Here is a 55,898-nt window from a genome sequence, read left to right as displayed (position 1 = left end):
AAATGACTGATAATGTATACGCTTCAAGAAAAGCGGAATTGGAAGCATTGTTTAAAGATTGTAATATGCCTTTAAAACCTGATGAGAAGGATCCGAGGCTGATACAATTAATCCCTCCATACCGCAGCTTTAATGAACTTTGGGAAAAAATTGTCCTGCATGATGGAGAAGGAATCGTGGCAAAGCAACTGAAGAATAAATGGGAAGAAGGAAAGAGATCATCTTTATGGCTAAAATTCAAGAATTGGAAATACGTTTCCTGCTTTATCACTGCATATGAAAAATCAAATGGCTACTTTTATGCTGGTGTGTACCAGGGGGATGCTGTCATTGCAATCGGACAGTTTCTTTTTGGGTTGAAGCCCGATGAAAAACAAGCCTTGTTCCAAATAATCAAAGATAATAAAACAGATGAAAACAGCCAATTTATTTATGTAGAACCAGCCATATGTGTGGAAGTTAAGTATCTGGAGATTTATGAGGATCAAATGCGCGAACCGCACTTTCACCAGTTTCGCTTCGATTTGAAGCCTGATGCCTGCACTTATGATAAATTTATACAACAGCAGAAAAACCTGCCTCCCGAAATAGAAATCACCCATCCAGATAAGCCATTATGGGAAACACCAGCTATTCAAAAGGTTGATTATATTCACTTTTTAAGAGAGATTGCTCCATATATGCTGCCATTTTTAAAAAACAGGCTTTTAACTGTAATCCGCTATCCGCATGGGATCTTTGCTGAACCATTCTATCAGAAAAATTGTCCGGATTACGCACCGGATTTTGTGGAAACCGAAATGTCAGAAGGCATTAACTATATTGTCTGCAATAATCTTCAAACGCTGCTCTGGCTTGGCAACCAGCTTGCATTTGAATATCATATCCCATTTAAGACTATTTACAGCAAGGGACCAAGCGAAATAGTGTTTGATTTAGATCCTCCTTCGAGGGACGCTTTTCATCTTGCCATTAAAGCTGCTCTATTGATTAAAGAGGTGCTTGATCAGCTGAAGTTAATCAGCTTTGTTAAAACATCCGGCAATAAGGGTCTGCAAATCTATATCCCGCTGCAGGAAAATACGTATAGTTTTGATGATACCCGGCTGTTTACCGAATTTATTGCCCAGTATCTAATTTCCAAAGACCCCGATTCTTTTACAACAGAAAGATTAAAGAAAAATCGGGGAGGCAGGCTTTATGTGGATTATATCCAGCATGCAGAAGGCAAGACAATCATCGCTCCTTATTCAGCAAGAGGAAATAAGGCAGCGACTGTTGCTTCTCCTCTGTTTTGGGATGAAGTCAACGAGAAATTAACAATGGAGCGGTTTCAGATAATCAACCTTATAAAAAGGGTAAACAGCGATGGAGATCCATTCAGTTCTTATTTTCAGACAAAGGAAATTCAGCCCTTTTCTCCGGTGCTCGATTTTTTAAAACAGCAAAACAAAAAAGGATAAGGCCAGTGCCTTATCCTACATCCATTCTTTAAGTATTGCTTGGGCATATTCCTGAAGTTTGGCATACTGCTTAATTTCTTCAGTATATTCCTCTTTCTGGGACAGGGTGAACTCCGCTGGTTTTTCCAAATTGATTTCCGCTTCACAGCGGTAAACATAGCTGGCATTCCCAATTAAATCAATGGACTGTCTGCCATTCTTCTCATGAACTACACAGCGAACTTTTCCGCCATTATTGTATACCTCAACAGGCTCTTCGATATTATTAAGCCCATTCATGCAAGTGACAAGTGTTGAAGCGGACATGGCAGTACCGCAGGCATTGGTAAATCCTACTCCCCGCTCAAATGTCCTTACATAAATATGCCCTTTTTTTAGTGGCTTTACAAAGCTGACATTTACTCCATCAGGAAAGAAATCATTCGGCCCGTTCAAATATTCGCTGATCTTTTTTTGCAGGTCAGATGTAATATGCTCTTTCTCCACAATGGAAACAAAATGGGGATTAGGGACTGCTAAGGCCGTAAAAGCTAATTCCTCTGAAATCCCGCTGACTTTTTCATTAATTAAAGTTTCTTTATCGAGAACCAAAGGAAGATCCTTCAAATCGAATGAAACAGGTGATATTTCAACAAGATAAGTTGGAATATCCTCAAAGATGTCCTCTTGCTTTTTCACCTGCAAATCCGCTTTCATGGTTTCAATGATAGCTTCTTTTAGACCAAGAAGTTCACATACATAACGGGCAACGCATCTTAATCCATTTCCGCACATGGAGGCTTCTGATCCATCCGGATTAAAAACACGCATCCTGGCATCTGCTTTTTCGCTTTTTAACACGAAAAGAATTCCATCTGCTCCAAGTTCAGTGGTGCGGTCACATATTGCTTTGGCAAGCTCAGCACGATTCTCTTCTGTAAAATTATACGTATGGGAAATTTCGTCTATTATAAAGAAATCATTTCCTGATCCATGACATTTCAGCAGTTCAATGTTCATAGTAATACCTCCAAACCATTTGTAGCTCAACTTATAAATAAGAGTGCCATAAAAGTATGTATTATTCAATAATTGTTTTCTTTATTATATTATTAACTTATTAGAAAACTGATAAGTTCCGGCATTTAGGGAAGTGAACGATATTAATACTGATCTTTATACATTTAAATTTTTCATACAGCGGATCGAAGAGTTTGGAAGCGTTATTAATGAAAAAAACGCCTTTGTAGAAACAACGGCATTTTTTAATAAAACAATTGTATATGAAGGGATTATCCGGGTGCGTTTTAATGACTATGGAATTTACCCCTTCCCCGAGGACCTTTCCCAGGCAGACATTCCGTTGTCTGTTAAAAGGAAAATGGCCGCAGAATTGAAAAGATATATTAAGCCGCAGAAAAGATATCTGTAATAGCACCGAGGCTAATATATTAGATCGGCTGTTTGCTGGTATGTTTTTCAGGATTCATAAGCTGACTGGACCAGGCTAACGATTCTGAATAGATCTTAAAAATGGTTTTTTCATCAACATTCAGTTTCTCACACATTTCGCCGATCCTGCTCCATTGTGCTTTCTCTACCGCAAAAGCAAGATCGAGTATCTCTTTCAGCTTATTAGTTTTCCCTCGGAGTGCTTCACAAATATCATCCTGCAAAGGAAGTTCATCGAGAATTTGACTCATCGGGATATTCAGCAATGAATCCATTAATGAAAACATCCCTGTTATAAAATAACTGGCCGAAACACCTTTTCCGGTCCTGAGCCTCCCAATTTCCTCGCACATTTTGGCACGAGTCATTGACAATCTGATTGTCTCTTCAGCCAATTGGGAGTTTTGAATAATATTTTCCCTCACCGCCAATACATAGATCCACTTTTCAAGTTCTATCAATCCCAGCAGAACTATGGCCTGGCGGATTGAATTTATCTTTTGCTTTGGACGGTAAGCCGGGGAGTTTATTAGTTTCAGCAATTTATACGACAGTGATATGTCTCGTTCGATTAATTCAGTTATGCGGTCAAGACTTGGCTCCTCATTTGACAGGTTTTGAATCATCTCATAATATGATTGAAAATAGGACGGGACATCATGTGTAGACATAATGACAGGCTTCGCAAAAAAATAACCCTGAAAATAATCGTAACCCCTTCTTTTCGCTTCTTCGTAGCACTCTCTTGTCTCAACCTTTTCAGCAACTGTTTTAATTTTGAGCTGATTAACAAGCACTTCAATTCTTTCCCGCATATCTTTTGGTGTATTAAGAAAGTCCACCTTTATGATATCAGCGTATTTCAGCAATTGTCTTGCAAACGGATTGGTTTCATTGAATACATAATCATCAAGTGCTATCTGATAACCTAGTTCCTTCAAATCTTTGCAAATATTGACCAGTTCTGCACTAGGCTCAACAGTTTCAAGGATTTCGACAACGATTTCCCGAGGCCTAAAATATGCAGGGAGCTTGAGCTTCAGCAATTTTTCCGTAAAATTAATAAAACATGGCTTTCCTTCAGAAAGACGGTCAATCCCTATATTTAAAAAACTATTAATAATAACCTCAGCTGTGGCCTGATCTTCATCTATTTCTGGGAAGGCATTCACCTGATTATTCCTATACAGAAGCTCATAAGCAAACACTTCTTCTTTAGAATTGAAAATCGGCTGCCTTGCTACAAACACTTCCATTGACATACCTCCGAAAACGCCATATCACTATAGACCTATAGTAGCTCAATTCATTTATTGAGTATGTCGAAACTTGTTGAATAAATAGAAATTTTTATATTTTTATACAAAATTCCCCATTTTCCTTTGTTCAGTAAAAAAGAAAAAGGATGCCCCAATAGGCATCCTACTATCTATATTAACTAATGACATGAAAAACAAAGTTGAATAAAAATAAAGCAGCTATGACATACAATGCAAATGAAACTTCCCTTGCTTTGCCAATCGAGATCTTTAAGATTGGATAAAGAATAAATCCAATGGCAATGCCGTCCGCAATACTATACGTGAACGGGATCATCGCAATGATAAAGATAGCTGGAAAGCTTTCGCTCATATCCTTTAAGTCAAGGTTGCGGATGTTTTGAAGCATCAGTCCGCCAATAATGATAAGAATAGGTGCAATTGCACTGTTGGGAATCAATTTAATAACAGGAATAAAGAATGCTGATAGCATAAACAGCAATCCAGTTGTAACTGCTGTCAATCCTGTACGTCCGCCGGCAGCCATACTCGCTGCACTTTCAACCGTTGCTACAGTCGGGCTTGTCCCAAAAATACCTGACAATAATGCAGAAACTGAAGTTGCCTGAAAAGCACGCTTAAACTGTTCCGGCCTATTTATAAATCCAACATGACCGTGAACTAATCCGATATTTTCAAATACAAGAACCATTGTTAATGAAAAAATGGCAATCCAAAAAGTGATGGAAAGCAAGTTATCAAATGACATCGCTCCAAAAACTTCCATATAATCGGAAAGAGCGAACGGCTTTTCATCGGTATTTTGCACATTAATTGGACCAAAAGCCCATGCTATCAATGTTCCTGCTGCAACAGTAATCAAAAAGTTGCCAGGCACATTGCGCATGAATAAAATGATGGCAAGCAAGAACGTTAAGATGGTCGCAAGCACTTGCGGGTCTCCAAGTTCACCCATAGCAATAATGGAGTTTGTCCCTTTTTCAACGATTCCGCCTTTTTCAAGTCCGATCAGCATCAAGAAAAGTCCGAGCCCCACTGTTATTGCTTCTTTAAGTGAGTGTGGAATCGATTCGCTCAATGTCTTTGCGAATCGCGAAAAAGCCACGAATACAAAGATCAGACCAGATATAAAGACAACAGCTAATGCTTCCTGCCAGGATAAGCCCATGGATTGGACCATTGTATAGGAAAATAAAGCGTTAATTCCCATTCCAGGCACAAGGAGAATCGGTACATTTGCCCAAAACCCCATAATCAAACAGCCGGCAACCGATGTTATAATGGTTGCAAAAATGGCTGCTTCCAGCGGAATTCCTGCTTCAGAGAGAATTAGAGAGTTAACTGCGATAATATAAACAATCGTAAAAAAGCCGATTGCCCCAGCCATAACCTCCCTTTTTACAGTTGTTCCATTTGAATCAAGCTGAAAAAGCTGGTTAAACCACTTATTCATATATACTACCTATCTATTCAATTAGCCCTCTCCCTACCCGCTCTCCCCGTATATATCCCTCAGTTAAGAGTGATCAGTTAAAAGAACGGGTGAGCCACAAGCTGTATTTTATCAAAAAAAAACCTTTCTGCCAATAGAAAGGTCAGACGTCTGCTCATATTTTTCTAAAAAAAAAATCAGCGGATATTTCCCCGCTGATTTTTGATAGATATAGCAACAGGGCAAGACTGTTGCACTTGTAAGCATACACTTATTTTTTTCACGCTGTAAAAATGCGGAACCTTATTCACCGTCAGTTAATTGTCTATACAGATTGCCCATTTCAATAGCTCCAACAGCCGCTTCCCATCCTTTGTTTCCGGCTTTGGTGCCTGCACGCTCAATTGCCTGTTCAATCGTGTCAGTTGTAAGAACACCGAAGATTACAGGGACACCGCTCTGCAATGCAGTCGCTGAGACCCCTTTAGCCACTTCGCCGCTCACAAAATCAAAATGCGGTGTTGCTCCGCGGATCACTGTGCCAAGGGTGATGACTGCATCATATTTTCCGGATTGGGATAGCTTTTTAGCTGCCAGCGGGATTTCGAAAGCTCCAGGAACCCAAACAACAGTCACATCTTCTTCGCTTACTCCGTGGCGCTTAAGTGCATCTTCCGCTCCGCTTAAAAGCTTGCCTGTAATGAATTCATTAAAACGCGACACTACAATTGCCATTTTTAATCCTGTTCCTACTAAATGTCCTTCGATTACCTTTTTCATCTCTAATCGCTCCCTTAAAATTGTAATAAATGCCCAAGTTTTGTTTTCTTTGTTTTTAAGTAAATCTCATTTTCAGATTTGGCAGGCATTTGAAGAGGAACCCGTTCGGATACCTCCAGCCCATAGCCTCCCAGTCCAGCTATTTTGCGGGGATTATTGGTTAGCAGGCGCATTTTTTTTACCCCGAGATCTCTAAGGATTTGTGCACCTACCCCATAGTCGCGAAGATCGTCCTTAAATCCGAGCTTATGATTTGCTTCAACGGTATCGTAGCCCTCTTCCTGCAGCTTATAGGCTTTCAATTTATTGATCAGGCCGATGCCGCGCCCTTCCTGTCTCATATATAAAAGGATTCCCCGGCCTTCCTCTTCAATCTGCGATAATGCTGCTTCAAGCTGCGGCCCGCAGTCACAGCGGTTAGACCCGAATACATCCCCGGTCAAACACTCCGAATGAACACGAAGCAATACGGGTTCGTGTTCATCGATTTCTCCCTTTACAAGAGCAACATGGTCTTTTCCATCGATTGTGTTTGTATAACCTACCGCTCTAAAATCTCCAAATTCTGTTGGAAGCTGTATCTCCACTTCCCTTTTTACAATGGAGTCATGCTTCAATCGATACTCTATCAATTGCTGAATAGTAATCATTTTTAAGTTAAACTTTTCAGCCACTTTTTCCAGGTCATCCACTCGAGCCATGGTTCCATCATCTTTCATAATTTCACAGATAATCCCGGCTGGTGCTGCACCGGCAAGACGTGCCAGATCGACCGCAGCCTCTGTATGGCCTGCACGCCTTAGGACTCCTCCTTTTTTGGCCACCAGCGGAAAAACATGTCCCGGCCGGGAAAAGTCTGCAGGTTTAGCGTCTTCCTCAAGCATTTCTTTAATAGTGAATGCACGCTCAAATGCGCTGATCCCTGTAGTGGTTTTCACATGGTCAATACTGATTGTGAAAGCTGTTCCATGACTGTCAGTGTTTACTTCTGCCATTGGATTCAGTTCCAGCTTTTCAGCCAGCTCCTCAGTGATAGGTGTACAAATCAGACCTCTGCCTTCTTTAGCCATAAAGTTGATCGTATCGGGTTTCGCATATTCCGCAATTGCCAGAAAATCCCCTTCATTTTCCCTATCTTCATCATCACAGACAATGATGACTTTTCCTGCTTTTAAATCTTCTAATGCCTCATTTATTTCACTGAACATGGTTTATTGACCCTCCTTTTGCTAATTATAAGAAGCCGTTCTCCTTAAGGAATCGCTCTGAAATTGCTTCTTTAGGCGATGTGCTTTCCTGCTGCCTGTTCATGAAGGAATACAGATATTTGGCAAGCATGTCAAACTCAAGGTTAACGATGTCTCCCGCTGCTTTGAAGCCGAGTACCGTTTCACTTGCTGTGTGCGGAATGATCGAGACAGTAACGGTATTGTCTCCATTGCCGAAAACTGTCAGGGAAATCCCATCCACAGCGATTGATCCTTTCATGATAAGCAAATGGCTTAATGCACTCGGTACAGATATCTGTATATAAATGGCATTTTCACTCGCTGTTTTTTTTAAGATTTGACCTGTTCCATCAACATGCCCTGTCACAAAATGCCCGCCAAATCGGCCATTTGCCGACATCGCCCTCTCCAGATTGACTTTTGTTCGCTCTTTAATGGCAGAAAGCGAAGTGCTTTTAAATGTTTCAGGCATGACATCTGCTGAAAATTCATTTCTCGCATATTCTGTAACCGTAAGGCATACGCCATTTACAGAAATGCTGTCTCCCAGTTGAACATCTGATAAAACTTTGGAGGCCTGAATCGTCAGTTTCATGGCCTTGCCTTGCTGAACTACTTTTTTTACTGTTCCCAATTCCTCAATAATCCCAGTAAACATTATTCCTTGGCCTCCCTCAGCGGTTTTGCGGTAATTCTAAGGTCGCCGCCAATCCTTTCAATTTCTGTGAATTCCAGTACAGGGGCATCTTTTACATAGTCGGCACCGTCTCCGCCAATAAATGGAATCGCCTCGCTGCCTCCAATAATTTTAGGAGCCATATAAAGGATTATCTGCTGAAAGAAACCGCTTTTTATTAATGAAGCATGAACCTCTGATCCGCCTTCAACAAATAAAGTCATGATATTTCTTTCACCTAAATTTTTTAAAACTTCTTTAATCGGCACCTCATTAGCAGGAAAAGAAAAAATTTCAGCACCATACTTCTTTATCTCTTCTGCCTTTGACCGATCTATTTCTCTGCCGGTAAAGATTATGGTCTTTACAGACTGATCTCGAATGACTTTTGCGTCAGCCGGAATTCTGAGATTTGTATCTAATATAACTCGAATGGGATTTTTTCCGCCTTGGGGCAGCCTGGCGGTTAAAAGAGGATTATCGTGAATGATCGTATTTATACCTGTAAGTATCGCGTCATGTTCATGCCGTAGCCGATGTACATCCTGCCTGGATTCTGGAGAGGTAATCCATTTGCTGTCACCGGTTTTTGCAGCTGTTTTCCCATCAAACGATGAGGCTGCTTTAATGGTTACATATGGTGTCTTTGTTTTTATAAAATGAAAAAATGGTTCATTTAGGGCATCTGCTTCCTCCCTCAATATGCCGGTCACTACTTCAATCCCGGCATCCTGCATCCTTTCAATTCCTTTGCCGGAAACAAGAGGATTTGGATCCTCAGAAGCAATAAAAACCCTATTAATTCCTGAATTAATGATTAAGTCTGCGCATGGCGGAGTCCTTCCAAAATGGCTGCATGGCTCAAGAGTGACATAAATATCAGCGCCTTTAGCCTTATCGCCAGCTGCAGCAATCGCATGGACTTCAGCATGGGGAGTTCCTGCTTTCAGGTGAGCACCCATCCCCAGAATTTCACCATTTTTTACAACAACCGCACCCACCTGCGGGTTAGGGCTGGTTTGGCCTTTCGCGGCCGCTGCCAGACTGATGGCTAACTTCATATATTCCTGATGGTTCAAATTATCTGAATCCTCCTTCCCTTACTATTTCTCCAAATTAAGTATGAAACGGCAAAACCCCGTACACCAGCTAGGTGAAACGGGGCAAAATCACATGACGAAATAAGCGTTTAAAAAAAATTTTTTTGAACGCAGCACTATAATCATTCCTTCTCCCATCCAGACTTTCACTGTCGGCTTTGGAGTTTCACCAAATCCACCGTTTTCATAAGAAAAGCCGATGGCGCCTGGAGCTAGACACTTATCTAGCTTCAGAATTAATGCAAACTTATCTTTTTGAAAAGCGCATGCACCTTGCATCTCTACTTATAAAACCGGGTCACGGACTAAGAGGGCGTACCCTCATCACCGCCGGTTGGGAATTTCACCCTGCCCCGAAGGAAATCCTATTCTATTATAAGAATCTTACCATGAATAGTAGGAATATACAAAGAGAATTGTTTGTGAAAGAATTGAAACTTTTGCTTTAAACTGCCGTATAGTAATTATTGAAGAAGGAGAGGACTTTAAAATATGATTGAACCAAGAGAACATTTAATAAATGAATTAAGAAAATGTGAAGAATGGGAAAAAGACCAAGGTGATTTATGGTTTTGGGAGAAGCTGGGCAGACTCCCTTTTAAGCTTATTGATAGATTCACACCCGAGTTCATACAAAAAAAGGTTGGAGTGATTCTTGATGAGCTTGGCACATATATTCAATCAGGAGGAAGATATTTAAGCTCAGCTTCAGCGTTAAAGAATTATTATCCCGAACAAAATATTCATACACTGCAGGATGTAGTTGCCCTTCCCATATCAAAGATGGATGAAGCCGCCGAAAAGCTAAGCTCAAACCGAAAAAGAACCGCTGCATTGCAAGGTGCGAGTACTGGGGTCGGAGGGATTTTCACCCTGACCATTGATATCCCGCTTCTCCTTGGCATTCAACTAAAAACACTGCAGGATATCGCGATTTGCTATGGCTTTGATCCAGCTGATAAAAATGAAAGGATGTTCATCGTAAAAATTCTGCAATTTGTTTCCAGTGACATTGTAGGAAAAAAAGCCATTCTGCAGCAGCTATCCATGTTTGGATCTATAGAAGAAGGACCAAAAAGGGAAGTCGTTTCCGAGCTTCAGGGATGGAGAGAAGTTGTGTTTTCTTACAGGGACCAAATTGGCTGGAAAAAACTTTTCCAAATGATCCCGATAGCCGGACTGCTGTTTGGAGCTTTCATTAATCGCTCAGCCGTAAATGATATTGCAGAAGCAGGCATTATGCTATATCGAAAAAGAGTAATCGTTAATCGGCTGCACCAGAATATGATTAAAGAAATAAAACCGGAGAGCTAACAATGGCTCTCCGGTTTTATTTATGGAAGCTTTTTGATCTCCTTCTCCATATACTCTTCATTTAAAGCTCCCAAAACTTTTTCTCTAATAACACCATCTGAATCAATAAAATAGCTTGTAGGATAGGCCATTATATTATAGTCAGAACCTGCCTCGCCTTTTACATCCATAGGAATTGTAAAGGTCAGCCCCAGCTCTTTTACGAATTTATCTGCATCACCGCTATTCTTTTCTGTGTTTGTGAGATTGACAGCAAGAATAGTGAAATTTTCATCTTTATACTTGTTATACAGCTTCTCCATATGCGGCATTTCCGCACGGCAAGGAGGACACCAGCTTGCCCAGAAATTTAAAAGCACTGCTTTGCCCCTATAGTCGGAGAGTTTTACTGGGTTTCCTTCCATATCTGTCAGTTCAAATTCAGGAGCAAGATTTCCTTTCTCCAGACCAACAGGCAATTCTTCAGGATCTTCCATTTTATCGTATTTCTGCATTTGTCCGGCTTGCTCTACTACCCCTTTGTCCTTGAGAATGGTTTTGTCGACAATAAACAGCAAAAGGACAATAACTGCGGCTGCGAGTAGAAACTTTTTCATTCCAACACCTCTAAACTGATATCCCAATACTTTAACTGAACTTATCATACTATATGGGGAATATAGAATCTATAAATGTGCATACGGTTTTAGTGATTGCGGTAAAGAAAAAGCGTCGCAAAAATGGCATAAATTCTAAGCTTTTCTTTTGCTGTCAGACCCTCTTCAAAAGAAAGTACAGGTGTATTGGGGTCCCTAAACTGCTCCCCCCACTCAAGCAGCATCCATCCTTTGCGAAGGCGTGCAATTCTTTTTGATGTCTCATCAAGAATTTGAAAATCCGTATGGAAAAAGGTTTTAGCAATGGAATATCGGTCACAGCCATTCTTATATACCAGTTTGAATCCATCTTTTTTATTAATGATTGTTTCTTTGCAGGAATCTTTCGCAAACGAAATATCTATGCCTTTTCTATCAATTAAGATTGATGCCTCCAGATTTGCGCTATGATCATAGATTCCCAGCCTTCTTGGAAAAAGCCGATCCAAAAAATAAGGCAAGAACCATCGAAACTTCCACATTTTCATATCCCTGATTTCACCAACCTGCCTTCCTTCCGGGTCAAAAAGCACCATTCTAAGGGAAGGTGCCGGCATAAAAACGATCATCAAATTTGACTGGCTTAACAATGAGAGACGGGCTTGTCTGCTTTTCTTGAACTTTCTCTCCACTATCTCGGCCGCCCTTTGCTTATTCAGCAAGTGAATTTGATAGCACAAAAAACTATATAAGATGAAAGGGATTAGAAAAAGGATTAAATAAGTCCTTGGAAATTTTTCTATAAAAACCAATAGAATGAAAAATGGAGGTACAAGTGCGGCAAGGCTTGCATTTATTGAGATGTCAGCTGTTTTCAGGTAATATTGCTGGATATTCATCAGTATGTCTCCCCCGCTATATTTATTTCTCTATAGTCTATTAATTACTTTCTATAAAAATGAATTTTGGCAGGATTTTATGAAGTTTACATAACGATGCATCTGCAGATAGTCTGTTTGAGTTTTTCCTTAACATCTTTATTCACTGATTATCCTTCAAATAAAAAAGCTGACGGACACTTTCCGCCAGCTTTTTTGATGGAATTACTTTAAAGCATTAACTGCATTAATTAGCCCATGGCCAGATTGTTCGTCGTATCCAGGCTTGAAGATATCCTCTGATGAAGATTGAATGATCTGCTTTACTTGTGCAGGAGAGATTTGGTCTTTCCCATGTTTTGCAATGATAACACCAGCCAGTGCAGCAACTTTCGGAGCGGCCATAGAAGTCCCGCCTTTATACCCATACCCGCCGCCAGGGATTGTTGCTAATGCCAAATAAGTATTGTCTCTGCCAGCTCCAGTATTTGGATCATAGTTTGGTCCCAAGTCTCCGCCAGGTGCCATAACATCAATTTTGCCGACACCGTAATTGGAATAGAAAGCAAGATTCTTTAAAGCTCCTCCCGCAGATACACGAATCATCAATTGACTGCTGGGGCTTCTGTGAGTTGCACCGTTATCAGAACCTGACAGCTGTCCCGGACTCTTTAAATCAACAGCGTTATTTCCTGCAGAACCAACTACAGTAACACCTTTTTGAATCGCATATTTAATGGCTCTGTTAAACATCTGCACGTCCGCTACAGTTTCCTTGGTTGTATACTCGGGATTCTGGAACCAGTCATAGCCGCCAAGAGACATGTTGACAACATCCACATTGTCATCCGCAGCTGTTATTAAAGCTTCTGCGATATGGGAAGTCGCTGCACCGCCTTCCGGGCCGAATACACGGTATGCTGCTACCTTTAAATCAGGTCCTACACCCATTGTTCTTCCTTTCGCTGCAATTGATCCTGCAACGTGGGTTCCATGGCTGTTTTCATCCATTGGATCTGGGTGACCAGGAACAAAGGATTTACCATATGCGTAATTTTCTTTTAAATCTGGATGATTATAGTCAATACCTGTGTCGATTACACCAACAACGATATCTTTACCGTCAGCTGTCTTTCCAGTTCCTCCAGGAAGATTCCATGACGAACCATTATTTGTTACTTGTTTGATATCCCATTGAAGACTGTGATATAGATCAGCATTATCTAATGGAAGATCTGCATTTACTGCAGGAGCTTCGGGATAAATTACATTTTCAGCGCCAGCAGACAATACCAAGGAAGACTTCCGAATTTCATTAAGAAAATTAGGATTTGCTGATGAAACCTCAACAGCTCCTAATTTATCAAGCTTATTCTCTACTTGTCCTCCAGATTTTCTCACTAATTCTGTATAGCCTGCAGGAAGCTTTGCTTCATCTTTGAAAACAACTAAATAACTCTTTTCAGCCGTTTGGGCTTGTCCAATGCTGACAGAACCCGCAAAAACAGCTGAGGCACATAATGCCAAACTTAATGTACCCGTTACGATGCCCTTCTTGATATTCATTTTTTATTGAGACCCCCTTATATTTTCTAATTTTCATTATATTCTAAATAAAAGTCTCGACAATCTTTGTATTCCGACATACTTCTTCGTCACTTTTCAGGAAACAATACTTAGAACCCATTTGTCTTTTTACATTTTAAGTCTGCCTGGGTCTATTTACTTGATTCCCAATCAAAAACTTTGTTTGTTCATCTTCAGCCCTGTCGAAAAGACAAGACTATTTCCTTAAGAAAAAACCGCATCTTATTAGATGCGGCTTGGCTAAAATTGATTGATTCTATCAAAGGATGTTCTTGCATCCTCATATCCTTGCAGATATAACTTTTCCAGTTTTTGAGGATTCCGCTCCATCCGTCCCACTGTTAATGGCTCCTGCGGCTGGATGACAAGAACTGTCCCATTCTTCTCTTCCTGTTCAACATAGCGGAGGGTATCGTTATAGGTCCGGCAGCGTTCCGCCAGTGCTTTCTGCAGCCCGGTATAATGCGGATATTTCCTTTTGACCATAAAAGTAAATTTAGATGGCTTTTTGGAATATCCCCTGTTTCTTGTTAAAATCACTATATTTTTTTTGAATCCATCTTCCTGGGCTTTCTTGATTGGTATAGGGTCGCTGATTCCGCCATCAAGGAGGACCCGGCTATTAAAATCCACCTCCGGGGCAATAAAAGGCAAGGAACTTGAGGCTTTTAAAACCTTAAGCATATCTTTGCCATAATCTTTTTTACTGAAATACACCGGTTTGCCGGTATGGCAATCTGTTGTTCCAATGACAAATTCAGACTCATTTTTATAAAACTCATCATAGTGATATGGGACAAGTTTATTAGGTATTTCATCAAAAATAAAATCCATCCCGAATAATTGACGGGATTTAAAGTAATTCCGCCATGAGATATATCGGGGATCTGTGACATAATCCACATTCACAATTCTGTTCCTGCCCTTTTGCTTGGACAAGTAAGAAGCTGCATTGCAAGCCCCTGCAGAAACTCCAATTACATAAGGAAAGCAGAGGTCCTGTTCAAGAAAATACTCGAGAACTCCCGCTGTGTATACTCCCCGCATTCCTCCGCCTTCAAGCACCAGACCCGCTTCACTGATCACCGTTCATCTTCCTTTCACTCTTTTAAAGCTATACTACCAAAATATCAACCTTCCATATACAAATCTGCCCAAAAGGGAAGAACATGCCATGAAGTCAGGCAAGTTCCCTTCTTTTAAAGATAGCAATTGATGCCAGCATGGAAATAACAATAGTTATAACAGAAACAATAATACTCGGCAATAATTCATCCGGGAAATTACGGCCCAAAATGAAAGCATTCGTATAAGCAGATAGAAGGGCCGGACTCCACTCCAGCAGATGAGGAAGCGAACTGCTCAAGAGGCTTAATATGACTATGACGCCAATACTGATAAATCCAATAGTACCAGGCGATTTAATAAACGTATTGAACAGTATGACTATAGTTATAATAAGTGTAAGCCAGATACCATAAACAAAGAAGGATTGGAGAAAATCCGAAAAAGGAATAAATTCAAACAATACGCCTACATAGTACCAGGAGAGGAAGTAACCTAATAAATAAGAGAACCATATGAGAATCATAGAACCAGCCCACTTTGAAGTTACAAACCGAGCGTATGAAACAGGCTTCACCAGTATAATCCCCGCCACACCGCTTTTCCTTTCCCCAGCAATAGTCCCCATTGTAATTAATACAATAATAAGCACACCAAACGTATTGAACTGGCTAAGACTTGCAGCGAGTGCTTCACCTGCAGATGGAACTGGAAGCTCGATGACTGCTCCTTCCGGCAGCCCGCCAAGAGAATCAATAATCTGAGGCATATAATATAATGTCAGCGGCTCCTTTACAGCTATCATAATAAAAGTAAGCGGAACCCATATCCATTTGAAATTTCTGGACATTTCAAGCATTTCTTTTTTAAATAAACTCATCCATTGATTCATTTTTGCACCACTTTCATGAATAAATCCTCCAGCCTCGTTCTGCTGATTTCAAACTTAACCAGCGGCAAGTTCCGTTTCATAATCTCAGTTAAAAATAGTTTTCTGGCATATTCTATATCCTCTACCAAAAAGCTCGCATACTCTCCATCCAATTTCATTGAAGAAACAGGCTGAAGCAGAGCTAATTCTTCTGCATATTGCACTGTATTTTCTTTAAAAGCCAAGTCAATCTTTGCCTGCTGATGTTTAGTTCGCAGGCCTGCCAACGTCCCTGATTCAACTAGTTCACCATTATGGAGAAATAATATTTCATCACAAATCTCTTCTGCATCATTTAGTATATGAGTTGAAAATAGGATAGCTGATTCTTTTTTCAGCTTATCCATCAGCTCCAGCACTTCTCTGCGTCCAAATGGGTCGAGAGCAGAAACCGGTTCATCAAGCATGACGAGCTTCGGACGATGGATTACAGCCTGTGCAATACCAAGCCGCTGCTTCATGCCTCCTGAATATTTTCCAATCCGCCGATTCTTAGCTTCAGCTATACCGGTAAGTTCAAGAAGCTCTTTTGCTCTGTCTTTGGCTTCTGATTTAGGAAGACCGGCAAGCTGGCCGGCATATTCGAGAAACTCGATGCCTGTCATCCATTCATAAAAAACGGGAAATTGAGGAAGATAGCCTATTAATCTTCGGAAATCCGCTTTTTCTGCCCCTTCAAACACGATCGAACCGGAATCCGGCTTCACCAGCCCGGCAAGCATTTTTAATGTAGTTGTTTTTCCTGCCCCGTTTGCTCCCAGAAGGGCAATACATTTTCTTTCAGATAATTGGAAGTCCAGACCTTTTATTACTTCCTGGTCCTGGAATTTCTTTTTTAGGTTTATTATGCTTACAACTGGCATTATCAGGCTCTCCTTCCGAAAATAAAGTAAATAATTGGCCCCATCAGGTTTATAAATAAAATGATGAGAGCCCATACCCATTTTGGCCCATTTGCTTTTTCTATTTTTACCAGATCAATAATGGCAACGGCCATTAATATAAGCTGAATGATAACTATAGGTGCAAGAATTGCCCAATTAATACTTTCTAAAAACTCCATTATGCTGTCCTCCCTTATTTGTTATGTCATTCATATGACGTGCAAGTTCCTAAAACGTTCACTGGGAATTCAATAGTTTTTAAACAAAAAACACCCCAATAATGGAGTGCATCAGAGTTTAATAGAATAAAGAAGGGGTTAATCTTTTTCTTTTTCATAAACAGACATCATATTGCGGATTTCGTTTGTTACTTGATCAATGAGCGAGGACGGCGAGAGTACCTTCGCCTGGTTACCCCAGTTGAGGAGCCATTTGACAAGACCCTCACTCACAATGGCTTTTGCTGTTAAAACGAAATGATTTTCATCAAGCTTTCTTATGTCTGCATCCCTCCCGAATTTATCAATTATCACGTTGATCAGATCGTTATGGAACCGGATTTTTATCCACTCTTCAGAGCCGGCATACATATGAAAGGTTGAGCTCACATACCTGGATACATCAAAAGGTTCATATGCGAACTGTTCTTCCGTTATATTTACATTGCGCAGACGGTCAATCCGATAATGGCGGATTTCTTCATTAGCAAAGTAATAGGCTATTAAATAATAAAAATCATTTACCCAGGTGAGCGCCAGCGGCTTGACCCTGTATTGCCCTCCATTGTGGCTTAAAGCAAATTCCTTGTTAAGATTATATCTTCCATATTGAAATGTGACGATTCTCCGCTCGGAAATGGCTTCATGCAAATCATTGATAGCCAGCCGAACCAGTTTGCTCTCACTTTTCACAGAGGAATCGATCATAATTTCATTATGCAGCTTTTTGGCATGATGAATGCTTGTCAGCTTTTTAATTTTCCGGATCAGCTGTTTCGTCTCATCTTTCGTGATAAAGCGTGCAGAAGCAACAGCATCAATCAGCATACGCAATTCATAAAGCTCGAATAGACGGTATTGATGGCTGTAGAACTTAGGCATCCCCTCTTTTTCCTGGTTGATGGTAATATCAAATTTTGCTTCAATCAGGTGCTCAATATCATCCCTCAGTGAGTTTTTGTTGAATTTCACATCCGGTCCATATTCCTTTTTAAAGCATTCAGTTATATCGTCCAGTGTATATTCATTTTCTTCATCAGTCTGCTCTCTTAGAATCTCCATAAGCTTGAGCATCCTTTGTTTGTTATCAAGTCTATTCATTACTTCCCCCCGTGTACTGTATAACTAAAAGCTCTGCAGAATTAATTATCCATTAAAAAAAGCCCAGTGGCAACGGCCCTGGACTCTGTTAAATTACTTTAAAATCCTGAAAACTAAAGGTATTCTGTACTCCTTGCCCTCATACGCTTTGACTGCAGCTACTATCGTAAAAATAAAAGCAAGGATTCCCACGATCCAAATAGTTATCATCCCAATTAAGATGATCATAAGCACGACGCTGATGGCACTGTAAATCGTATAGGAAATTAAAAAATTCAGATATTCCTTGCCATGATAATCTACAAACTCAGAGTCATTCTTTTTTAAAAGCCAAATGATCAGCGGTCCGAAAAAAGCTGTAAAAAAGCTGGTTACATAGATAGCTGCAGCTAAAAGCCTTTCATCATTGGAAGGCATTTTATAATCATTCATTCTGTTTCCTCCTAATAATCCTCAATATATTTTATGATTTCTTCTATATTATTTACGTTATTCATTTTAAAAGGTTTCATGTATTTATTAATTTTTGCGCCCTTCCCCAAAATAATTAAAACCTTAATTTCAAGTTCTTGAATGGGACAACTTGAATACAAATGTTAAAGACAGGCATTGCGCCATGACTTTGCCAAATTCTCATACCTGCTTAGGAAGGTGATATATAGATGATGTCAAAGCTGGAGGCATTCATTCTGGGGATCATCCAGGGACTTACCGAGTTCCTTCCTATATCCAGTACAGGACATTTATATCTGGGGAGACATCTATTTGGGCTAGATGAAGCTGGCCTCTTCCTTGATACAATGCTGCATATAGGAACTTTACTGGCAGTCCTTGTCGTTTACAAAAATGAATTGCTTCAAATTGTAAAGAAGCCATTCGGCAAGCTTTCGATGCTTCTGATAGTCGGGACGATTCCAGCCGTAATCGTCGGGCTCCTGCTGAGTGACATGTTCGATTCAATTTCAAAATCAGGTATTACAATCGGCTGGGAGTTTCTATTTACCGGGTTCATAATCTGGATTGCTGATGGTGTTAAGAAAGGCGCAAAAAAGATGGACCGCATCACTTATGGGGATGCCCTGTTTATCGGCACCTTTCAGGCAGCTGCCATCTTTCCGGCAGTCTCCAGATCCGGATTAACCATTGCAGCAGGACTCTTCAGAAAGCTTGACAGGGAAACAGCTGCTTATTTTTCCTTTCTGCTATCCATTCCGGTCATCGCAGGCGGCATTGTCATGCAATTTGGCGAATTGATGTCCGGTCACACAGAAGCCATAACCCTTGGCAGCATGTTAATGGCAACATTGTCATCAGCACTCTTTGGCTATGCAGCAGTCGTTTGGATGATTAATTTTCTAAAACGAAAATCCCTGAAGATTTTTGCTGTATACGTCTGGATATTAGGGCTCACCATTATACTCCTGCAAATGACCGGGATTTTTTAAATTTCTAATGGGGAGGTATCAGAATGGAAGAGATTATTGCCAGCATTTTTGAAATACTTTCCCAGCTGGGTTATGCCGGCATTGCACTTGGATTAATGGTTGAGGTGATTCCAAGCGAAATCGTCTTGAGTTATGGCGGCTTTTTAGTCAGCACAGGAGACATCCATTTTACAGGTGCCCTGCTTGCGGGGATTGCAGGCGGAACATTAGCACAGCTGTTTCTTTACTGGCTTGGATCTTATGGAGGAAGGCCTGTTCTTGATAAATACGGGAAATATTTACTGATTCAAAAAAAACATTTGGATGCATCAGAGAAATGGTTTGAAAAGTATGGAACCGGAGTGATCTTTACGGCCAGATTTATTCCTGTAATACGGCATGCCATATCCATCCCTGCCGGAATAGCCAAAATGCCATTATCGGTCTTTACAGTATATACAATTGCAGCCATGGTGCCATGGACGGTTCTCTTTTTATTATTGGGAATGGAACTTGGCGACCACTGGAGAGACATCAAAGAATACGCAAAACCATTTATATTGCCGATCATAGTCATCGCGTCGGGATCGGGAGTTTTCTATTTTTTTTACAAAACCCGGAAGAGTTAACATAACCTAAATCAGCTTATTACTCAAAAGTGTAGAATGATCATTTTACACTTTTTTTATTTGTTTAATCAGAAAATGTTCACCCTTTCTTTTCATTTTTGTAAAATAAAGCAAACACTACAGGATCAAAGGACGAGACCATGTGATGAAAATTTTATTAAAAAACGCATTCATTTACCCTATTGCTTTCCCTGCTTTTCATGGGGATGTCTTAGTTGAGAACGGAAAAATATTAAAGACAGGCAAGAATTTAAAGTCTGATTCTAATGTAAAAATTATTGACTGCCATAGCCACCACCTGCTTCCAGGCTTCATAGATGTTCATACTCATTTGGGGCTGTATGATGAAGGCACGGGATGGGCTGGCAATGATGCCAACGAAACAATTGAACCGTTGAGCCCGCACATTCGAGCTATGGATGGAGTATATCCTCTTGATCCCGCATTTGCCGATGCTGTGAAATATGGCATAACAACTGCCCATATCATGCCAGGCAGTGCCAATGTAATTGGGGGAACTACTTCTGTTATTAAGACTGCAGGAAAAAATATCAGCAAAATGATTATCCAGGAAACAGCCGGACTTAAGATCGCCCTTGGAGAAAATCCAAAACGGATTCACAGCCATGGCAACAAGGATTCAATTACAAGAATGGGGATAATGGGTATGCTGCGGGAAGCCTTTTATGAAGCTTTACAGTGCGATAACCCTGACTCTTTTCGGTTCTCACCGCTTGTAAAAGCGCTTAAAAGAGAAATTCCCGTCAGGATTCACGCTCACAGGGCAGATGATATTATTTCAGCAATCCGCTTTGCAGAAGAATTCAACCTGGATCTTCGGATCGAACATTGTACAGAAGGCCATTTAATTGCGGACGAATTGGAAGGGTTGAATTTAAAGGTATCAGTCGGGCCCACTTTAACAAGAAGGTCCAAAGTGGAGTTGAAGAACAAAACCTGGAAAACGTACCAGCAGCTGACAGAGCATGGTGTTGAAGTTTCAATCACTACAGATCATCCCTACACACCTGTGCAGTATTTAAATATGTGTGCAGCTATTGCAGTCCGGGAAGGCCTTTCAGAACAAAAGGCCTTGGAAGGAATCACCATTCTGCCGGCAAAAAACCTAAGGATCGATAATCAGCTTGGGAGCATTGAGGAAGGAAAAGATGCCGATTTAGTTTTGTGGAACCATCACCCATTTCACTTTCTTTCCAAGCCGAAATGGACCATGATAGGCGGAAATTTTGTGTACAGGGAATCGTGAAACTGTGTCGAATATCGCTGGTGTAATTTGACATAAAATCGCAAAAAAAATAATCAAAAAACCTATTTCCTTTTTGATTTTTTTTTAGTATTATACCTAAAGTGAAGTGAAAATTTTGCTTCTTTATGACAGACAATCTAATATCGGAAACGATAGTAATAGGGAAGGCAAATGGTGCGCCACCAGTTATCTGGTTCTAGTGGGTTCGATTCCCACCCCGAAATTTTTTAGCAGCATAATAAAAAATTTCGAGGGTGGACCGAAGGCTCTATTTGGCATGGAGTAGGACTGCCCTCAATTGGAGGGATATCCTATGCTCAAGAAACGTGATCTTCACGACTGCCATGCTTTATTTGATTTAATGACGCACCCTGATGTCTTCCCTTTTGTTCGCCAAAAAGCCAATTGTTATGATGAGTTTATGTTTATTACAAAGCAGACAATCGAAGCAGAAGAACGCGGTGAATTGATTTCACGCACAATTCTTGATGAATGGGGCGCTCCGATTGGGACGATCAATTTGTATGACATCCAGGAAAATGCCGGTTTCTTAGGCACATGGCTTGGCAAGCCCTATCATGGGAAGGGCTATAACAAATTAGCAAAAGATGCTTTCTTTGAAGAGCTCTTTTTTGAAGCCGGCATTGAAACAATCTTTATGCGGATCCGTAAAGAAAATATCCGCTCGCAAAAAGCTGCAGAAAAGCTTCCTTATGTCATTCTTGCAAATGAAACAAGAAAGTCTGTTTATGACCAGCTGAATGCAACTGAAAAGATTTACAATTTATATGAGATCCCAAAAGATCTATATACTCTTGATGTAATGCGTCATGGAGCAGCAGTCCAAGAATCGTCCCAATTATTGGAGGCTTAAAAGAAAAGCGGAAGGGCCTTGCCCACCCCCGACACCTCGAGGGGGTAGGCGCTGGAGCTAGACAGCTCTCGAAGTACAAAGATATATACTCTATAAATAATAAAAACGCAAAGCACTTGCATAGAAGCAAGTGCTTTTTATAATTCTTTCAATTGATAATATTGGATTCCGGTTCATCTGTTTTTTCTCTTATACCGTAATGGGCCAGCAATTCTTCCAGCTCTTCATTTGTAAGTGTTTCAAAACGTCCGTCCACAAATGAAACTTGAGGTCTGATTTGGATTAATCCTATTTATATTGAAGCTCATCTTTCTGCCTCCTTCAAGTCAAGTTTTGGAAATGGCTGCTTTTAATATTTATACTCGCCGATTGAAAGATTTTTATTCCCATTATTAAAAAGTTCACATAATTTAAACTTTTTTAATTTATCAATTGCCTATTCTACTATAGCTGTTTTCCCTGGATAAAAGGCCTGGATTTGAGCCGGCTTCTCTTTAGTATGATATAATTCTCTAGTTACTTTATAGAAAGAGGAAAGATTCATGAATCAGACATACAGCAAAAAACAAAAACTGCATCAGCTGCTGGTGATTTTAGTTCCAATACTAGTAACCCAGCTGGCGATGTACTCCATGACATTTATTGATACTTTAATGACCGGCCGCTATAATTCACAGGACCTGGCAGGTGTAGCGATTGGATCCTCACTTTGGGTCCCTGTGTTCACCGGTCTAAGCGGCATACTTCTTGCAGTTACACCGATCGTATCCCACTTGGTGGGAGCAAAGAAACAGAGTGAGGAAGTTGCTTTTTCTGTCATTCAGGGTGTTTATCTTTCCATCATTATGGCCGTCCTTGTATTCGCCGGAGGAGCACTCTCCTTAAATCCAATCTTAAGTGGAATGAATCTCGAAAACAGGGTCCATGACACAGCTTTCAACTACCTTGCAGCCTTAAGCACAGGATTGATTCCCCTGTTTGTCTACAATGTATTAAGATCGTTTATTGACGCTCTTGGAAAAACCAGGGTCAGTATGATCATTACTCTTCTTTCACTGCCGATAAATGCTGTGTTTAACTATATGCTTATATACGGCAAGTGGGGATTTCCAGAACTCGGAGGAGCAGGTGCTGGTTATGCTTCTTCTGTTACTTACTGGCTGATCATGCTCATTTCATTTTTTATTATTCATAAAAATTCGCCATTCTCGAATTATGGAGTTTTCAGGAATTTGCATGCTGTTTCAATCAGCAAATGGAAAGAAATTCTAATGATTGGCATCCCAATTGGCTTATCGATTTTTTTCGAAACAAGCATTTTCTCAGCAGTTACTTTATTAATGAGCACATTCGAAACTGCGGTTATCGCCGCTCATCAGATTGCCCTTAATTTTGCATCGCTTCTTTATATGATACCGCTCAGCATCTCAATGGCATTAACAATAGTTGTAGGATTTGAAGCAGGGGCTGCACGATTTAGGGATGCTAAAGAGTACAGCTGGATCGGGGTAGGCATTGCCGTAATCATGGCATTAATTTGTGCAGCCATCCTTTTGGCTTTCCCAAAAGAAGTTGCATCTATTTATACAAAAGACGGCGATGTATTAAAATTAACGGCCCATTTTTTAATCTATGCCATGTTCTTTCAGCTTTCAGATGCCATTCAGGCACCTGTTCAGGGAGCATTAAGAGGGTATAAGGACGTAAACGTAACCTTTATTATGTCACTTATTTCTTATTGGGTCATCGGTCTGCCATTTGGTTATTATCTTGCCAATTATACAAACTGGGGGGCATATGGTTATTGGATCGGCTTAATTACAGGACTTGCAGCTGGCGCCATTACTTTAACAAGCCGGCTGATTTTTCTTCAAAACAAAAAATATCCAGCATCCATGAAAGTTTAAAAAAAGGCAGAAGAATTCAGTTCTTCTGCCTTTTTTATAAGTTTACCCCTGATAAATTTTACCAAGTACGTCTTTTCCCCCTGTAACCGGGATAATGCTGCCTGTAATAAAATCGGATTTTTCATCTGTCAGAAAGCTGATTACACGGGCAATATCCTCACCTGTTCCCGGTCTTCCAACTGGTGATGCATTTTCCTGAACCTCAGCAGCCTCTTCAATTTTTTTTTCTTTCCATTCCCCGACAATATCTCCTGGACAAACCATATTTGCGGTAATTCCATTCCCGGCCTCTTCAAGTGCAATAGATTTCGTCAAAGACGCAGCTCCTGTTTTTGCAGCCGCAAAAGCGGAACGATAGATCCAGCCCGAAGCTGATTCTACTCGATCAAATCCAATTGTAATAATCCTTCCCCATCCAATTTCCCTCATTTTCGGGATAAATAATTTGGATAAATAAAATACCGCATTTAAATTCCCATTAATCAGATAATTCCATTGTTCGAAGGTATAATCCAGCATCTCTTTTCTTTCATGTACGTAAGGGCCTGCATTATGAATGACTATATCGATGACTGGGAATTCATAAAAAGCAGCTTCTGACATTTTTACACATTCGGCTGGTATAGAAATATCTCCCTGCAGAGCAATATTTTTAGTTCCATATTTTTTGGTCAGTTCCCGGCATAATGAGACAGCTTCCTTTTGACTGCTACGGTAATTGATCACCAGATCGATGCCTTTTGCGCCAAGCACATGCGCCGTTCTTTTCCCGATTCCTGTTGCTCCTCCCGTGATTAAAGCTGCTTTATTTCTCACAAAATTACCCCTCAGTATTTAATAAATTTTATAGACATCAATACCAATATACTAGTAATTACAGTGTATTAATGCAAATAATAAGAAGTTTTTTTCACTTTCAGCAACAGGGGCTTTGCAAAACTTAAAAATCCATTATTAACGGTTAGGCGTTTCTCCGCATAGAATATATGGCATAGTGATGAATCATTAGCCTAGCCGGCAGCTTAGCATGGAAAGGATGAGAAGGATGTTTCCATGGAACCTTTTTCCATTTAATAAAGATATGAAAAGTCCTCCCCATCAAATGAAACCGGAGGATATTGATAAATATGTTCGAAATATCATGGGGCAAATGTTTCCTCAAAATATGCAGGAAATGAACGGAACACCAGATTTTATGAAGGGCTTTAATACAGCAGCACCTGGAGCTAATCACCAGCCAAATTCTGCACCACTGAATGCTTCCGTCTTTGAAACACATGATTATGTTTTTGTCAGATTCCCCATCAAAAACGAGGACTGGTTAAAAAAAATGAAACTTTACCACACATCCAATCAAATGATTATTGAACATATTCCTGAGAAAGACGATAAGCACATCATTACTCTCCCTGCTATTGTCAGGAAAAAAGGATCATCAGCCAGCTGCAAAGAGGGGTATATGGAGATAAAAATACCTAAAAACGTCGATATGCAATTTTCGGAAATTGATGTAACGGAAATTTTATAAAGGGGGCATCTTTATGGAACTGGAAAAATGGAAAGAACTAATAAAAATGTCCTCCCAATATCAAAATCAGGATTTCTGGGAAACCTTTATATCGCCTGAGAATCCCGGTCACAATAAAAAACATTCTTTCTCAGGACTGGAACAGGAAAAAATCAATCGTTTCCTATCAAATCAGGATATTTATCCGCGATGTGATATGTATGAGTACAATGGGAATATCAAAATTGATGCAGAGCTCTCCGGTGTATGCATCAACGACATTAAAGTATCTCTCGTACAAAATGAACTAATTATTAAAGGAAAATGTTCATCATTTCATCAGCATTTGCGCTATTATCTGAAGGAAAGACATAGCAGATCCTTTGAAAAAGTGCTGACCATCCCTATGCCCGTTGATAAATATTCAATAGAAACGTCATTTGAAAATGGGATACTTTCCATTACTCTTCCCATCTCATTCCAAGAGGAAGAAGTAATACCCATTTTTGTAAAAAGTGAATAAAAACCTTAATCAAGCAGTTTATCATAACAATAAAAAGGGTTCTCCCGACCCATGAAGATTGTACCTGCATTGACATATCCGTTTTTTTCAAATAATCTTTGAGCCTTTTTATTAAGCGAGTATGTATCGGTTCTCATATACGGTATCCCTTTACTGACAGCATGTTCTTCAGCAAAATTAATTAACTTGCTCGCAATTCCCTCGCCTCTAATCTCTGGATCTACAGCCAGACGGTGAAAAACAAAACACGGCTCATCTTTTCTCCACGAGGCATTTTTATATTCCTCTGCCTGGATTTGATCGACAGTAATGGAACCTGCGACTTTTCCTTCATAGATAAAAGTGTACAAATTGCCCGTTTCAACATCAGCTAAAAAATCCTGATCCTGGGGATAAGTCCGATTCCACTGGTCATTCCCCTCGGATTCCATAATGGCAACAGTTTTCTTAACGATGTCCATAATTTTGTTCAAATCGTCTTTTGTTCCTTTTCTAATATCCATGTAAATCACCTGTTGATTCAGATTTTAGTGTCTTTTACTAATGTCCCATTGAATGATTGAATACATACATAGAGCCGCAGTAAATACTATATTGAATCATAAAGTAAAAGAAGGGATCCAGGCGACAGCGCAAAAACACATAAAAGACAGCCTTAAGAGGCTGCCTTTCACTCAAGCATATATTATTTTCCAATGAACATTTGAGTCCAGTAGTTACCGTCAGCAACATGGCCAACACCAAGGTGCGTGAAGTTTGCATTCATGATGTTTTTACGGTGGCCTTCACTATTCATCCAAGCTTGTACAACTTCTTCAGGAGACTGCTGGCCCATAGCAATGTTTTCGCCTGCTGTAGTGTATGAGATGCCGAATTGCTTCATCATATCAAATGGTGAACCGTAAGTTGGGCTGTTATGATCAAAATATCCTTTAGACTGCATATCACGTGATTTTTCACGAGCAACTTTGCTTAATTCAACATCTAATTGAAGTGCAGGCACTCCTGCTTTTGCACGTTCCTGGTTAGTTAATTCAAGTACTTTCTTCTCGTAAGCACTTACTTCAGAAGTTGCAGGTGCTGCTTCTTTTGTCTGTTCAGCAGGTGTTTGCTGCTGTGCAGGCTGCTGTGCCGGAGCTTTTGCTGTTTCTTGTGCTTTTGCAGGCTGTGCTGCTGGAGCTGCCGGCTTCTGAGCTTCCTGTTTATTTACTTGAACATTTCCCCAATTAATATTGTAGTTTTTAAGGTATTTTTGAAGAATGTTATTGATTTGTTCCTGGCTTAGGTTGCCAGATTGAGAAACTGCGATTTTTTTAGCTTGCTCAGGAGTAGGACAATTTGAAGCTGCGTCCGCCTGGTTAGCTCCTGGTGCTGATACTAGTAATGCTGCTGCCGCTGCTACTGAGTAAATAACTTTCTTATTCATGTATATAAATCCTCCCTGTGTTTATTTTCTTTGTTGTGTGGTGCTGTGTGACTTGCACAATCATCATATCACAGGGTTTTTCGTAATAATTTTGGACAGATTTGACAAATACCTGATTTCGGCACCCCTACGAGACTTTTAAACTAGTCAAATTAGGGCTGCAACTTTTCATAAATCCTTATATTAATAGGTTTAGGGATATTCATAAATGGGTAATTGTAGGATTGGATTTTTTTCTCTTTAGTGGAAGCGGCTCTGAACAAATACCATTTATATACTAAAAGATCACTATTGACAGGTTTTTAGTCTGACATTATTCTTTACTTTTATTACACCATTGTAACAAATGTTGTGGGTATATGTGCCCGGATTTGGGTATTTATCCCCCTAAAGGAAAGCTATTGCAGAGTAACAAGACCCAAAACAAAAAGCAGCAGATGCTGCTGCTTTTTAATGGCTGCCATGACCACTCTCATCTATATTTTCCATGTTCGGGCTGCCTGATTCTTCTTCAGGTTCACTAGGCTGGCCGATAACAAATTCTTTTTTAGGCATATTATGCATCCTGCGTGCCGTTACGTGTGAGTATATATAGTAGGTTCCTTCTTCCTCGAAGGTTTTCTCGAGACGATAAATCCCATTTTCAGCATGTTCAACAAGAATTTTTTCGTGTTCCTCCGCATTTGCTCTCCAGATTTCAAACTTTACCTCGTCTGCATCCGTGACCTCTTCTTCCCCATATGTAACGTTTGCTTCAAAAACCACCCGCTCATTTACTTGTCCTTTTTCAGGATTAATCGATAACTCGACTTCCAGAAATTGCGGTTCTTCCTCAGCTGCATTATTATTGCTGCAGGCTGTCAGGATTACCATGAGCATCACTGGGAGCCAGATATTTACTAGCTTCTTCATCATAAATCTCCTTATCTTACCTTATTTCGAACAGCGGCATCACAATCCTAACCGTCGTTCCTTTATTTAATTCACTTAAAACAGTAAGCTCACCTTGATGGAGCTTAACTAGCTTTTCTGCAATTGCAAGACCAAGACCTGTACCGCCATCAGATCTCGTTCTGCCTTTATTTACTCTATAAAACCTTTGTTTAATCTTGCTTAAATGTTCTTCAGAAATCCCTATCCCTGTATCCTCTATTTCAATTATGCATTTATCTTTCTCTTGAGATAAACGGATCATGATTCTGCCTTCGGCTGTATACCGAATAGAATTGTCCATTATGTTTTGGATAATCTGCTCAATCCTGCCTTCATCCCCGTTGATGATTACTTCAGGATCCAGGCAGTATTGTAAATCCAAATTTTTATCACGGAGGATAGGCTTGTATTTTTCAATAGCATCCTCTATAAGCTGTCCCAAAGGGAGCGGCATTTTTTCGAGTTTGTATTCGTCGGATTCAAGCTTAGATAAATCAAGCAGATCTCCCACCAAACGTTCCATCCTTTTTGACTCTCTAAGTATCAGCTGCAAATATCTTTGCCTGTCCTCCTCAGATTCTGCCATCTCGGAAATGAGTGCTTCACTGTAGCCCTTTACATAGCTAATAGGGGTTCTTAACTCATGCGATACGTTTGCCAGGAAGTCCTTTTTCTTTTCATCTTCTTTTTGTATAGATGAGGACATATGATTAAATGCATTTGCCAGCTGGCCAATTTCGTCCTTTGAATCAATTTCTAAATGAATATCATAGTACCCCTTTGAAACATGGTCAGCTGCATCCTTCATATCCAATAGGGGCTTTGTCAGTTTTTTAACCAGCATGGTTCCTAAAATGATGCTGATAACTGTAAAAATCATCGCGGCTGCAAACCAAAGATACGCAAAATCCTGGGTAATCTCAGAAATTTTTGCCAGGGGAACATATAAATATATTATGCCCTGGAGCCGATTATCATCGAGAAGCGGAATAATGACACCCATAATTTTTCGGTCAAACCTTTTTTCATAGCCCAATTTTTCAACTGTGCTGCCTTTTAGCAGCTCTTCACGTTCTTCTTCACTAATTAGTGTCTGATAGTCAATTTCAAAAGGCAGACAGGCACTAAGCTCTCTAGGATTACTGACAATAAAAACTTCTGTTTCTGATTTTGCATTATACCAATCGATTTTTTCCCTGAGATCCTCTGTCAAAGGACCCCCCTTGTATTCTGACGACAGGCTCCTCCCTTCAGTAAGCAGGGATTCCCTGACATTTTCCACATAGATTTTTTCATAAAATAAATAAGATAAAAAGTAGGAATATAAGATCGTTATGATAATTGCGGCTGTCACGGTCAGCCACATTTTTTTTGCCAGGCTATTCGTCAGGAATTTCATTCACTCGGCACCTCGAATTTATAGCCTACTCCCCAGACTGTTTGGATATAGTCCCCAACCCCAAGCTTCATTCTCAGCGTTTTTATATGAGTATCCACTGTTCGTAAACTTCCTGTATAATCCATGCCCCATATATATTCTAGCAGCTGCTCCATGCTTAATGCCTGGCTTTTATGTTCGATAAAAAATAGAAGCAGTTCATATTCTTTAAGAGTAAGCGTGACCTGCTTACCCGCAACTGAGACTTTCCTTGCTTTTTTGTCAATTGTGATCTTTCCAATCTGAATAGAATCCATGTCACTTTTTAATCCGCCGGTTCTTCGGAGAACTGCATTCATTCTGGCAATAAGTTCTCCAGGACTGAAGGGTTTGACAATATAGTCGTCCCCCCCTAACTGCAGGGCTTTCACTTTATCCCATTCCTCTCCCTTTGCAGAGAGAAATATAATTGGTACATTTGATTTTTTCCTGATTCGAGAACATACTTCAAATCCATCTTCACCCGGCATCATTATATCCAGAATAACTAAGTCCATCACATTATTTTCAAGTATGCCATATGCTTCAAAGCTGCTTTCTGCTGAAAAGCATGTAAATCCTGAGTTCCCCAGGTACATTTCAATCAAATGCCTCATATCTGCTTCATCATCTATAATCAGGATATTCAGCATGTCATTTTACACTCTCCCTAATGACTATTTTAAAAGGGCCTTCTCCAACCTTAATATTATTAAGCGTTTTTAAATTTTTTGGATCTAGTATATGTAAATCATTGCTGTCATAACCGGCGACCAAAAGTATATCTTTTGCAAAAGCCATTTCAAAAGGATTTGCTGCAACCGAGACAGAGGCAGCCTCTTCCCCTGATTCATTAATTTTATATAACATATTTGATCCATGGCTTAAGACATAAACATGATTTTCATGTCCAAGAAAATTAATCGGCATATAAGCAGCTGGAATTTGCTTTATCAACTCCCCGGTTTCAGTGTCATACACATGGATATTTTGTTCAATCTCAACTCCTTCTCCATGTCCGCCAATCCAGATTTCACCGCTTTTCTCATTAAGCCAGGCACCGGCTGCTGAAGGATGGATTGTAAATTCCCCGCTTTTTGCTTTTGATTCAAGATCGATAATTCCCAGTTTTTCATGATTGAAGCTTAGGACAAATAACTTATTCTCTTCACCATATTCTAGGAGGGTAAGCGGATCTCTTTCCGTCTCGACCTGTTTTTCCTCTTCTCCATTTAAATTAAAGAACCTAATTTTGTTTAAGTTTTGATCTGCAAAAGCTATTTCATTAGTATCAAGCAGGATGCCATTGACGATACCTTCTCCTGTCTCCCAGCTATCAATCAGTTTTCCCTCCTTTAAGGAGTATTGATCTGCCGTTTCAAGCTGTTTTCCATAAAGTAGAATGGAATCATTGTCCGGGAGAATTAGTGCCCCTGTATAAGGTTTCTCCATGATCCACTCTGCCGCCAGCTCCTTCTTAGCCAAATCCACAAAAGATAAGGTCATATCCTTGATATTCACTGTAGCAGCAAAAGTTATATCTTCAGGAATTGAAGGCTGTCTCTTTTCTGAGCAGGAAGTAAGGAATGCGGTTAATATCAATAATAATAAAAACCAATAATTTTTTTTAAACATACCATTTCTCCTTATGACTATCTTATCTTCATCTTACCTTAATATTGTGAGATAAATGTGAAAGGATCTTGAAACCTATAGAAAACCTGCTGAATTCAAAAAAAAAATAGGAAGCTTACCCTTCCTATTTCAAACATTCAAATTCATTGATATGCATTTGGATAAGTGCGTTTTTTGATGTTTCATCCAACTCTGAGTGTGTTATCCTCTTAACCGCCAGGTAAAATTTTTCATAGATCGTCTTACGGACTCTAGGATGTGAATTTTCATCCTTTAGTTCTCTGGAGATCGCTTCTTTCAATATAATTTCAGCATTATGATTCTCTTCGAGTTTCCGGTTATTCCAAAGCTTCCGGTATTCATTCAAAAGCTTTTCATAGTCTGCACTCATTACTGCCACTTCCCTTCCAAAACAGGAAACCATTATATTTCCTTAGATGTATTTTTACATAAATAATTTTATAAATGCAAAAAATATAGCTAATATGCCAGAAAGGAGAATGAGTTAATGAATTCACCTTATCGGTGCCCAAACTGTAAAACCAACAGAAGCCGATTCAATATTATTCAGCAGGTGCCTCAATCCATCAAAATGGATCCCCAGACAGGGAATGTATTGGAAGAGTACAGCAGTGAACAGCTGTCCCCATTCCATATGCCTTATAAAGGCCCTGACAAGAGAGTGCAGTGTGCGGCCTGCGGGCTTGTGGAAGACGAACGCACATTCATCAAATTTGGCGAAAAACAGTAGTTTTGCTAAAACGAATAAAAGCTTGAGATTTTATTCTCAAGCTTTTATTCGTTCACTAACTTATTCTCCTTAAGGAATCTTTTATTGTCCACTTTCCATGGGTCCGCTTGTGAATAGCGAACAAGATAGATGCAGCCTCGAAAATGCACTCTGCCGCGGTTTTTTATAAACCAGTCTGCTTCCACCGGCACTTCCAGGCTCAGCTCGTCTGTCAAATCCTCAGCAGGAAGGACAGGCATCGCACTTAGCCTTGCATTTTCTATGCTGGGCAGGATTTTATTCCAGGCTAAGGGCTGGAGGGAAATGGGCTGTACTATCTTGGCATCCTGCTGTTTTAATCCAGCCATGAATGCACTGATTACTTCATATGGATTTGCATTATAGAGATATTCATCAAGTTTTCCTGCTGCTTTTAATATCATCAGCTTATGTGATAAATCCATGTAATTGGTACGATGTGTGGTACTGCCATAAAAATGAATACAGAAGTGCCCAGGAAAGTTGTTTTTCAGTGCTCCGCCTCCATGGGGCATTCCATGCATAGAAGCGGCAATCCACTGATTTCCATTAATAACAATTATTGCCCTCCTCTTCCAGCTCCATTTTCCCCCATAAATGCTTTTCATCATTTTTGTCTCTTCAGCATTTAATGGCTGAACATCAGCATGATGGCTGCCGGCTCGTCTTTGAACTTTAAACTTCTTGCCTGTTTCAACATCCAGAACAGTAAATTTACTGTATTTAGGCAATATGCCATTCACTTTTTCCCAAGGAATCATATCAATTTGCCAGCTTATCCCCTCTTCCGCTGCAGTAGTATGTGTGCCTCCCGCAGCAAGAAGAACAATAATAATCATGATTGCATGTATTGTTTTCATAAGTTCCACTCATTTTTTATGTTTTTTTCGGTACAGCATTATATATTGAGTTTCCCAAAAACAGGTTTTTTTCATTCATCTGAAGGAATAAAAAAATCGCACAATTTGAGTGCGATTTTTCTAATCTTAATTAATGCCTTCTAAGGTTTTTAACCTTTTTTCAATTTCTTCCCAGTCAAGATTTTCTCCTATAAAAACCATATTCAATGGCATATTTATGTTTTCGTGCATATACAGCGGCATTCCATAAGAAAACTGAAAAAGAAACGGGTACTGTGAGGAATTCAGTTTCAAATATCCTTTTATTCTGTAAACAGTATCAGGGAGGCCTCTTAGAAAGTCCTCAAATTCAGACTGATTGACAGGTTTTTGAAACTTATATACAAAAGTGCTCAAGCGCAGATCAGAAAAAACATGTGACCGGGATGCGGGGCTCTTATTCCCGGAAGACATGCCTCTTACCTCCTTCACAGCGATCTTTGAGTACGATGTTAAGATGCTGAAAGCCTGGCTGTTTAGACCCTGAATTTCCATCGTAAGCCGCGCCTGTTCCGCTTCGGTTAGTTCATCTGCTTTATTTAAAATTATTAAATCCGCATGCCGCACCTGCTCAAGTAAGAGCTGCTGAATCTGCGGGCTTAACTGCTTTCGATTAAGCCATCTGGGACCGTCAACAACTGAAAGAACCCCTTTTACCAGCATGCGATCTGCAAAGAGGGGGGAAAGGATGCTATCCAGAACTTCAATGGGATGAGCAGCGCCTGTTGTTTCAATATAGATCGCTTCCGGTTTATCAACCACCAATAATTCTTGAAGCTGAGCTTCCAGCTTATCTGAGATTGTACAGCATATGCATCCATCAAGCAGCTCCTTTAAAGGTACATCCTCATCGACCACGTCTGAGTCAATTGATACTTTCCCGAGCTCGTTCATCATAACTGCCACTTTCCTGCCTTGCTTTTTTTCATCCTGGAGCAGGTGCTTTAGAAGTGTTGTTTTCCCGCTCCCTAGAAAGCCTGATAATATATATATTTCTGTGTTATTCATATTTTTCCCCTTCTTCACGGTCTGCAAGCATTTCTTCAATCAATATCATCATTTTCTTTTCTATTGAATCAATATCCAGATTTGTTAAATAACCAACGGAATGAAACATTTCCTGTTTGCATTTCCAGATGGGAATATATGCATTTGGAAAAAAATCATCTTCCGTTTCAATTCCCAATTCCAAAATGGACTCATAATCAACTTTAAAAACATCATTATCAGATGCTCTGCGGCCTTTAATGGTTCTGATCAGGTCCACTACCAGATATTCCCCGCCGGCATGAAAGACTGATTTATACTTATTAAGAAGTTTTTCTGCAAGCTTTTCGCATTTTTGTTCTATATCTGAAATTTGATTGCGGGTCTGCTCATTAAGTTCCACTATCTGCTTCAAAGGATCACCTCTTTATAGCTATCCTGTCTAATGACACATTGTATATGATTTTAACAGTCCATACAAACCATAAGACATATTTGCTATAATCTCTAATAAGGATGGTGGAGTTAATGCTCGAAAATACCGGAGAAAGAATCATACCGGAGGAAATGCCGATTACAAATGGAATGCTACTGGAACATTTGGCGCGTTACTATTTTGCCCTTTATTATGCCAGAGGAAGAGTCCTTGATATTGCCTGCGGAACGGGGTACGGCTCAAAAATTATGGCAAAATCCAAGAAAAAAGAAATAAATGAAATTATCGCTGTGGACATGGATGAAGAGACACTGAAATATGCCAGGCAGCACCATTATCATCCTCTTGTACAATATGTAAAAGCCAATGCAGAAGAAGAAACCCTCCCTGAACAATTAGGATTCTTTGATGTAATTACGAGCTTTGAAACGCTTGAACACCTGGCATCAGAAGAAATATTTCTTAACAGCCTTTATAAGATGCTAAAGCCTGGAGGGACTCTCATTTTATCCACTCCATTCGGCGCTGGAAGGGGAAAACCAACGAGAGAGCCTTTCCACTATCACCAGCTGACTGAAGATGAATTCACCGACCTGTTTAAGTCATACGGAGAGACGGAATTTTATTATCAGAGAAGTGTTCTTATTGAACCGAAAAGAGAAGGCAAGCATTATCCCTTTGGGATTGCGGTCTGCAGAAAAAATAAATGAGGAGCCCCACTGGCTCCTCATTTTAATAGCGCTATGGCTCTTATCTGCGCTATTCTTTTTCAGCCTTCAAAAACTGCTTAAGTGCTTCTGAGTTTTCTTCAAAATCCAGCTGGAGAACCGATCCGGCATGCTCATACGTTTTATTTTCAAAACTGTCTGTAATGGGCACTCTCAGCGTTTCAATATCAGTAACAGGGTCCATTAAAAATGATACACCTAAAGCTATTGCTTCCTCAATCTTCAAGTCAGTTTCAACGTATTTCAATGCCTGGCTGATCACTTCCGGAAACCTTGCCAAACCAGCGGGTGAAGAGAATTGATTCATCACTTCATCTTTAAGTTCTATCAAAATTTCCTGCTGCCTGTCCACTCTCCCAAAATCACTTTGTCCATCATGGCGAAATCTCACATACGATAAAAGGTCGCTCCCCTTAAGTTTTTGCTTCCCGGCCTCCAAATCCAAGCCCATATCTTCAATCATTGCAGAACTGACTTCCACTTCAATTCCATCAGGGGCAATGGCATCAAGCATTTTTGTAAATCCCTTAAAATCGATAATTGCAGTATGATCGATTTGGACTCCAAAGTTCTGTTCTATTGTTTCCTTTAATAAATCCTTGCCGCCTATATAATAAGCATGATTCAGTTTACTGTACATATATTCATAATCTGGAATTTTAACATAGCTATCCCTCATTAAAGAGACCAATTTAATCGAATCTCCAGAGGGTACATAACTGGCTAGAAGAATAGCATCAGAACGTGAATCCTCTTCTCCCCTGCTATCAACACCAATCAGCAAAAAGTTTTTCGGACCATTTCCAATAGCTGATGGCTCTTTATCCTCCTTTTCAGTCTCATCAGCTGCAGTATCCCGCCTTACCTCATTGCGATCTTCTTTTTGCTGAAAGGAAGTACAGCCCGACAGGATGGCTGCAGCCAATAAAAAAACAATTATTATATTCTTCAAGCGAATCACTCCTGCGCTGCATATAGTAAAGTTTACTATCATTGTGGGAAAGATGAATGCTTTATATACCCATTTTCTATAACAGGAATACATGTATCCATAGAAAAAAGCTCTCCAAAAAATGGAGAGCTTTTGACTTAAGATTCTATTTGATCTTTCAGCACTTCAGCTGCTTTTTGAATTTGCGTATCATTTTGATCAATTTTTTCACGGAGTTTTTCCATTAGTCTAAGGGTAGACTGCCCTGATAATACTCCATTTTGCTCAAGCTTTTCAGCAGCCTGAAATTCCTTGACAGCCTGTTCTGTTTTTTCATCAAAGAAACCGTCTTCTCTTCCAGGATCATATCCAAGTGCTTTCAGCATTTGCTGAGCACCTTTTACCTGTGCTGAAGAAGCAGAAAGCTTTAATTCAGTGTCAGGATTAATAAATGGCAGTGTAGCATAATCAGGCAAGGCCACTTTGTGGTCTGGTGTTATTCCCTTTTTATGAATCCAATTTCCATCCGGAGTCAGCCATTTTTCAGTTGTGAATTTCATGTTTGATCCATCAGAGAAGTCCTGTGCACGCTGCACTGTGCCTTTTCCAAACGACTTTTCACCGACAAGCGGGACATCTGCAGACTCATGTACTGCCGCGGCCAAAATTTCTGATGCACTTGCGCTTCCTTTATCAATTACAACTACTAAAGGAATATTCGGGTTTTCTTCCTTCGTTGATTTAACTTCTTCCCTGTTTCCATTGCGGTCTTCAATTTGGAATAAAATCTCGCCATCCGGGACAAACAGGCTGGAAATTTTCACTGCCTGATCCAGAAGGCCCCCAGGATTCTGGCGAAGATCAAGGATTAATCCTTTCATGCCCTGCTCCTGCAGCTCATTCAAAGTTTCCACCAGCTCTTTAGAAGTATTTTCCGAAAAGGTAGTAATCTGCACTTTTGCAATACCATCTTCAAGCATTTCCCCATAGACAGTTTCAAGGGGGATGGTATCGCGGGTAATGGAAATACTCATAGGCTCATTCCCGCCAGGGCGCTGAACTGAAAGTTCTACCTTAGTGCCTTTTTCGCCTCTTATCAGCATAACGGCTTCTGTAGAACTCATCCCCTGAAGGCTTTTTCCATCAACGGACAGGACCTTGTCGTTCGGTTTAAGCCCTGCTTTTTCAGCAGGTGAACCTTTTAATGGTGAAACAATTACAATATAGCCTTCCTGTTCCTGGATTTCAGCTCCGATTCCTTCAAATGAGGATGAAATACTCTGATGGAAGCTTTTGGCTTCTTCCTCGTTCATATAGTCTGAGTATGGATCATCCAGCGCTTCAAGCATACCATTAATAGCGCCATTTATAAGGTTATCCTGGTCAACTTCCTGGAAATAGTTTGTTTTAAGGGTATCATAAGCTGTATACAGCTTATCAAATTCCCTTCTTTCGCCTGTTCCAACATCTACTGCTTTTTCATCACCAAAAGCCAGTGCAAAGGTAGTAATCCCAGCTGAAAGGAAAACAATAAAAAACAGCAGCATGACAAAATGAAACTTTTTCATGCGGATAAAACCTGAATGGTTATTATCTGGTGTTTCGGAAGTTCCTTTGTTTAGGTCTTCATTCTGCAAACTCTTCACCACTTTCGTTACCGTAAAATAACTATGTACAATCCTTAATGATTAGAATAACATTTTTATCGAAAAAATAACAAAGAAAAATGCATATGTGTAAAATTTGAAAGAGCGCCAGCGAAATATGCTAAAGCGCTCCTTTTTAAGTTAGGCTACCCCATAGCCTTGATCTTCTATCACCTTTATTAGTTTTTCCTTATCAGCTTTTTTCGGATCATACTCGATTTCTATGTGTTCGTCGTGAAAGGCAATTGCAACGCTTGCCACGCCATCAATGGAGAGAAGGGCATTTTTTACCGCCTCTTCGCAGTGGCTGCAGGTCATGCCCACAACTTTAAGTGAAAATTTTCCCAATGTCTGTGCCTCCTTTTTCCATGTAAAACCTTCGTTTATTAATACCTCATTTAAGGATGTTAATAAACATCGGGTAAACAGCAGACGGCTTGATATATGCCCACTCAGGAATCATACTTCCCCCTCAATATGGACAACAAGAAAATAAAAGATTAATGTTTTGCCAGTACAGACCATATTTTATTATATAGTCTCATATTTAATATCCGCATCCATCCTCCTATCCTTTTCACCAGAATGACCTTAAGCCTACCATCACTTTTTAAGGGGTGAATATTATGATAAGCGCAGTATTATGGCTTAGTTTCGCACTTTCATTGATCAGCCTTATTGCCGGAGTCATGAATCAGTCATGGAAACTTGCATTTTTAAGCTTCCTTCTTCTGCTTCCCTTAGGCTATTATTTATCAGGTGCAGAAAACACTCTCCGTTTCCTGTCAGCACTTCCCGCTGTTCCCCTCATATTAGCTGTTATATTCTATTTTCAATCAGGGAAAAGCAGTCTCAAGCAAAAAGAAAAATAAAAGAGGCCATTATGGCCTCTTAGATTTTTTTAACAATATCGAAGTATTCTTCCAACGTCCATTTCTTTTCATAAATGACTTTTGCAGCCTCTGTACCCACATATCGGAAATGCCAAGGCTCAAATTTATAACCTGTGATGGCTTCTTTTCCTTTTGGATAGCGGAGAATAAAACCGTAGCGATGTGCATTTTCAGCAAGCCACTTTCCTTCCTTTGTTTCCCCGAATTCTTCTGAAAGCTCAAGGTTTGCACTTCTGCTTGAGATATCCATTGAAAGGCCTGTCTGATGCTCACTGCTGCCTGGAATGGCAACAGCCAGAACTGCTTTTTCTTTTCCTACTCTGTTTACCTCTGCATCAAAAACCTGTGATTGCCGTGTAAATGAACGATAACCGGAAACTGCAAACAATTCAACACCTTCATTTAACGCTCCGGTAAATAACTTTTCCAAAGCAAGTGCAGCGTCCTGCCGCATATAGCTTTTTTCCAAATCTAATTTCCCATAAGAAAATGCAACTTCAGGGATGATTAACTTGGAAGGTTCATAGCCATCCGGAAGGCTGAATTGTTTATTCACAAGGGCCATTACATTTTCAGGATTCTGAATTATATTTCTGCCATTGACAACTTTAACATCATTAAAATATGTTGCTTCCAATGAAAGAGGATCATCTTTAATAATTTCTTCTTTGTCCACATTGCCCGCTTTCTCAGCACTGTTTTCTTGCTCTTTTGAGGTTTCATCTTCTTGAGGAGGCTCCTCTAGACTTTTTTCTCCCCCCAGGAATGGAATTTTTTCAATAAGCGGCTGGACCTTATCTAAATATGGATCAAGCTGGCTGCAGCCTGTAAGCATGAGACTAAGTATCCCTGCCATAATTATGGTTTTCTTCATTCAATTTCACCTGACTTTTTTGTATAGCTACAGCGCCTCCCCCCCCCCCCCGAGGTGCAGGGGTGCAAGGCGCTTCCGCTTTTCTTTTTCTTTGCAACATTACTATTTTAACACTTCATGTCAACTAGTCCATAATTGTGTGAAAAACAGGACAAACGGCACAAATTGCTTTTTGCGTATTTTTAAATTTTTTTAATTTTTGACATCAAAAAAAAAAAAATAAAACTGGCTCTTAATGAACCAGTTTCCATATCCTTTTCCTTTATTCCTGAACAGCAGCCTCAAGTGCAACTTCAATCATTTCATTGAAGGTAGTTTGTCTTTCTTCAGAAGATGTTTCCTCACCTGTGAGGATGTGGTCGCTGACTGTTAAGACAGAAAGCGCCTTACGGCCAAACTTCGCTGCAAGTGTATATAGCGCAGCCGTTTCCATCTCAATCGCCAAAATCTGATATTGTGCCCATTTTTCGTGGTCAGCATTGTCATTATAGAACATATCAGCTGTGAATACATTTCCGACTTTAAGGTTTAATCCTTTTTCGACACCTGCATCATAAGCTTTTTTCAAAAGATCGAAGTTAGCTGTCGGCGCAAAGTCCACTCCTCCGAAAGTAAGCCTGTTCATTTGGGAATCGGTAGAAGAGCTCATTGCCAGAATTACATCCCTTACTTTCACATCTTTTTGAATCGCACCGCATGTGCCTACTCGAATTAAGTTTTGAACATTGTAGCTCTGCATCAGTTCATTAATATAGATGGAAATGGATGGCACTCCCATGCCTGTACCCTGAACTGATATGCGTTTCCCTTTATATGTTCCAGTATAGCCAAACATGTTGCGGACTTCATTGTAGCATTCTGCATTTTCCAAAAATGTTTCTGCAATATATTTTGCACGAAGAGGGTCTCCAGGAAGCAGGACCGTATCCGCAATTTCGTTTTCTTTAGCACCGATATGTATGCTCATAATCAAAACCTCCAAATTATTTCTGAAGCCTCTGTAAATGCTTCCAAGTCAAACTATACCATATGTGCCATCACTTAGAAACAAATTACATAAGGCATGTTTTTTCTCTGTACGGGAAAGCTATTTTTAGCTTTTCCAAAGGAGGTTGTAATCATGCCGAAAAAAGGAATGAGCAAAAAACTAAGGCAGGCCGTACAGCATGCCAATGAGACAAATCCATCTTCCAGGGCTAATACCGAGCCCAATACATCCAAAACGGTTAAAACAATAAGCAATCGATAAGCGGAGGGATTAGGATGGGCAAGAAGCATCGCAACCGTATAAATTCACCAAAGAAAAATAATCATATTCCTGCAGAAGCAATTATTGCAGAGCAAGAAGCACACGGCAAAGAATACACTGCCAATAAACGCAAAAACGGCCCGGGTTCCAACATTGAATAAAATTTTTATAAAAAGAAGCAGGAGAGCTAAAGTGCCCTCCTGCTTTTTCATTTAACGTATATGTATTCGATTAACTTCTTCCCAGCCGCCCGGCTTTAGCTGATAATAAAATTGCCCTCTCCTGCCTTCATCAATATAGAGTATATCCCCTGTGGAAATAAATCGGCCATCAAAATCCCCAGGGATCCGGTCATGCACATTAAACTTCCTAAAAACTGAATCCAGACATTCCACATGGGTTAAAGCTTCTACATTTAGGCGATATACTTGCTGAAAGCCTTTTTTGTCCCTAAATTTAGGTGTTTGAAAGATCGTCACATCAAATTCTTTTCTTTTGATTCTTGTTAATTCCTTCAGCATATGGCATCCCCCTCTTATTCCATGCATCCGCTTGGCTGATTTACCTATTAATTGAATTGATCTGTCAGCTGCTTTGACGAATAAGGTCTTCAAAAGCATTTTTATGGCATTTTTTTATTTGCGGCCAAAATTTCTAATAACAATTTTTTATTACTGTTTAATTAGCCATTTTTCTTGTCGTTTCCTCCATAAAAAAAATACTACTTTTGTCGATTCACGGCTTTTTTCACAAAGAAAACGCTTTCAAAAGTATCCAGCCTGCATATTATGTATAAAAGTCTTTTCGGGAGGTGATGAAAATTGTTGGTATCCAAAAAGCCTGTTTTATATTCAATCCTTATCGGATTGGCAATAATGACTATTTCTTATTTTTTTCAGCCTCTCATGCCTTTTCAGTCTATCGCACACAGAGGCGCATCTGCACTTGCACCGGAAAACACGCTTGCATCATTTGAAAAAGCTATTGAATTGGGCTTTGACTATATCGAGTTAGATGTAAGGCTGAGCAAGGATAAACAGCTTGTCGTTATCCATGACGCTAATGTTTTGCGCACTACCGACGGAGAGGGACTGATTGAGGATTTGACGGTCAGGGATATAAAAAAGCTGGATGCAGGATCCTGGTTTTCTCCTGCATTTGCCGGTGAAAAAATCCCATTATTAAATGAAGTATTAAAAAAAGTCAGCGGAAAAACAGGAATCATAATTGAAATGAAATCACCTGAAAATCAGCCTGGCATGACAGAGATTCTGGCAGACATGCTAAATTCTTATAAACCAGACAATCACATAAAAGTCCAATCTTTCCACATTAATGAGATGAAAAAATTCCACCAGCTTGCACCCGAAATTCCTGCAGGCCTGCTGCTGAGCAAGCACCTGGATTTGTTTCATTTGGCATCCTACCGCGATTTTGCCTCTTTCCTATCTGTTCACCATCTCTTACTTTCCAAATCCTTCATTAATCAAGCTGAGTTATTCGATTATGAGATATACTCGTGGACCATCAGCAAGCAATACCAGTTTGCAGACATGCAGCGGCTCGGTGTTCATGGAATTATTTCCGATGATGAGAAGAAAATTCCCGACTCAATCATGTACGTGCTAATCACCCCATTTTTAAAAGGACAGGATTTTCTAAAAACACTTCTGGCATAACTATATGCATTCCACAGCCGCAGTCTGAGCATAAAAAACGATGGGCTTCACCCATCGTTTTCATTAGCATTTATTTAGGCATATTTTGCAATGACAGACTGAAGCTTTTGCTGCATATAAGGAATATCTGCATTTGTAACAGTGAAACGGACAAAGGTTTCATCCATTTCCAGTGCTTCTGCCAGGAATCCGCCCAGCCCTCTCGCTTTGCGGTCTACTTGTATCATGATTTCTGTCTCTCCATTTGACTGCGGAAAAAATACAACTTCCAGTTCATCCAGCTTTCCTCTGAAAGGACCGGAGACTGGAACAAATTCAAACTCTTGTATAAACGGCAGCCTCCTGCGGAGGCGGTGCGGAGCCTGTTCGCATTCTGCTTCCCGCAAACGGAATCCCATACTCGAAACAGCGTTCAATACAGAATCCATTAGCGGGTTTGCCACGACTCGAATATAATCCTTATCGGCAGGATCCACTGCGTTTTTTATATCCAGCCCAGTCGCCACCCAAATTTTTGTTTTCCCAAAAGACAAAGGCGTGTCAGCTGGAAGATTAAAAGTAAAAGGAATTTGCTTTCGTTCATTCGCAGCCAGGGTGAAGGCTTGAGAGAGCCTGAAACGGTCAATCAAACCCGAGACTGTATATTTTTTATCATCTGATTCTTTAATGTAAGTAGTATTCAATGAAAGATAAATATCATCGATCTTCTGTTCGGTGCTTCCCCCTGTGATCTCTACAACACCATTAAGGGCTTCACCTGGGGCTGCTGAATCCTTTTCAAGTTTCGTATCGACTTTTGCCGACCCAATTCCCACACTTGCCAGGACCTTATTAAAAAATGACATATGCTTCTCTCCCTAGTTCTTTTTTTATTTTATTTCTTTCCCAATTGAAGATTTACCTTCCAGCCGGCCAACCTTTTTAACCATCTCCGGCGGTCTTTACTATATAACACAAAGCACTTGCTTCATTTAGATGTACGTGTTCATAACAAGAAAAGTTTCATTTTTTATATGTGCTGCTACATATTTTTTTATTTGCAGAAATTGCTTTACCATTTTTCAGCGTTTTCTTTTAAAGATGTATCAGAATATGTATGTGCATGATGTTCCTGCTGCTCCGCAAAAAAATGACGAGCACCTTTCCTCGTCATTTTTCTATATTAGTCATCTTCAATTTCTTCATCAATGATGCACTTTTGCAGCAGGTATTCAAATGTGATATCTGCAAGTTCATCCAATTCTCCTTCAGTAGGCACATAACCTCTTTTTGCCAGCTCATGAAAGAAAAACTCAGCAATTTCTTCCGTATCTATTACGACCTCTATTTCCTTCACAGCAACGCCCCCTTTGTACAAAATGTATGAAGCACTGAATGGATTCATGCAAAACAACTTTCAGAAAAGTTATATTCTTTATTTTGTTTTACAGTGCATTTTTCTTCAATTAGGACATACAAATAGGATAAGCAGCTAATATCGATCCATTTTATTCAGTAATTGAGGAGGCAGTGACATGTCAAGTATATCCAGACTGGTCCTAATCATTAAAGAAGATGTCAATCGTGAAGAAAGCTCCATTATAAATCTTTATAGCAATCTATTAAATGCTTTATTTAAGCTGGTCATATGGTTTGGCATCCCTTTTTTGCTGTATCTCCTAATCACTTGGCTCTAAGAAGCTTAGACCTCTGAGCTGCTTTTGCTTTTTACACAGTGCTCTTATCATCATTATTGGCAATATGCTTCAGTTTTCTGAGTATTACCCGCATGATATGCTTATACTCATCATCCTGAAACATTTCATAAAGAATACGATAATCATTATATATATCAAGCAAACCATCAATCAGCACTTTTCTTTCTTTTATGCCTTCAAGCAATTCCTTTTCTGCCTTGCGGAATGAATGAGCGGATTCCTTTAATTCAGGCAGCTTTTCTTTTTTATTTATCATATAAAGGAGTCCCAGCTTCTGGATAAAGGCATCTGCACTTTCAGCATCCGCAACGAGTGTCAGCTCTTCCTCTCCTGCCTCCAGCCATTCCCCGTCATTAATTCTCGAAAGCTCATAAATAACATCTTCCCATGCGTCTTCTTTGTATCTCCAAATTTCCGTCCTGAAGCCTACTATTTTGAAAAGATCCGAACCATACCCCTTGACTTGGACAAGGTCGCCAAAAAAGTATTTATATTCGATGTCAATATGCTCCTTTTCCATAATCTCACCTTCATACTCAGACAGCATTTGAAGGCTGGATTCCATATATAGACCTTCGCTTTTATTGACTTCATAGACGTACATATCATCTAGCCATTTCACATCTGTTACTTTTCCGACTGTACCATAAATAGTGATCACGACTGTATCACCGATTTTGTACTTTGGTTTCTTCTTTTTGCTCATTTCCTCCATCCTCTCAATGACTGAGTCGTGAGTATTGAATACAATAGTATATGCACTTTTTATGAAAATCGTCCGTACGTTCATCACAATCAAACAAAAAGCGCAGACGTCCCATTATAAATAAAAGCTCTTCTCTCATAGATTGTTGTTTTAATTCAGCCCGTTGCTTTCCGCTGCGGGCACGTGCTTTCCGTGGAGAGGGACATTGAATATGCTTCCTCGAATGTGCACCGCACGAAGGAAATGCGTCAGCATTTTCGAGGATCAAGTGCCCTCCTTCCAATCAACTCAGTAAATTAAACTAAGATATTAAAAAGCAACCAACTTTACAAAATCAGCCTAAATAAAAAACACTCCAGAGTCGGAGTGTTTCCATGAATTCATTTAGCTTTCAGAAAGAATATACAATTCCCAGACTTCATCAAAGACAGACATGCTCTCAGGATAACTTCCGTTCATTTCAAGGTAAGAGCTGATCTCATCATAATCATAGGCTGTTTTCGGAAAGCTGTGATCCTCATAAGCATCATTGGCAAAACGGCTGATGTGATCCTTCGGTGCAGGGTGCCTGTACTTCATTAAAAAGTGATAGAAAGTTTTGGACATACTAACGCCTTCCTTTTTTCTGTCGTTCATTAATTTATTTTCTACTATAATTGAAATGTGCTCAGTTCGTCTACTAATTCATAAGAAAAGCGGAAGGCGCCCGCTTATAAAGGAACGCAGACTAAAAACGCCACGTCCTGTGGCAACGTCTGCATGACCCACATCCTGCTTGCGCTAGACAGTTCACGAAGTTCAAAGATATAAAACGTACATAAGTCAGTCTAACGGGTAATAGGAAAACAATCAAGTATTTATATAGACGCAAAAAGAAACGGCAGCTGCCGAAATTGGAGCCGCCGTTTTTCCTAGGCTAATAGGGGCTTGCTTTTAAAAACCTCCAGATAATGAAGCTGGTGACCATCTTTTTCGTGGACCTTGAATGTGAATCCATCAGCTTCAATCTCTGTTCCTATCTCTGCTTCCATATGCTGTGTCAGGAACCAGCCGCCAATTGTATCAACATCTTCATGCTCAAAATCTGTGCCAAGCAGATTATTGACATCGTCTATAAGAAGCTTGGAATCCAGAATATAATGGTTATCGTTTAGCTTTCTAATTTCAGGAACTTCGTCTTCATCAAATTCATCACGAATTTCTCCGACAATTTCTTCGAGTATGTCTTCAACAGTCACTAATCCGGAAGTTCCGCCATATTCATCCATTAAAATGGCAATATGGATGCGTTCTTTTTGCATTTTTACAAGCAGGTCATGAATCGGAATGCTTTCAATTACATGGATTACCGGGTTAATAAACGAGTCAAGCTCAAGATTCTCCGGGGTGATCTTGTTTGTAAGACTTGCCGTCAGAAATTCTTTTACATTAATAAACCCGCGGATATTGTCTTTATCCCCATCTTCAACTGGATATCGCGTGTAATTCTCTGTTTGGATAGTTTGCATAATATCTGCCAGTGTATCATCCGAGGCAATCGTAATCATCTCGGTACGCGGAACCATTATTTCTTTCGCAATTCTTTCGTCAAATTCAAAGATATTGTTCACGTACTTTAACTCATTTTTATTGATCTCACCGCTTTTATAACTCTCGGATAAAAGGATTCGCAATTCTTCTTCAGAATGGGCAATTTCATGCTCAGAAGCCGGTTTTAAACCAAATATGCCAACCAGTACCCGAGCAGATCCATTTAAGAACCAAATGAAAGGGAACATTAAACGATAGAACCAAATAATTGGTGTTGCGAACGCCATTGTAACGGCCTCAGCTTTTTGAATGGCAACGGTTTTGGGTGCAAGCTCACCTACAACTACATGCAGGAAGGTGACTAAAGCAAACGCAATGCCAAAGGATAAAATATGAGTTAGCGATTCGGCGATTTCAAATCTTTCAAATACCGGGTGCAATAATTTTTCAACTGTCGGCTCACCCAGCCACCCCAAACCTAATGCGGTTATGGTAATCCCTAACTGACATGCTGATAAATACTCATCAAGGTGAGTAACGACTCTCTTAGCTGCAATAGCCCTTTTATTGCCCTCAGCAATCAGCTGATCAATTCGGGAAACACGTACTTTTACAATCGCAAACTCAGTTGCTACGAAGAATGCGGTTAATGCTATTAATAGTGCAATCAGTAATAAATTTATGGTTGTCAACGAGCAGTCTTACTTAAAAGTAAGACATACACCTCCTAAAATGGTAATAATCCTTATAAAGTTCACTACTTAAATTGTGCCCAAATTGATATCCATAATGCTCCAAAAACCCAAAAAACTGTTTGGGCGCAGGATATTCAGTTAAGCAATAAAAGCAAGGTCTGAATTAATGATAAGCTTTCATGTGAAATGTTTTTTTTGACATATTCGTATTTTTCGGGATCAGATTTCTTCAGCTGAGAAAGTGCTTTTGTGACATCTTCCTCCAGATCCTGAATTTTAAGCCTTAGTTCAAGAACATCCACCTCTTCAGAAAATCGGCTGATAACTTTTTTCTTTATTTCCTCCAGCGATAAACCATCCGCTTTACATCTTTCGATAAAAGCAATCCGTTCGATGGCGGAATAATCATAATAGCGATAATTTGAAGGGGAACGTTCTGCTTTTAGCAGGCCAAGTGAAGTATAGTAATCAATCGTTCTCTTAGTAACCTTTGCTTTTTCAGCCAATTCTCCTATTCTTAACTTCTCAGCCCCATGAGGATTCCTCCAAACTGTTACGTGATGGTTATGAAACTAATTATACTAAAAATTAATAGAAAATCAATGAATTTGAATAAAGAAGCAAGCAGGAAGGAAGAGATTTCCATAAAAAAAACAACACCGGATAACCGGTGTTATTTATATTTTAGGCTTTAACGGCCTCATTCTTTGCTTCTGTTTCCGCTACAATCACTGCACATGCAGCATCACCTGTAATGTTGACTGCCGTTCGCGTCATATCAAGCAGACGGTCAATACCAATGATTAATGCAATCCCTTCAACAGGAAGATTGACAGAGTTAAGGACCATGGCAAGCATAATCAAACCGACACCTGGCACACCAGCTGTACCAACACTGGCAAGAACGGCAGTCAGGACGACCGTAATAAGCTGTGTCAATGTTAAATCAACATTATATACCTGAGCAATGAAAATAGTTGCAACACCCTGCATGATGGCTGTTCCATCCATGTTGATGGTTGCACCGAGAGGCTGAACAAAGCTGCTGATTGATTCAGGAACCTTCAAATTTTTCTGAGCAGTATTCATGGAAATCGGCAGTGTCGCATTACTGCTTGATGTACTGAAAGCAACACCCATGGCCGGCGCAAAGCCTTTAAAGAACCATAGCGGGTTTTTCTTTGCAAGTAAAGCAATAGAACCTCCATAAGTTAAAATCGCATGTATAAACAATGCAAGAAGAACAACGATCATATAAAGTCCCATAGCTTTAATGGCACTCAGACCCTGACTGCCTACAGCAGAAACGATAAGTCCGAATGTTCCATAAGGGGCAAATCTCATCACCAGGTTAACAAGGTACATCATCATGTCATTGCCTTGTTCAATAAGGTTTAATATGCCTTTTGTTTTATTGCCAAGCATGGTTAGTGCAAATCCGACAAAAATTGAAAAAGTGATAATCTGAAGCATGTTGCCTTCCGTGAAGGCTTTTACCGGATTGGTTGGAATAATATTTAATAATGTCTCTGAAACAGGAGGAGCCTCTTTAGATTCATACTCTACGTTTGTTACGTCAAATTCACCAACGTTCCCTGGCTGGAAAACAGCTGCCAAAGCAAGACCGATGACGATTGCAATGCTGGTGGTTACCAGAAAGTAGGAGATGGTCTTAATCCCAATTCTTCCTAACTTCTTAGGATCACCGAGGCCTGCTGTCCCAAGAGTGATGGAAAAGAAGACGATCGGAACAACCAGCATATTGATGAGATTTAAAAAGATTTTTCCAAGCGGAGTAAATAAAAACTTGTCTAGCTCGGGGAAAATGCCAGGTGCAAATAAGTTAATCAAAAGACCTGTGATTCCCCCGGCGATTAGAGCAATAATAATTTTAGTTGATAATTTCATACACGTTCCTCCAATGAATAATGTAAAAAAATGTAAACTGGAAACAAAAAATATTTTGCCTTTCCTATATTACCCCCAAAAAACATAATCCTAACTAAAAAAGGCAACAAAAAAACACAGAGGTAATAACCACTGTGCATTTATGCAGTGTTTCCCTCTCAACACGCTTACGAGGTTAGCTGTCGGGTTCGGGTCTTGAGAGTACCCTACCTGTAAAAGGATTCACCCCAGGTACTTTTATAAAAAAGTACAGTTGGTTCCCCCGCTCAATTAAGATTAAGCGAAAAATTATTAATGATTTTTTAATATATTAACAATAATCATAAAAGTTGTAAATCATACGATTTTCTTATCTATGATTACTATTAATTAAATAGTAATTTAATAGAAAAGGTCAATAGATTTTTGAGCAATAAGATTAGAAGTTAAGCCAGCTTAAAAGAGGATGTCTTTTTTTGTCCTTCACTTTCAGTTCCTTCTTATTCAGCTTGTCTTCATGTTCCGCCAGCCACTCTTTTAACTCTTCTTTATCCTTGCATTGCGTATAATAAGTCTCGCCGTTTTTCCCAGTGGCACTCACAACATATCTGCATGTATTTCCCATAAAGCACCCTTTTCAAAGTAATTTCTTATAGAATTATAACAAGATTTATGACAATGTCCACCCTTATTTTTTAGGATTATGGGTAGTTTTGTTTTTAGGAAAATTGCTGATGAAAATATGACTGGAAAAACCCAGCTAAGATTTCCGCTGGATTTTTTTTCGCTTCTGACTTTAACCAATTGGTTCAGCAGCTTTATTGATTATGGGGAAAGTTTTATCCTGTTGTCAGAACCTGGGGGAATGGCCTTTCCTATTTGCGCAAAACTGTAATAAAGCCTTCCAGAATATCGTGACTGACAGTAAACCCTTTGCGTGTATAAAATTCAAGGGCCTCTGTATTCCCATTTGACACATAGATAAAATAATCTTCAACATCTTTAAATTGACTTAACCATTCCATCGACATGTTAAAAAGCACTGATCCAATTCCATATTGCCTGTAGCCATCTTTTATATAGAATTGTGATAAGCACCCAACATTGTCTTTCCCCACTGAATTTAAATCAAAAAATGTGGCGAAATCATTAGAGTAGGCTTCCTTCGGAGAAACATTGGAATAGACATAGCCCACAATTTCTTCATGGTCCTTAACAATCACAATATAATTATGTATAGCAGATTTTGCGGATGGAATCATCCTTGTTTCAAAATTCATACTGTCAAAACGCTCAGGTGTTATATGTGCCTTAGATTTCTGGAAAGTCATCAGCTCATTGCATAAATCCCGGCAAAGGCTGATTTTTTCTTCTGTTATCACTTCATATTTTAAATTCATACAATTCACCCCCTTAGTTATCATTTTATATTGGAATGCCTTCATTCGTCCAAAAAAGAGGGAAATGATCTTTGATAGAGAAATTAATTTTTAAAACTAATTTCAAAAGAGGGACCATAATGATTAAGGAAATTAATATTAAAGACCGAAAAGCTGCTGAGCAGGTTCTAAGTGTACAGCTTCCCGCGTATAAAATTGAGGCTGAAATCATTGGATGTCCAGATTTACCGCCTTTGAAGGATACGGCTGATGCCTTGCGAATAACCGGAGAGACCTTCTTTGGGTATTTTATTGGTGAAACATTATGCGGTGCGATTTCGTTTAAAGAGGAAAATAATGTTTTAGATATTCATAGATTGATTGTTCATCCTGAACATTTTAGAAAGGGTATTGCACAAAAGCTGCTGAACTTCATTGAACTGAGGCCAATGATTGAAAAAATGATTGTCACAACAGGTTCTAAGAATACACCTGCTGTCGCTTTTTATTTAAAGAATGGTTTTAAAGAGCTTGAGAAAATAGAGATAAATGAATCACTGACTATTACTGCTTTTGAGAAATATTTGTTATTACTGGATGATTAAGCGCTTCTTTCAATTGGAAGAATCATGCTTATTACCGAAAATATTAGAGACCGTTATTCCTGTCCCGCAATTGTTTTAGGTCATGGAATAATACCTTAAAGGGGAATACTCATGTTAATTAAGAATTATGATAAAAGGTTAAGTTCTGTAATTAATAATGCTGGTTTTTCTGGTGTCGTACTTGTTAAAGAAAACGAAGATATGATCCTTCAATTAGCAGAGGGGTATGCTGATAGAGCAAATGAAACTCCAAATAATCCAGGCACCAGGTTTGGCATCGCCTCCGGGTGTAAGGTTTTTACGGCGGTTGCTATTTGTCAATTGGCCGAGAATGGATCCATATCATTTGAAACAAGACTAAAAGATGTATTGGAGGATGTTTTTCCCTTCTTTGATGAGACAATGACCATTCATCACTTGTTAACCCATTCATCTGGAATGCCTGACTATTTTGATGAGTCAGTTATGGATGATTTTGAGGACCTGTGGAAAGAAAGGCCAATGTACCTATTAAATCATCTTAGAGATTTTCTTCCTATGTTCCAGAATAAAAAAATGATGTTCAAGCCGGGGGAGAGATTTCATTATAATAATGCCGGATATATACTTTTGGGTTTAATTATAGAGAAGAAGGCAGGAATGAGTTTCCAGGATTATATCCAGTCCCATATTTTTGAACCATGCGGAATGAAGGATTCAGGCTTTTTCCGATTTGACAGTCTTCCTGGAAATACAGCAATTGGTTATATAGATAATGAAGAAGATGGGACATGGAGAACCAATATTTATTCATTGCCCATTAGAGGCGGTTCTGACGGAGGAGCCTATGTTACTGCTCAGGATATGACCTTATTTTGGGAAGCATTGTGTAATAACAAGCTCCTGAGCGAAGAGTATACTGAAAAGCTTATGAGCCCGCATGCCAAAGCAGATGAGAATGAATATTACGGCTACGGATTATGGATCAGCAAGAAAAACGGATCCATCTTCAAATATCACCTCATGGGCTATGACCCGGGAGTCAGCTTTCATTCTGCCTATTATCCTGAAAGCGGAATAACCCTCGTAGTGCCATCAAATAAATCATATGGTCCCTTCAAAATAATGGGAGAGATTGAAAAGGACTTGTAGAGAAGTTAGATACAGACGCGCAGTTTTGTATCTGAGCGGGTCTGTTAAAAAAGGGGCGGTTATATGAATTTTAATTTAAGAGAAGCTATGGAGATTCTTGAACGGACACCCCGTACGCTGGATTCATTGCTAAGCGGGCTATCTTCGGAATGGCTTAAAGGCAATGAAGGGGATGGCACGTGGAATGCAGCCGAGGTGGTTGATCATTTGATTGATGGTGAGGAGAAAAATTGGATTCCGCGGCTGAAATTGATTCTGCAGGAAGGGGAAAGCAAGCCATTCCCTCCATTTGACCGGTATGCTCATTTAAATGTGTCAGATGATCTATCACTTGAAGACAAGCTTGAAGCCTTTAAGACCCTTAGAATGAAGAATTTAGCCACACTTACTGGTATAACTGATCTGGAAACTCATTTCGAAAAAACAGGGCTTCATCCGGCATTTGGTCCAGTTAGAGTCAGGGAATTGATTTCCACTTGGGCAGTGCATGACCTTACGCATATTTCACAGATTTCAAGAGTATTGGCAAATAGATACAGGACAGATGTTGGTCCTTGGATTGAGTATTTGGGCATTTTAAAAAAAGAAGAACTTTAAATAAATTACATTAATGTTAAGTATTGTAAAATAGTAAATTTTTGGGACCAATACCTCATGCTATGTCCGAAGGTGTTCATTTATACTTGGAGATGATTGTGACTTTTCTGAATATTTATAAGTCCTTTCAAAAAAATGTGGAGGCGAATGAATGCTGAATCGTAAGAAAAAAGGCCTGCTGTTATCATTTATTTTGGTTACTGTCATTCTGATCGTGATGCAGCCCATTCAAAATTCAATAACCAGGGCAGCTGCCGGGGATGGGTCCTGGTCATCACCTTATTCCGTTTCACAGGGAATCAGTACTCAAAACAACTCTTCCAAAACTGTTCAAGGCTATGTGGTAGGACAGCCGACTGCGGCAAATACGGTTATTTCCAGCGGGTTTCCAAATGACTATGCTTTGGCTCTGTCAGATAGTCCATCAGAGACCAGCACAGACAGGATGCTTTATGTTCAAATACCTTCCTCGTTCCGATCAGCTTTTGGTTTAAAATCCAATCCATCTTTGATTGGAGAAAAAATTAAGGTAACCGGAACGCTTACCGCCTATTTTTCTCATCCAGGGCTAAAAGATGGAACTGCCTTCGAACAAGCTGGTGATGGAACAGTCGATCCCGGCCCGGAACCAGGGGGATATTATGATGATGCAAACGGAAAAACTGGAGAGGATTTAAAAACAGCCCTCCATACAATCATTGATGACCACACGGAAATTTCCTATTCGAATGTATGGGAAGCGCTGCGCGAAACTGATGAAGATCCTGCCAATCCCAATAACGTCATTCTTTTGTATACTGGCCGCTCTCAGGGGAAATTCACTAATGGTTCTGGCGTCAATGATTGGAACAGGGAGCACGTTTGGGCTAAATCGCATGGGGACTTTGGTACAGCGATGGGTGCGGGAACAGACCTGCATCATTTGCGGCCAACAGATGCTTCCGTAAACAGCTCGAGAGGAAATCTTGACTTTGACGATGGAGGCACCCAGCATTCAGAGGCACTGGGAAACTACTATGATTCAGATTCCTGGGAACCAAGGGATACGGTAAAAGGCGATGTTGCGAGAATGCTTTTTTATATGGCTGTCCGTTATGAAGGAGACAGCGGAGAGGTGGATCTGGAGCTGAACAATCAGGTCAATAATGGCTCTGCTCCTTATCATGGCAAAATGTCTGTCCTGCTTGAGTGGCATAAGGAAGATCCAGTAGATGATAACGAGCGGAAAAGAAACGAAATCATCTATTCTGATTACCAGCATAACCGCAATCCATTTATAGATCATCCCGAGTGGGCATCAGCAATTTGGGAATAACCTTCTGGCAGCACTTTCCGTACAGGGAAGTGCTTTTTATTTTACATGCTATGTAAAAAAAAAGATTGACAAGAGTTTTACATGGGAGTAATTTATATTTATTAATTTCATAGTAACCTTTTTGCTGAATCATTTTGAGCGGGGGAACCAATTTTGATAAACCTGGTTTATCTTGGGGTGAATCTTAGCATATTAAAGCTAAGAAGGGATACTCTCAATCCCTAATCCGACAGCTAACTCCGTAAGCCGAATCGAGAGAAGGGTTGATGGAAACCATTAGCCATTCTTTTATTAAGAGTGGTTTTTTTGTGTTCATTTTCAAAAAGAAGGGAATTTCTTCAATGAAAAAACAGTATGCTGTATTTGGTTTAGGCCGCTTTGGCGGAAGTCTCGTAAAGGAATTTCATGAATTGGGTGTGGAAGTGCTCGCAATTGATGTCGACCAGGAGAAAGTAAATCAATACTCACAGTTTGTGACATATGCAGTTCAAATCAATGGTATCGATGAAGCTGCGATAAAGCAATCAGGAATAAAAAATATTGATCATGCATTTGTTTCATTTGGTGAAAATATTGAGTCCAGCATTTTGACATCCCTGTTATTAAAAGAAATGGGGATTCCAAAGGTATGGGCAAAGGCACATAATGAGTATCATGCCAGGGTGCTCGAAAAAATTGGCGTCGATCGTGTGATCCATCCGGAGCGGGATATGGCTAAGCGGATTGCCCACCATATTGTTTCAGAAAAAATGATTGATTATATTGAGCTGTCTGAAGATTACAGTATGGTTGAGATTGTGGCTACAGATAAAATCTCAAGCAAATCCCTATCTGAATTGAATATAAGGGCTAAGTATGGCTGTAATATCGTGGGGATTCAGCGCGGGAAAGAAATAATCGTTACTCCGCCAGCTGAAGAGGTCATTTTAAGGGGAGATGTCCTGATTGTAATGGGACACAATAATGGAATTGGCAGATTTGAGAGGCATGGAGTATAAGCTTTTTCAATGATGTTTACCATTTAAATGAAGGAGATTATGGACCATGTACAAAGAAACCAGAAAGACAAGAAGAATTGAGCGGCCCAGCACATGGATCAGGATGAATCCTGCCCAGGCTTTGTCTGTTGGCTTTTTAATTCTAATAGCCATTGGCACCCTGCTGCTCATGCTCCCTTTTTCGACTAGTGACAGACATCATTTATCGTTTATTGATGCATTATTTGAAGCGACCTCTGCCGTATGTGTAACAGGTTTAGTCGTCGTGGATACACAAACAACTTTTACTGTTTTTGGCCAGGTAGTTCTTATGGCTCTTATACAAATAGGCGGACTTGGTTTTATGACCTTTGGAGTTCTCATTGCCATTATGCTTGGGAAAAATATTGGCTTAAAGGGAAGGCTGATGATACAGGAATCATTAAATCAGCTTACAATTGAAGGGATGGTCCGTCTCGTAAAATTCGTGGTGGCTTTTACTCTGATTGTTGAAGCAATTGGCGCCATCATTTTGGCTGTTCGGTGGGCAGAAGATTTTGGATTTCCGCAATCTTTATATTATGGGGCTTTTCATTCTGTCTCAGCTTTTAATAATGCCGGGTTTGATATCATGGGCGACTTTAGCAGTGTTACCGGTTATGCAGGTGACATTACTGTCATTATGACGTTAAGCTCACTGTTTATCATCGGGGGGATTGGCTATATCGTGCTGCTTGATTTAAAAATCAATAAAAGCTTGCGGAAACTTTCTCTCCATACCAAATTGGTTTTGCTGATGACA

Annotated in this window: 65 protein-coding genes and 3 riboswitches (1 of these 68 running past the window's edge); of the genes, 23 read left to right on the top strand and 42 right to left on the bottom strand. The window is 39.8% G+C overall.

The genetic code is table 11. From position 1 onward, the window contains the following. Positions 1 to 1,463, top strand: partial view of a DNA ligase D gene (locus ACEQ1T_RS07145; protein WP_370222238.1) — the 3' portion only. The gene continues 376 nt to the left of window position 1, outside the view; only the last 1,463 of its 1,839 coding nucleotides appear in the window; its start codon lies off the left edge, out of view; it ends in the stop codon at positions 1,461 to 1,463. A gap of 15 nt (positions 1,464 to 1,478) precedes the next feature. Here ACEQ1T_RS07145 and dapF read toward each other — a convergent pair whose 3' ends face one another. Then, on the bottom strand, positions 1,479 to 2,462 hold the full coding sequence (dapF, locus tag ACEQ1T_RS07140; RefSeq protein WP_370222237.1) for a diaminopimelate epimerase: 984 nt from the start codon (positions 2,460 to 2,462) through the stop codon (positions 1,479 to 1,481). A gap of 133 nt (positions 2,463 to 2,595) precedes the next feature. Between dapF and ACEQ1T_RS07135 the strand changes: the two genes are divergently transcribed. Beyond that, positions 2,596 to 2,874, top strand: a complete 279-nt coding sequence (locus tag ACEQ1T_RS07135) for a hypothetical protein (protein ID WP_370222236.1) — start codon at positions 2,596 to 2,598, stop codon at positions 2,872 to 2,874. A gap of 19 nt (positions 2,875 to 2,893) precedes the next feature. Here the strand turns inward: ACEQ1T_RS07135 and ACEQ1T_RS07130 are convergent, their stop codons facing one another. The 6 genes from ACEQ1T_RS07130 to ribD form a co-directional block, all read right to left on the bottom strand. Further along, positions 2,894 to 4,150: an EAL and HDOD domain-containing protein gene (locus tag ACEQ1T_RS07130; protein WP_370222235.1), complete on the bottom strand. Its 1,257-nt coding sequence runs from the start codon at positions 4,148 to 4,150 to the stop codon at positions 2,894 to 2,896. Positions 4,151 to 4,328: 178 nt separating this feature from the next. After that, positions 4,329 to 5,627, bottom strand: coding sequence for an NCS2 family permease (locus ACEQ1T_RS07125; RefSeq protein ID WP_370222234.1), 1,299 nt, complete (start codon positions 5,625 to 5,627; stop codon positions 4,329 to 4,331). Positions 5,628 to 5,909: 282 nt separating this feature from the next. After that, positions 5,910 to 6,386, bottom strand: a complete 477-nt coding sequence (gene ribE / locus ACEQ1T_RS07120; protein WP_206837792.1) for a 6,7-dimethyl-8-ribityllumazine synthase — start codon at positions 6,384 to 6,386, stop codon at positions 5,910 to 5,912. Between the two features lie 14 nt (positions 6,387 to 6,400). Then, on the bottom strand, positions 6,401 to 7,594 hold the full coding sequence (locus ACEQ1T_RS07115) for a bifunctional 3,4-dihydroxy-2-butanone-4-phosphate synthase/GTP cyclohydrolase II (protein WP_370222233.1): 1,194 nt from the start codon (positions 7,592 to 7,594) through the stop codon (positions 6,401 to 6,403). 25 nt (positions 7,595 to 7,619) lie between these two features. Then, positions 7,620 to 8,273: a riboflavin synthase gene (gene ribE / locus ACEQ1T_RS07110; RefSeq protein ID WP_370222232.1), complete on the bottom strand. Its 654-nt coding sequence runs from the start codon at positions 8,271 to 8,273 to the stop codon at positions 7,620 to 7,622. Next, a complete protein-coding gene (gene ribD / locus ACEQ1T_RS07105) occupies positions 8,273 to 9,370 on the bottom strand; it encodes a bifunctional diaminohydroxyphosphoribosylaminopyrimidine deaminase/5-amino-6-(5-phosphoribosylamino)uracil reductase RibD (protein WP_206837799.1) in 1,098 nt (365 codons plus the stop codon). Before ribD ends, ribE (ACEQ1T_RS07110) begins: the two co-directional genes overlap by 1 nt. Before the next feature lie 143 nt (positions 9,371 to 9,513). Continuing rightward, positions 9,514 to 9,756, bottom strand: a riboswitch (FMN riboswitch). A 127-nt stretch (positions 9,757 to 9,883) separates the two neighbouring features. Here ribD and ACEQ1T_RS07100 point away from each other — a divergent pair. After that, positions 9,884 to 10,705: an EcsC family protein gene (locus ACEQ1T_RS07100; RefSeq protein ID WP_206837802.1), complete on the top strand. Its 822-nt coding sequence runs from the start codon at positions 9,884 to 9,886 to the stop codon at positions 10,703 to 10,705. 20 nt (positions 10,706 to 10,725) lie between these two features. On the opposite strand, the gene ACEQ1T_RS07095 is transcribed toward ACEQ1T_RS07100, so the two are convergent. The 9 genes from ACEQ1T_RS07095 to ACEQ1T_RS07055 form a co-directional block, all read right to left on the bottom strand. Further along, positions 10,726 to 11,301, bottom strand: coding sequence for a TlpA disulfide reductase family protein (locus ACEQ1T_RS07095; protein ID WP_206837805.1), 576 nt, complete (start codon positions 11,299 to 11,301; stop codon positions 10,726 to 10,728). Between the two features lie 89 nt (positions 11,302 to 11,390). Continuing rightward, positions 11,391 to 12,179, bottom strand: coding sequence for a hypothetical protein (locus ACEQ1T_RS07090; protein ID WP_370222231.1), 789 nt, complete (start codon positions 12,177 to 12,179; stop codon positions 11,391 to 11,393). Positions 12,180 to 12,383: 204 nt separating this feature from the next. Then, positions 12,384 to 13,724 carry a S8 family serine peptidase gene (locus ACEQ1T_RS07085; RefSeq protein WP_370222230.1) on the bottom strand — a complete coding sequence of 447 codons (1,341 nt, stop codon included), beginning with the start codon at positions 13,722 to 13,724 and terminating at the stop codon, positions 12,384 to 12,386. A gap of 261 nt (positions 13,725 to 13,985) precedes the next feature. Further along, entirely contained in the window at positions 13,986 to 14,831 is an 846-nt protein-coding gene (locus tag ACEQ1T_RS07080; RefSeq protein ID WP_206837814.1) for a patatin family protein, read from the bottom strand. 94 nt (positions 14,832 to 14,925) lie between these two features. Beyond that, a complete protein-coding gene (locus ACEQ1T_RS07075; RefSeq protein WP_370222229.1) occupies positions 14,926 to 15,702 on the bottom strand; it encodes an ABC transporter permease in 777 nt (258 codons plus the stop codon). Next, positions 15,699 to 16,604, bottom strand: coding sequence for an ATP-binding cassette domain-containing protein (locus ACEQ1T_RS07070; RefSeq protein ID WP_370222228.1), 906 nt, complete (start codon positions 16,602 to 16,604; stop codon positions 15,699 to 15,701). The genes ACEQ1T_RS07075 and ACEQ1T_RS07070 overlap by 4 nt, the downstream gene beginning before the upstream one ends. 2 nt (positions 16,605 to 16,606) lie before the next feature. Next, entirely contained in the window at positions 16,607 to 16,804 is a 198-nt protein-coding gene (locus ACEQ1T_RS07065) for a PLD nuclease N-terminal domain-containing protein (RefSeq protein WP_206837822.1), read from the bottom strand. A gap of 138 nt (positions 16,805 to 16,942) precedes the next feature. Next, the gene (locus ACEQ1T_RS07060) at positions 16,943 to 17,944 is read right to left on the bottom strand and encodes a helix-turn-helix transcriptional regulator (protein WP_370222227.1); all 1,002 of its coding nucleotides are present in this window, start codon (positions 17,942 to 17,944) and stop codon (positions 16,943 to 16,945) included. Positions 17,945 to 18,037: 93 nt separating this feature from the next. Further along, complete coding sequence (locus tag ACEQ1T_RS07055) at positions 18,038 to 18,376, bottom strand: DUF4870 domain-containing protein (protein ID WP_206837827.1); 339 nt, start codon at positions 18,374 to 18,376, stop codon at positions 18,038 to 18,040. Between the two features lie 233 nt (positions 18,377 to 18,609). Here ACEQ1T_RS07055 and ACEQ1T_RS07050 point away from each other — a divergent pair, with 233 nt between their 5' ends. The 5 genes from ACEQ1T_RS07050 (at position 18,610) to ACEQ1T_RS07030 (ending at position 24,045) form a co-directional block, all read left to right on the top strand. Continuing rightward, positions 18,610 to 19,389 (top strand): undecaprenyl-diphosphate phosphatase, encoded by a 780-nt coding sequence (locus ACEQ1T_RS07050; RefSeq protein WP_370222242.1) that lies wholly within the window; start codon positions 18,610 to 18,612, stop codon positions 19,387 to 19,389. A 23-nt stretch (positions 19,390 to 19,412) separates the two neighbouring features. After that, complete coding sequence (locus tag ACEQ1T_RS07045; protein WP_370222226.1) at positions 19,413 to 19,997, top strand: DedA family protein; 585 nt, start codon at positions 19,413 to 19,415, stop codon at positions 19,995 to 19,997. Between the two features lie 142 nt (positions 19,998 to 20,139). After that, complete coding sequence (locus ACEQ1T_RS07040) at positions 20,140 to 21,264, top strand: amidohydrolase (RefSeq protein WP_370222225.1); 1,125 nt, start codon at positions 20,140 to 20,142, stop codon at positions 21,262 to 21,264. Positions 21,265 to 21,577: 313 nt separating this feature from the next. Beyond that, positions 21,578 to 22,138, top strand: a complete 561-nt coding sequence (locus tag ACEQ1T_RS07035) for a GNAT family N-acetyltransferase (protein WP_370222224.1) — start codon at positions 21,578 to 21,580, stop codon at positions 22,136 to 22,138. A 542-nt stretch (positions 22,139 to 22,680) separates the two neighbouring features. Further along, positions 22,681 to 24,045: an MATE family efflux transporter gene (locus ACEQ1T_RS07030; RefSeq protein ID WP_370222223.1), complete on the top strand. Its 1,365-nt coding sequence runs from the start codon at positions 22,681 to 22,683 to the stop codon at positions 24,043 to 24,045. 42 nt (positions 24,046 to 24,087) lie between these two features. On the opposite strand, the gene ACEQ1T_RS07025 is transcribed toward ACEQ1T_RS07030, so the two are convergent. Further along, a complete protein-coding gene (locus ACEQ1T_RS07025) occupies positions 24,088 to 24,861 on the bottom strand; it encodes an SDR family oxidoreductase (RefSeq protein ID WP_206837843.1) in 774 nt (257 codons plus the stop codon). Positions 24,862 to 25,090: 229 nt separating this feature from the next. On the opposite strand from ACEQ1T_RS07025, the gene ACEQ1T_RS07020 reads away from it, so the two are divergent. Together ACEQ1T_RS07020 and ACEQ1T_RS07015 are read left to right on the top strand one after the other, a co-directional pair. Next, entirely contained in the window at positions 25,091 to 25,573 is a 483-nt protein-coding gene (locus tag ACEQ1T_RS07020) for an Hsp20/alpha crystallin family protein (RefSeq protein ID WP_206837846.1), read from the top strand. A gap of 13 nt (positions 25,574 to 25,586) precedes the next feature. Then, positions 25,587 to 26,075, top strand: a complete 489-nt coding sequence (locus ACEQ1T_RS07015) for an Hsp20/alpha crystallin family protein (RefSeq protein ID WP_370222222.1) — start codon at positions 25,587 to 25,589, stop codon at positions 26,073 to 26,075. A gap of 5 nt (positions 26,076 to 26,080) precedes the next feature. Here ACEQ1T_RS07015 and ACEQ1T_RS07010 read toward each other — a convergent pair whose 3' ends face one another. The 7 genes from ACEQ1T_RS07010 to ACEQ1T_RS06980 all read right to left on the bottom strand — a co-directional run bounded on the left by ACEQ1T_RS07010 (position 26,081) and on the right by ACEQ1T_RS06980 (position 31,877). Then, entirely contained in the window at positions 26,081 to 26,578 is a 498-nt protein-coding gene (locus tag ACEQ1T_RS07010; RefSeq protein ID WP_370222221.1) for a GNAT family N-acetyltransferase, read from the bottom strand. Positions 26,579 to 26,760: 182 nt separating this feature from the next. Further along, a complete protein-coding gene (locus tag ACEQ1T_RS07005) occupies positions 26,761 to 27,501 on the bottom strand; it encodes a CAP domain-containing protein (protein WP_370222220.1) in 741 nt (246 codons plus the stop codon). Between the two features lie 450 nt (positions 27,502 to 27,951). Beyond that, the gene (locus ACEQ1T_RS07000) at positions 27,952 to 28,413 is read right to left on the bottom strand and encodes a FixH family protein (protein WP_370222219.1); all 462 of its coding nucleotides are present in this window, start codon (positions 28,411 to 28,413) and stop codon (positions 27,952 to 27,954) included. 16 nt (positions 28,414 to 28,429) lie between these two features. Then, positions 28,430 to 29,833, bottom strand: a complete 1,404-nt coding sequence (locus ACEQ1T_RS06995) for a sensor histidine kinase (protein WP_370222218.1) — start codon at positions 29,831 to 29,833, stop codon at positions 28,430 to 28,432. Beyond that, positions 29,830 to 30,504, bottom strand: a complete 675-nt coding sequence (locus ACEQ1T_RS06990; protein WP_370222217.1) for a response regulator transcription factor — start codon at positions 30,502 to 30,504, stop codon at positions 29,830 to 29,832. Before ACEQ1T_RS06990 ends, ACEQ1T_RS06995 begins: the two co-directional genes overlap by 4 nt. A gap of 1 nt (position 30,505) precedes the next feature. Further along, positions 30,506 to 31,486 carry a YncE family protein gene (locus tag ACEQ1T_RS06985; RefSeq protein WP_206837866.1) on the bottom strand — a complete coding sequence of 327 codons (981 nt, stop codon included), beginning with the start codon at positions 31,484 to 31,486 and terminating at the stop codon, positions 30,506 to 30,508. A gap of 124 nt (positions 31,487 to 31,610) precedes the next feature. Next, positions 31,611 to 31,877, bottom strand: a complete 267-nt coding sequence (locus ACEQ1T_RS06980) for a hypothetical protein (protein WP_206837868.1) — start codon at positions 31,875 to 31,877, stop codon at positions 31,611 to 31,613. Positions 31,878 to 31,994: 117 nt separating this feature from the next. Here ACEQ1T_RS06980 and ACEQ1T_RS06975 point away from each other — a divergent pair, with 117 nt between their 5' ends. Next, the gene (locus ACEQ1T_RS06975) at positions 31,995 to 32,237 is read left to right on the top strand and encodes a hypothetical protein (RefSeq protein WP_009332565.1); all 243 of its coding nucleotides are present in this window, start codon (positions 31,995 to 31,997) and stop codon (positions 32,235 to 32,237) included. 44 nt (positions 32,238 to 32,281) lie between these two features. Here ACEQ1T_RS06975 and ACEQ1T_RS06970 read toward each other — a convergent pair whose 3' ends face one another. The 3 genes from ACEQ1T_RS06970 to ACEQ1T_RS06960 all read right to left on the bottom strand — a co-directional run bounded on the left by ACEQ1T_RS06970 (position 32,282) and on the right by ACEQ1T_RS06960 (position 34,556). Continuing rightward, positions 32,282 to 33,115, bottom strand: coding sequence for a hypothetical protein (locus ACEQ1T_RS06970; RefSeq protein ID WP_206837870.1), 834 nt, complete (start codon positions 33,113 to 33,115; stop codon positions 32,282 to 32,284). Between the two features lie 126 nt (positions 33,116 to 33,241). Further along, positions 33,242 to 34,162: a GTP-binding protein gene (locus ACEQ1T_RS06965; RefSeq protein ID WP_370222216.1), complete on the bottom strand. Its 921-nt coding sequence runs from the start codon at positions 34,160 to 34,162 to the stop codon at positions 33,242 to 33,244. After that, positions 34,155 to 34,556: a hypothetical protein gene (locus tag ACEQ1T_RS06960; RefSeq protein WP_206837876.1), complete on the bottom strand. Its 402-nt coding sequence runs from the start codon at positions 34,554 to 34,556 to the stop codon at positions 34,155 to 34,157. The genes ACEQ1T_RS06965 and ACEQ1T_RS06960 overlap by 8 nt, the downstream gene beginning before the upstream one ends. A gap of 113 nt (positions 34,557 to 34,669) precedes the next feature. Between ACEQ1T_RS06960 and ACEQ1T_RS06955 the strand changes: the two genes are divergently transcribed. Next, entirely contained in the window at positions 34,670 to 35,287 is a 618-nt protein-coding gene (locus ACEQ1T_RS06955; protein WP_370222215.1) for a class I SAM-dependent methyltransferase, read from the top strand. 49 nt (positions 35,288 to 35,336) lie between these two features. Here ACEQ1T_RS06955 and ACEQ1T_RS06950 read toward each other — a convergent pair whose 3' ends face one another. The 3 genes from ACEQ1T_RS06950 to ACEQ1T_RS06940 form a co-directional block, all read right to left on the bottom strand. Then, positions 35,337 to 36,266 (bottom strand): LCP family protein, encoded by a 930-nt coding sequence (locus ACEQ1T_RS06950; protein ID WP_370222213.1) that lies wholly within the window; start codon positions 36,264 to 36,266, stop codon positions 35,337 to 35,339. Between the two features lie 128 nt (positions 36,267 to 36,394). Then, positions 36,395 to 37,873: a S41 family peptidase gene (locus ACEQ1T_RS06945; protein WP_370222211.1), complete on the bottom strand. Its 1,479-nt coding sequence runs from the start codon at positions 37,871 to 37,873 to the stop codon at positions 36,395 to 36,397. 150 nt (positions 37,874 to 38,023) lie between these two features. Continuing rightward, complete coding sequence (locus ACEQ1T_RS06940; RefSeq protein ID WP_370222210.1) at positions 38,024 to 38,230, bottom strand: heavy-metal-associated domain-containing protein; 207 nt, start codon at positions 38,228 to 38,230, stop codon at positions 38,024 to 38,026. A gap of 278 nt (positions 38,231 to 38,508) precedes the next feature. On the opposite strand from ACEQ1T_RS06940, the gene ACEQ1T_RS06935 reads away from it, so the two are divergent. Then, positions 38,509 to 38,754 (top strand): hypothetical protein, encoded by a 246-nt coding sequence (locus ACEQ1T_RS06935; RefSeq protein ID WP_206837888.1) that lies wholly within the window; start codon positions 38,509 to 38,511, stop codon positions 38,752 to 38,754. A 19-nt stretch (positions 38,755 to 38,773) separates the two neighbouring features. Here ACEQ1T_RS06935 and ACEQ1T_RS06930 read toward each other — a convergent pair whose 3' ends face one another. Both ACEQ1T_RS06930 and deoD read right to left on the bottom strand, forming a co-directional pair. Next, positions 38,774 to 39,649: a D-alanyl-D-alanine carboxypeptidase family protein gene (locus ACEQ1T_RS06930; protein ID WP_370222208.1), complete on the bottom strand. Its 876-nt coding sequence runs from the start codon at positions 39,647 to 39,649 to the stop codon at positions 38,774 to 38,776. A gap of 262 nt (positions 39,650 to 39,911) precedes the next feature. Then, complete coding sequence (gene deoD, locus ACEQ1T_RS06925; RefSeq protein ID WP_206837893.1) at positions 39,912 to 40,616, bottom strand: purine-nucleoside phosphorylase; 705 nt, start codon at positions 40,614 to 40,616, stop codon at positions 39,912 to 39,914. Between the two features lie 153 nt (positions 40,617 to 40,769). Here deoD and ACEQ1T_RS06920 point away from each other — a divergent pair, with 153 nt between their 5' ends. Both ACEQ1T_RS06920 and ACEQ1T_RS06915 read left to right on the top strand, forming a co-directional pair. Then, on the top strand, positions 40,770 to 40,898 hold the full coding sequence (locus ACEQ1T_RS06920) for a hypothetical protein (RefSeq protein ID WP_280516070.1): 129 nt from the start codon (positions 40,770 to 40,772) through the stop codon (positions 40,896 to 40,898). Positions 40,899 to 40,912: 14 nt separating this feature from the next. Then, a complete protein-coding gene (locus tag ACEQ1T_RS06915) occupies positions 40,913 to 41,059 on the top strand; it encodes a hypothetical protein (protein WP_206837895.1) in 147 nt (48 codons plus the stop codon). Positions 41,060 to 41,110: 51 nt separating this feature from the next. On the opposite strand, the gene ACEQ1T_RS06910 is transcribed toward ACEQ1T_RS06915, so the two are convergent. Continuing rightward, positions 41,111 to 41,419 carry a YodL domain-containing protein gene (locus ACEQ1T_RS06910; protein WP_206837896.1) on the bottom strand — a complete coding sequence of 103 codons (309 nt, stop codon included), beginning with the start codon at positions 41,417 to 41,419 and terminating at the stop codon, positions 41,111 to 41,113. A 300-nt stretch (positions 41,420 to 41,719) separates the two neighbouring features. Between ACEQ1T_RS06910 and ACEQ1T_RS06905 the strand changes: the two genes are divergently transcribed. Continuing rightward, positions 41,720 to 42,577, top strand: coding sequence for a glycerophosphodiester phosphodiesterase family protein (locus ACEQ1T_RS06905; protein ID WP_244671118.1), 858 nt, complete (start codon positions 41,720 to 41,722; stop codon positions 42,575 to 42,577). Between the two features lie 74 nt (positions 42,578 to 42,651). Here the strand turns inward: ACEQ1T_RS06905 and ACEQ1T_RS06900 are convergent, their stop codons facing one another. Continuing rightward, a complete protein-coding gene (locus ACEQ1T_RS06900; protein ID WP_206837899.1) occupies positions 42,652 to 43,422 on the bottom strand; it encodes a sporulation protein in 771 nt (256 codons plus the stop codon). 317 nt (positions 43,423 to 43,739) lie between these two features. Further along, entirely contained in the window at positions 43,740 to 43,913 is a 174-nt protein-coding gene (locus ACEQ1T_RS06895) for a YozD family protein (protein WP_009332582.1), read from the bottom strand. A 178-nt stretch (positions 43,914 to 44,091) separates the two neighbouring features. Here ACEQ1T_RS06895 and ACEQ1T_RS06890 point away from each other — a divergent pair, with 178 nt between their 5' ends. Further along, the gene (locus ACEQ1T_RS06890) at positions 44,092 to 44,253 is read left to right on the top strand and encodes a hypothetical protein (protein ID WP_206837901.1); all 162 of its coding nucleotides are present in this window, start codon (positions 44,092 to 44,094) and stop codon (positions 44,251 to 44,253) included. 31 nt (positions 44,254 to 44,284) lie between these two features. Here the strand turns inward: ACEQ1T_RS06890 and ACEQ1T_RS06885 are convergent, their stop codons facing one another. The 7 genes from ACEQ1T_RS06885 to ACEQ1T_RS06855 all read right to left on the bottom strand — a co-directional run bounded on the left by ACEQ1T_RS06885 (position 44,285) and on the right by ACEQ1T_RS06855 (position 50,492). After that, positions 44,285 to 44,980 (bottom strand): hypothetical protein, encoded by a 696-nt coding sequence (locus tag ACEQ1T_RS06885; protein ID WP_206837904.1) that lies wholly within the window; start codon positions 44,978 to 44,980, stop codon positions 44,285 to 44,287. A 384-nt stretch (positions 44,981 to 45,364) separates the two neighbouring features. Further along, positions 45,365 to 45,586 carry a YozE family protein gene (locus tag ACEQ1T_RS06880; protein WP_206837907.1) on the bottom strand — a complete coding sequence of 74 codons (222 nt, stop codon included), beginning with the start codon at positions 45,584 to 45,586 and terminating at the stop codon, positions 45,365 to 45,367. Between the two features lie 305 nt (positions 45,587 to 45,891). Next, on the bottom strand, positions 45,892 to 47,202 hold the full coding sequence (locus tag ACEQ1T_RS06875) for a hemolysin family protein (protein WP_206843798.1): 1,311 nt from the start codon (positions 47,200 to 47,202) through the stop codon (positions 45,892 to 45,894). 137 nt (positions 47,203 to 47,339) lie between these two features. Then, positions 47,340 to 47,711: a MerR family transcriptional regulator gene (locus tag ACEQ1T_RS06870; protein ID WP_206843800.1), complete on the bottom strand. Its 372-nt coding sequence runs from the start codon at positions 47,709 to 47,711 to the stop codon at positions 47,340 to 47,342. 178 nt (positions 47,712 to 47,889) lie between these two features. Continuing rightward, complete coding sequence (locus tag ACEQ1T_RS06865; RefSeq protein WP_206843802.1) at positions 47,890 to 49,113, bottom strand: dicarboxylate/amino acid:cation symporter; 1,224 nt, start codon at positions 49,111 to 49,113, stop codon at positions 47,890 to 47,892. 148 nt (positions 49,114 to 49,261) lie between these two features. Beyond that, positions 49,262 to 49,406: riboswitch (cyclic di-AMP (ydaO/yuaA leader) on the bottom strand. Positions 49,407 to 49,531: 125 nt separating this feature from the next. After that, positions 49,532 to 49,717, bottom strand: coding sequence for a hypothetical protein (locus ACEQ1T_RS06860; protein WP_009333656.1), 186 nt, complete (start codon positions 49,715 to 49,717; stop codon positions 49,532 to 49,534). 250 nt (positions 49,718 to 49,967) lie between these two features. Continuing rightward, a complete protein-coding gene (locus tag ACEQ1T_RS06855) occupies positions 49,968 to 50,492 on the bottom strand; it encodes a GNAT family N-acetyltransferase (protein ID WP_370222203.1) in 525 nt (174 codons plus the stop codon). Positions 50,493 to 50,611: 119 nt separating this feature from the next. Between ACEQ1T_RS06855 and ACEQ1T_RS06850 the strand changes: the two genes are divergently transcribed. From ACEQ1T_RS06850 to ACEQ1T_RS06825, 6 genes are all read left to right on the top strand, one after another. Further along, the gene (locus tag ACEQ1T_RS06850; RefSeq protein WP_370222202.1) at positions 50,612 to 51,076 is read left to right on the top strand and encodes a GNAT family N-acetyltransferase; all 465 of its coding nucleotides are present in this window, start codon (positions 50,612 to 50,614) and stop codon (positions 51,074 to 51,076) included. Between the two features lie 111 nt (positions 51,077 to 51,187). Beyond that, positions 51,188 to 52,207 (top strand): serine hydrolase domain-containing protein, encoded by a 1,020-nt coding sequence (locus ACEQ1T_RS06845; RefSeq protein ID WP_370222201.1) that lies wholly within the window; start codon positions 51,188 to 51,190, stop codon positions 52,205 to 52,207. A gap of 63 nt (positions 52,208 to 52,270) precedes the next feature. After that, complete coding sequence (locus tag ACEQ1T_RS06840) at positions 52,271 to 52,804, top strand: DinB family protein (protein WP_206843813.1); 534 nt, start codon at positions 52,271 to 52,273, stop codon at positions 52,802 to 52,804. 151 nt (positions 52,805 to 52,955) lie between these two features. After that, positions 52,956 to 54,119: an endonuclease gene (locus ACEQ1T_RS06835; protein WP_370222200.1), complete on the top strand. Its 1,164-nt coding sequence runs from the start codon at positions 52,956 to 52,958 to the stop codon at positions 54,117 to 54,119. 112 nt (positions 54,120 to 54,231) lie between these two features. After that, positions 54,232 to 54,382: riboswitch (cyclic di-AMP (ydaO/yuaA leader) on the top strand. A 78-nt stretch (positions 54,383 to 54,460) separates the two neighbouring features. Continuing rightward, entirely contained in the window at positions 54,461 to 55,117 is a 657-nt protein-coding gene (locus ACEQ1T_RS06830; RefSeq protein WP_206843818.1) for a TrkA family potassium uptake protein, read from the top strand. A 46-nt stretch (positions 55,118 to 55,163) separates the two neighbouring features. Next, positions 55,164 to 55,898: potassium transporter TrkG (locus ACEQ1T_RS06825; RefSeq protein ID WP_370222197.1), on the top strand; the 735-nt coding region annotated here is incomplete at its 3' end.

It is taken from the genome of Cytobacillus sp. (genome assembly GCF_964223445.1).
Taxonomy (GTDB): Bacteria; Bacillota; Bacilli; order Bacillales; family Cytobacillaceae; genus Cytobacillus.
Note: the sequence above shows the minus strand (reverse complement) of the source record. Positions and strands in the feature narration are given on the sequence as shown.

Excerpts from the sequence above, each read along its gene's own strand:
- ACEQ1T_RS06835 (WP_370222200.1), top strand. The coding sequence starts at position 52,956 with ATGCTGAATCGTAAGAAAAAAGGCCTGCTGTTATCATTTATTTTGGTT.
- ACEQ1T_RS06850 (WP_370222202.1), top strand. The coding sequence starts at position 50,612 with ATGATTAAGGAAATTAATATTAAAGACCGAAAAGCTGCTGAGCAGGTT.
- ACEQ1T_RS06830 (WP_206843818.1), top strand. The coding sequence starts at position 54,461 with ATGAAAAAACAGTATGCTGTATTTGGTTTAGGCCGCTTTGGCGGAAGT.
- ACEQ1T_RS06900 (WP_206837899.1), bottom strand. The coding sequence starts at position 43,422 with ATGTCATTTTTTAATAAGGTCCTGGCAAGTGTGGGAATTGGGTCGGCA.
- ACEQ1T_RS06985 (WP_206837866.1), bottom strand. The coding sequence starts at position 31,486 with ATGTTTAAAAAAAATTATTGGTTTTTATTATTATTGATATTAACCGCA.
- ribE (WP_370222232.1), bottom strand. The coding sequence starts at position 8,273 with ATGTTTACTGGGATTATTGAGGAATTGGGAACAGTAAAAAAAGTAGTT.
- ACEQ1T_RS07015 (WP_370222222.1), top strand. The coding sequence starts at position 25,587 with ATGGAACTGGAAAAATGGAAAGAACTAATAAAAATGTCCTCCCAATAT.
- ACEQ1T_RS07090 (WP_370222231.1), bottom strand. The coding sequence starts at position 12,179 with ATGAATATCCAGCAATATTACCTGAAAACAGCTGACATCTCAATAAAT.
- dapF (WP_370222237.1), bottom strand. The coding sequence starts at position 2,462 with ATGAACATTGAACTGCTGAAATGTCATGGATCAGGAAATGATTTCTTT.
- ACEQ1T_RS07070 (WP_370222228.1), bottom strand. The coding sequence starts at position 16,604 with ATGCCAGTTGTAAGCATAATAAACCTAAAAAAGAAATTCCAGGACCAG.
- ACEQ1T_RS07085 (WP_370222230.1), bottom strand. The coding sequence starts at position 13,724 with ATGAATATCAAGAAGGGCATCGTAACGGGTACATTAAGTTTGGCATTA.
- ACEQ1T_RS06865 (WP_206843802.1), bottom strand. The coding sequence starts at position 49,113 with ATGAAATTATCAACTAAAATTATTATTGCTCTAATCGCCGGGGGAATC.
- ACEQ1T_RS07075 (WP_370222229.1), bottom strand. The coding sequence starts at position 15,702 with ATGAATCAATGGATGAGTTTATTTAAAAAAGAAATGCTTGAAATGTCC.
- ACEQ1T_RS06840 (WP_206843813.1), top strand. The coding sequence starts at position 52,271 with ATGAATTTTAATTTAAGAGAAGCTATGGAGATTCTTGAACGGACACCC.
- ACEQ1T_RS07125 (WP_370222234.1), bottom strand. The coding sequence starts at position 5,627 with ATGAATAAGTGGTTTAACCAGCTTTTTCAGCTTGATTCAAATGGAACA.
- deoD (WP_206837893.1), bottom strand. The coding sequence starts at position 40,616 with ATGAGCATACATATCGGTGCTAAAGAAAACGAAATTGCGGATACGGTC.
- ACEQ1T_RS06930 (WP_370222208.1), bottom strand. The coding sequence starts at position 39,649 with ATGAAGAAAACCATAATTATGGCAGGGATACTTAGTCTCATGCTTACA.
- ACEQ1T_RS07045 (WP_370222226.1), top strand. The coding sequence starts at position 19,413 with ATGGAAGAGATTATTGCCAGCATTTTTGAAATACTTTCCCAGCTGGGT.
- ACEQ1T_RS07060 (WP_370222227.1), bottom strand. The coding sequence starts at position 17,944 with ATGAATAGACTTGATAACAAACAAAGGATGCTCAAGCTTATGGAGATT.
- ACEQ1T_RS07010 (WP_370222221.1), bottom strand. The coding sequence starts at position 26,578 with ATGGATATTAGAAAAGGAACAAAAGACGATTTGAACAAAATTATGGAC.
- ACEQ1T_RS06965 (WP_370222216.1), bottom strand. The coding sequence starts at position 34,162 with ATGAATAACACAGAAATATATATATTATCAGGCTTTCTAGGGAGCGGG.
- ACEQ1T_RS06845 (WP_370222201.1), top strand. The coding sequence starts at position 51,188 with ATGTTAATTAAGAATTATGATAAAAGGTTAAGTTCTGTAATTAATAAT.
- ACEQ1T_RS07035 (WP_370222224.1), top strand. The coding sequence starts at position 21,578 with ATGCTCAAGAAACGTGATCTTCACGACTGCCATGCTTTATTTGATTTA.
- ACEQ1T_RS06855 (WP_370222203.1), bottom strand. The coding sequence starts at position 50,492 with ATGAATTTAAAATATGAAGTGATAACAGAAGAAAAAATCAGCCTTTGC.
- ACEQ1T_RS07100 (WP_206837802.1), top strand. The coding sequence starts at position 9,884 with ATGATTGAACCAAGAGAACATTTAATAAATGAATTAAGAAAATGTGAA.
- ACEQ1T_RS07030 (WP_370222223.1), top strand. The coding sequence starts at position 22,681 with ATGAATCAGACATACAGCAAAAAACAAAAACTGCATCAGCTGCTGGTG.
- ACEQ1T_RS07020 (WP_206837846.1), top strand. The coding sequence starts at position 25,091 with ATGTTTCCATGGAACCTTTTTCCATTTAATAAAGATATGAAAAGTCCT.
- ACEQ1T_RS07050 (WP_370222242.1), top strand. The coding sequence starts at position 18,610 with ATGTCAAAGCTGGAGGCATTCATTCTGGGGATCATCCAGGGACTTACC.
- ACEQ1T_RS06920 (WP_280516070.1), top strand. The coding sequence starts at position 40,770 with ATGCCGAAAAAAGGAATGAGCAAAAAACTAAGGCAGGCCGTACAGCAT.
- ACEQ1T_RS06860 (WP_009333656.1), bottom strand. The coding sequence starts at position 49,717 with ATGGGAAATACATGCAGATATGTTGTGAGTGCCACTGGGAAAAACGGC.
- ACEQ1T_RS06955 (WP_370222215.1), top strand. The coding sequence starts at position 34,670 with ATGCTCGAAAATACCGGAGAAAGAATCATACCGGAGGAAATGCCGATT.
- ACEQ1T_RS06980 (WP_206837868.1), bottom strand. The coding sequence starts at position 31,877 with ATGAGTGCAGACTATGAAAAGCTTTTGAATGAATACCGGAAGCTTTGG.
- ACEQ1T_RS06975 (WP_009332565.1), top strand. The coding sequence starts at position 31,995 with ATGAATTCACCTTATCGGTGCCCAAACTGTAAAACCAACAGAAGCCGA.
- ACEQ1T_RS07130 (WP_370222235.1), bottom strand. The coding sequence starts at position 4,150 with ATGGAAGTGTTTGTAGCAAGGCAGCCGATTTTCAATTCTAAAGAAGAA.
- ACEQ1T_RS07065 (WP_206837822.1), bottom strand. The coding sequence starts at position 16,804 with ATGGAGTTTTTAGAAAGTATTAATTGGGCAATTCTTGCACCTATAGTT.
- ACEQ1T_RS07115 (WP_370222233.1), bottom strand. The coding sequence starts at position 7,594 with ATGTTCAGTGAAATAAATGAGGCATTAGAAGATTTAAAAGCAGGAAAA.
- ACEQ1T_RS06880 (WP_206837907.1), bottom strand. The coding sequence starts at position 45,586 with ATGTCCAAAACTTTCTATCACTTTTTAATGAAGTACAGGCACCCTGCA.
- ACEQ1T_RS06970 (WP_206837870.1), bottom strand. The coding sequence starts at position 33,115 with ATGAAAACAATACATGCAATCATGATTATTATTGTTCTTCTTGCTGCG.
- ACEQ1T_RS07055 (WP_206837827.1), bottom strand. The coding sequence starts at position 18,376 with ATGAATGATTATAAAATGCCTTCCAATGATGAAAGGCTTTTAGCTGCA.
- ACEQ1T_RS06885 (WP_206837904.1), bottom strand. The coding sequence starts at position 44,980 with ATGAGCAAAAAGAAGAAACCAAAGTACAAAATCGGTGATACAGTCGTG.
- ACEQ1T_RS06910 (WP_206837896.1), bottom strand. The coding sequence starts at position 41,419 with ATGCTGAAGGAATTAACAAGAATCAAAAGAAAAGAATTTGATGTGACG.
- ACEQ1T_RS07005 (WP_370222220.1), bottom strand. The coding sequence starts at position 27,501 with ATGAATAAGAAAGTTATTTACTCAGTAGCAGCGGCAGCAGCATTACTA.
- ACEQ1T_RS06995 (WP_370222218.1), bottom strand. The coding sequence starts at position 29,833 with ATGAAATTCCTGACGAATAGCCTGGCAAAAAAAATGTGGCTGACCGTG.
- ACEQ1T_RS06990 (WP_370222217.1), bottom strand. The coding sequence starts at position 30,504 with ATGCTGAATATCCTGATTATAGATGATGAAGCAGATATGAGGCATTTG.
- ACEQ1T_RS06935 (WP_206837888.1), top strand. The coding sequence starts at position 38,509 with ATGATAAGCGCAGTATTATGGCTTAGTTTCGCACTTTCATTGATCAGC.
- ACEQ1T_RS06890 (WP_206837901.1), top strand. The coding sequence starts at position 44,092 with ATGTCAAGTATATCCAGACTGGTCCTAATCATTAAAGAAGATGTCAAT.
- ACEQ1T_RS06915 (WP_206837895.1), top strand. The coding sequence starts at position 40,913 with ATGGGCAAGAAGCATCGCAACCGTATAAATTCACCAAAGAAAAATAAT.
- ACEQ1T_RS07095 (WP_206837805.1), bottom strand. The coding sequence starts at position 11,301 with ATGAAAAAGTTTCTACTCGCAGCCGCAGTTATTGTCCTTTTGCTGTTT.
- ACEQ1T_RS07000 (WP_370222219.1), bottom strand. The coding sequence starts at position 28,413 with ATGAAGAAGCTAGTAAATATCTGGCTCCCAGTGATGCTCATGGTAATC.
- ribE (WP_206837792.1), bottom strand. The coding sequence starts at position 6,386 with ATGAAAAAGGTAATCGAAGGACATTTAGTAGGAACAGGATTAAAAATG.